The sequence below is a fragment of the Flavobacterium urocaniciphilum genome (assembly GCF_900110615.1).
Classification (GTDB): domain Bacteria; phylum Bacteroidota; class Bacteroidia; order Flavobacteriales; family Flavobacteriaceae; genus Flavobacterium; species Flavobacterium urocaniciphilum.
The window spans coordinates 692,059-749,729 of the sequence record NZ_FOEI01000001.1 but is presented as its reverse complement, the minus strand read 5'-3'; the positions used below and the strand labels follow the sequence as shown (position 1 = coordinate 749,729).

Genomic DNA, 57,671 nt, shown 5'->3' with positions numbered 1-57,671 from the left:
TACAGAGAATTACAATTTAGCCATCAAACAAAAAGCAGTTTATCAAAAGGCACAATTTCAAGCAGAAGAGAATTATAGAATTGTTTTAGATAAATACAATAACGGTTTATCAAACACAAACGATCTTTTAGAAGCGAACGTTGAACAATTACAAGCGAAAATAAATTATGCTATTTCTACTTCGGAAATATTACAGAAATATTATGAATTAGAATTTCAAAAAGGAAAATTAACACAATCATTAAATTAAAAAATATACAATATCATGGAAAAAAAGAAAACCAATAAAAAATTCACATTCTTACTAATAGGATTAGTTACTTTAGGTGGAATATATGGCGGATATAAATACATGCATTCACTTTCACATGAAACTACAGACGATGCGCAAATAGAGCAAAACATGACTCCAATTATTCCAAGAGTTACAGGTTATATAAATAAAGTTTATGTAAAAGATAATCAGCAAGTTAAAAAAGGAGATACTTTGTTTGTAATTGACAATAGCGATTATTTAGTTAAAGTTGAAGAAGCTAAAGCAGCTTTATTAGCAGCTGAAAGTTCTTTTGAAGTATCTAAAGCAGATGTTGGAACTGCTCAGGGAACAGTGGCAGTAAGTGATGCTAATGCAAAATCATCAATTAATAATATCGAATCAGCTCAAATCAGATTATGGAGAGCCACAAATGATTTCGAAAGATTTGAAAATTTATACAAAAACAAATCGATTACAAAACAACAATATGAGCAAGCTTTAGCGGCAAAACAAGAAGCTGAAACTCAATTAAAAATGATGAAGCAACAAAAAAGCGCTAACGATTATCAAAAAAATGTTGCAGTTACTAGAACAAATGTTTCTCAAAAACAAACTTCAGTTGCAGCTGCAAATATTGAAAGAGCAAAAGCTGCTTTAGAAGCCGCACAATTAAATTTAAAATATACAGTTGTTACAGCTGCAACAAACGGACAAGTTTCTGCCATTGATTTACAACCTGGACAATTAGTTCAACCAGGTCAATCTTTATTTTATATTATTAATTCAGAAGAAGTTTGGGTTGTTGCAAATTTTAAAGAAACGCAATTAAATAAAATGAAATTAGGTCAGATTGTAGAAATTAAAGCTGATGCTTTTCCTGATGATAAATTTGAAGGTTCAATTGCTTCATTTTCTCCAGCAACTGGTTCTCGTTTTTCTTTATTACCACCAGATAATGCAACTGGTAACTTCGTTAAAACAGTTCAACGTTTACCTGTAAAAATAACATTAACAGCTAAAAATGCTCAAGATAAAATCAAATTACTACGTTCAGGAATGAATGTAGAAGTTGATGTACATTTAAATTAATTATGAGTGCAACTACAACAAATACGCAAGATGATAGCTTAGTTGAATATGGCTTTAACAGAGTCATAATCACTATCACGGCAGTCTTATGTGCGCTTTTAGAAATTGTTGATACTACAATTGTAAATGTTGCTTTAAATGATATGCGTGGAAGTCTTGGTGCTACTTTAACAGATGTTGCTTGGGTTATTACCGCTTACGCAATTGCAAATGTTATTGTAATTCCAATGACTAGTTGGTTGTCTCAACAATTTGGAAGAAGAAATTATTTTGCGGCATCCATTATCATCTTTACAGTTGCTTCTTTCTTATGTGGAAATGCAACAGATATATGGGAATTAATCATCTTTAGATTTATTCAAGGTTTAGGTGGCGGAGCATTATTGGTAACTTCTCAAACCATAATTACAGAAAGTTATCCTGTGGCAAAACGCGGAATGGCACAAGCAATTTACGGAATGGGAGTAATTGTAGGTCCAACTTTAGGTCCGCCATTAGGAGGTTATTTAGTAGATACGTATTCTTGGCCTTATATATTTTATATCAATATACCAATTGGAATTATTGCGGCCTTATTAACGTTGAGATATGTTAAAAGTCCGAAATACGGAGAAAAATTAAGCGCTAATCAAGTAGATTGGTTTGGTATTATTTCTTTAGCCGGATTTATTGGATCGTTACAATATGTTTTAGAACACGGTCAGCAAGATGATTGGTTTAACGATGGAACAATTATTACATTAAGTACAATAAGTTTCTTCAGTTTGTTTTTCTTTGTTTGGCGACAATTAACTTATAAATATCCAGTTGTTAATCTGAAAGTTTTAAAAGATACGAATTTACGAGTGGGAACTATTTTGAGTTTCATTATGGGATTCGGATTGTACGGTTCTACATTTATCATCCCAATTTATACGCAATCGATTTTAGGTTGGACCGCTACTGATGCAGGTTTACTTTTAATTCCAAGTTCATTGATGACTGCTTTCATGATGCCTATAATTGGACAATTATTACAAAAAGGTGTGCCGCAAAAATATTTAGTAGCAATTGGATTTTTAATGTTCTTTTTCTTTACGTTTTGGATGTATAACGTTATGACACCAGATACAGGAGAAGAATACATGTATTGGCCTTTAATTATTAGAGGATTAGGTTTAGGTTTGTTATTCGTACCTATTACAACGTTATCCTTATCAACTTTAAAAGGGAAGAGTATAGGTGAAGGTGCTGCATTTACTGGAATGATGCGACAATTAGGTGGTTCATTTGGTATTGCAATTATCACCACATTTATTGCCCGTTTTACACAAGAGCATCGTGTAAATTTAATTGCAAATATTGATGCTACGAAAACGCAAGTTCAAGACAGGATTACACAAATGCAACACGGATTTATGGCTAAAGGTTTTAGTGCTAATGAAGCATTGGATAAAGCTCATAAAGTTTTAGATATGAGTGTAATGAAACAAAGTACAGTCTTGTCATATATGGATATATTCTTGTATTTGGGTGTGTTGTTTTTAGTTTGTATTCCCGTAATACTTTTAATCAAAAACAATAAGAATAAAGTCAATATTAGTGAAGCCATGCACTAAAAAATATATTCAAAAAAATCCCAATCATTCGATTGGGATTTTTTTTATCTTGTAAATACTAATTTATTTCCTTCTGATAAATTACTGTCAAAAGCATAACCTTCGTAATTGAATCCTTTTAAATCTTCTATAGTTTTGGCGTTGGTATCAATAATATAACGAACCATTAAACCTCTCGCTTTTTTAGCAAAAAACGAAATCATTTTTAATTTTCCGTCTTTATAATCTTTGAATTCTGGAGTAATTACAGGAACTTTTAATTTTTTTACATCAACGACTGAAAAATATTCGTTACTTGCTAAATTCACAAATAATTCATCTTTTTCCAATTCAGAATTTAAAGCATCAGTAATTGTTTTTTTCCAAAATTCATATAAGTTTTTCTTGGTTCCAATTTTTATCGAAGTTCCCATTTCCAAACGATACGCTTGCATTAAATCTAATGGTTTTAATAAGCCGTATAAACCCGAAAGAATTCGCAATTTATCTTGTAAATCGTCTAGTTTTTCTAAAGGTAACGAATAAACATCTAAACCTAAATATACATCGCCATCAAAAGTATAAACGGCAGGTCTAGCATTTTCAGGTGTAAAGGGTAATTGCCAATCCTGATTGCGTTGCCAATTTAAATCGCCTAACTTTTCAGAAATATCCATTAATTCCATTAATTGTTTTGGCTTTTTCTTTTTTAAAGTCTTTTGAATGGTTTCTGCTTTATTTAAAAAGTTAGATTCCGTATATAATTGAGTTGGGATTTCTTTTTCTAAATTTAAAGATTTGGCAGGCGATATTACGATTTTCATTTGTGTTTCAGATTTTTTTCAAAAATAAAACAATAGCTTGGATTTAAAGTATACTTAATTATAAAAAATTTAAATTATGATATTGTTATTGCCAATGGTAATGTTTAACTTCGCAACATGATAAAAGTAATGCTGATTGGTTCCGGAAACGTGTCAACACATTTATTTCAGGCTTTTTCCAAAGTTCCTGATGTAGAAGTGGTTCAGGTTTTTTCAAGAACTTTTTCAAATGATTTTCCATCGAATATTCAAATTTCTGATTTTACTCAAATTTCAGAAGCTGATGTATATATCATTTGTGTGTCAGATAACGCTATTGCTTCTGTATCAGATCAATTGCCTTTTGAAAATAGGTTAGTGGTTCATACTTCTGGAAGTACTAATTTTGATGTACTTAACGCTAAAAATAAACGTGGCGTTTTTTATCCTCTACAAACATTTTCTAAACATAAAGAAGTTGATTTTAATGAAATTCCAATTTGTTTAGAAACAGAAAAGGAAACTGATTATGAAATTTTAGAAAAATTAGCCAAAACCATTTCCAAATCAGTAAATAAAATTGATGGAAATCAACGTAAAGCGTTACATGTTTCGGCTGTTTTTGTGTGTAATTTCGTGAATCATTTGTATCATATAGGTTCAGAAATTTGCAAAGAAAACAACATTCCATTTCATATCTTGCAACCTTTAATTGAAGAAACGGCAGAAAAAATCAAAACGCTTTCTCCAGAAGAAGCGCAAACTGGACCAGCTTTAAGAAAAGATTCAAAAACAATTGAAAAACATATCGATTTTCTAACCGATTCAACTCAAAAAGAAATATATAAAATCTTGACTAATTCCATACAAAATGTCGAAAAGTTATAAAGAATTAATGAATGATGTTAAAGCATTTATCTTTGATATAGATGGTGTTTTAACTGACGGAACCGTACATATTTCTGAAGACGGTCAATTGCTTCGTCAAATGAATATTAAAGACGGTTATGCCATGAAAGCTGCAGTAGATAAAGGGTATCCGGTTTGTATTATTTCAGGTGGAAGTAATGAAGGTGTTCGCGTTCGTTTACAAAATTTAGGTATTAAAGATATATATTTAGCCGCTCCAGATAAAGTAGAAAAGTTTTATGAATTTTGTGACGGTTACCAAATCAAACATGATGAAGTGTTATACATGGGTGATGATATTCCGGATTATTTAGTCATGCAAAAAGTAGGATTACCAACTTGTCCTCAAGATGCCGTTCCAGAAATAAAAGGAATCAGTAAATATATTTCGCATGCAAATGGTGGAAAAGGAGCCGTTCGCGATGTTATTGAACAAGTTATGAAAGTACAAGGAACTTGGATGGACGATTTTGACGCTAAGTTTTTTTAAGAAAAAAGAATATTAATAAAAAATAATAAGAGGAAGAAAGATTGCTTTGTTCCTCGCAATGACAAAAAAATGAAACATTACTTAAAACTTATACGCATAGAGAATATTTTAATGGTTGCTTTTATGCAATTAATTGTTAGATACGGATTTTTAAATCATATTGATTTTAGAGATGCCATGGGTGAACAACAATCGTTGTCGAATTGGCAATCTTTAGCCGACTGGCAATATGGATTAATGGTATTAGCAACAATTTGTATTATGGCTGGTGGTTATGTTATTAATAATATTTTTGATAGAGATATCGATTTGGTTAATAAACCAGAAAATGTTGTTGTTGGAACTTACATCACAGAAAAAACAGCTTATAATCTGTATTTTGCATTAAATATTATTGGTGTTGGAATCGGGTTTTATTTAAGTCGCGTAATTCAACATCCTTCATTTGCAGGTGCTTTTATCATTTGTTCGGTATTATTATATGCGTATTCAAATGGTTTAAAACAAATTCCATTTTTAGGAAATGCCGTTATTGGATTATTGGCTGCGTTTAGTATCATCATCATTATCTTTTTCGATTTATATCCTTCAATGTATGATGGTAATGCAGATACTATGAAAAGAATTTATTCTATACTTTTAGATTATGCAATATTTGCTTTCATACTTCATTTTGCTAGAGAAATTATTAAAACTATTGAAGATTTTGAAGGTGATAATGAATACGGTATAACAACAGTTGCAACTTCTTATGGAACCAATATTGCAAAATATGTGTCTTTAGTTGCTATTGCTGGTTTAATCGTGTTTTTATCATATTATATTTTCGCTAATTTAACTCATAATAATTATGCATTTGGTTATTTCATTGTATTCATGATTGCGCCATTATTGTTTTGTGCATTTAAATTATGGAAAGCTGAAGCAAAACAAGATTTTACATTTTTAAGTAAACTGTTAAAATTAATTATGCTTACAACTATTTTATCGTTAGTTGTAATTTTAGTTTCAATGAAATATGCTTAAAGAAAAGTTTAAAAATCATCGTATTATATTAGCTTCGGGTTCGCCTAGAAGGCAGCAATTTCTTAAGGAATTAGATGTAGATTTCGAAATTCAATTAAAAGATATTGAAGAAATTTATCCTGAACATTTAAAAGATTCTGAAATTACTAATTTCTTAGCAAAATTAAAAGCTTCAGCATTTACAGATGATTTAAAACAAAATGATATTTTAATTACTTCAGATACTATAGTTTGGTTGAATGATAAAGCATTAGGAAAACCAAAAGATTTTAATGATGCTTTTGATATGATTACAGAAATGTCTGGAAAAACACATAAAGTAATTACTTCAGTTTGTATCAAAACGATTGAAAAAGAAGTCGTTTTCTTTGATGAAACGTTGGTAACTTTTGCAAATTTATCTTCAGAAGAAATTAAATATTATTTGGATAATTATAAACCATACGATAAAGCGGGTTCTTACGGAATACAAGAATGGATTGGATTAGTAGCTATTGAAAAAATAGAAGGAAGTTATGCAAATGTAGTAGGATTACCCACACATAAACTATATCAAGAATTAATGAAATTCTAAGTTGTAAAAAATTGGAATTTTTGATGTATATTTGTCAACACAACACATAAGAAATATGAGTCAAAAAATATTGCTCAATACCAAAGAAGTCAATATCATTTTACATCGATTAGCTTGTCAATTAATCGAAAAACACCTCGATTTTTCAAATACAATTCTTATAGGAATTCAACCAAGAGGTACTTTTTTAGCCAATAGATTAACTAAAATTCTTAAAGAAGAATATAATATTTCCGATTTAAAATTAGGATTATTAGACATCACATTCTTTAGAGACGACTTTAGAAGAAGTGAAAAACCATTCGAAGCCAATCAAACACAAATCGATTTTTTAGTAGAAGATAAAAATGTCGTATTTATTGATGATGTATTATATACTGGTAGAAGTATTCGTGCAGCTTTAACAGCAATTCAATCGTTTGGAAGACCAAAATCTATTGAACTTTTAACTTTAATAGATAGACGTTTTAGTCGTGATTTACCGATTCAACCCGATTATAGAGGTCGACAAGTTGATGCCATTAACAATGAGAAAGTATTGGTGAAATGGGCGGAAAATGATGGAGAAGATGCCGTTTACATTGACATAAAAAAATAAGAAACAACAACAACACAACACTAAAATGAAAGAATTAAGCGTCAATCATTTACTAGGAATAAAATACATTAACAAGAACGATATTAATTTAATTCTTGAAACTGCCGATCAGTTCAAAGAAGTAATTAATAGACCCATAAAAAAAGTTCCTTCGCTTAGTGATATAACTATTGCAAATATCTTTTTTGAAAACAGTACAAGAACTAAGTTATCTTTCGAATTAGCTCAAAAAAGACTTTCTGCAGATGTAATGAGTTTTTCTTCTGCGCAATCGTCTGTTAAAAAAGGAGAAACTTTAATTGATACGGTTAACAATATCTTAGCCATGAAAGTGGATATGGTGGTTATGAGACATAGCTCGCCAGGTGCAGCTCATTTTTTGTCACAACATGTAAACGCAAGTATTGTAAATGCTGGAGATGGTGCTCATGAACATCCAACACAAGCATTATTAGATAGTTATACAATAAGAGAAAAATTAGGAGAAGTTGCTGGAAAAAAGATTGTTATTGTTGGAGATATTTTACACAGTAGAGTAGCGCTTTCTAATATTTTCGCACTACAAATGCAAGGTGCTGAAGTTAAGGTTTGCGGACCAAAAACATTGATTCCAAAATACATTAATTCTTTAGGAGTAACTTACGAACCAAATTTAATTAAAGCGTTAGAATGGTGTGATGTAGCTAATATGTTACGTGTTCAAAATGAAAGATTAGATGTAAGTTATTTTCCAAATACTCGCGAATACACACAACAATTCGGGTTAACAAATGAAATATTAAACAACCTGAATAAAGAAATTGTGGTAATGCATCCGGGTCCAATTAACCGTGGTGTTGAAATTACTTCAGATGTTGCCGATGGAAACCATTCTGTAATTTTAGATCAGGTAGAAAATGGAGTAGCGGTAAGAATGGCGGTAATATATTTATTAGCGAGTAAGATTAAGAATAGATTGTAACTTAAAGTTTAAATGGAATTTTGTATTTTTAGTAAATTCAAAATTTGAACATAAAAAGAATTAGAATATGAAAGTAGAACAAAAAGGACATACAACAACAATAAAAGATACTGAAAGTACTTTCGATGCGTTTTTAGAAAAACTAACTACGCAATATAATTCTTATAAGTCAGTTAATTTAATTATTGATGTAACACATGATAAGTCATTTGATTTGAGTTGTTTAAAGAAATTTTCTGACTTATCTAAAACACATAAAAAAAACAAAAAGTCTTTCGTGATTGTTGCTGAAAATGTTGATTTTAATAACGCTCCAGCTTCTTTAAATATTGTACCTTCACTATTAGAAGCGCAAGATATTATTGAAATGGAAGAAATTGAACGCGATTTAGGATTCTAAAATTTTTACAGTTTGTAGTTTTTTGTTTATTGTTAAAATCGTTTACAACTAACCACAAATCACAAACCACAAACATAAAATGAAAGTAAAAATTTTAGGCTGTTACGCTGCAACTCCAAGAACAATAACAAATCCGACTTCACAAGTTTTAGAAATTAAAAATAAAATGTTCTTAATTGATTGTGGAGAAGGAACTCAAGTGCAACTTCGTAAGCATAAAATTAAGTTTTCTCAAATAGAACATGTTTTTATTTCTCACTTACACGGCGATCATTTCTTTGGATTAATCGGACTTATTTCTACTTTCATGCTTTTAGGAAGAGAAAAAGATTTACATATTTATGGTCCGAAAGGCATTAAAGAAGCAATTTTATTGCTTTTAAAACTCGGAAACGCTTATACTTCATATAATTTATTTTTTCATGAATTAACTTCTAAAGAAAGTGAAGTTATTTTTGAAGATGAAAAAGTTCGCGTTACAACTATTCCATTAAAACATAGAGTTTATACCAATGGTTATTTGTTTGAAGAAATAAACAAAGAACGAAAACTGAATATTAACGCCATTTTAAATTATGATATTGACAAAGTATATTATAATAAAATTAAATATGGTGGCGATATTACTTTGGAAGATGGAAGAGTAATTCCTAATTCTGAATTATCTTTTGATCCAGAAGTTGCCAAAAGTTATGCCTTTTGTTCCGATACCATTTATGATGAAGAAATTGTTCCGATTATTAAAAATGTGACTGTTTTATATCATGAAAGCACCTTTTTAGAAACGGAAAGTCATTTAGCGGAAAAAACGATGCATACTACAGCTAAACAAGCTGCGAATATTGCTAAATTAGCAGAAGTTAAAAATTTATTATTAGGTCATTATTCGACACGCTACGGAAATATTGAATTATTCAGAACAGAAGCCAATGAAATTTTTGATACTGTTTTATTAGCTGATGATGGTTTAGAATTTGAATTTTAATAACAATTACATTATGAGAAGAATAGAAACGTTTTTAGCTAATGCGCTTTAATTCATTATAGATTTTTTTCACTTTAATTAAAAACTTCACGTTTAAAAAATATGAAAGACTTATCCGATTATAGAAAATCATACGAAAAAAGCGAATTGTTAGAAAATACAATTCCAGAAGATGCTATTCAATTGTTTCATAAATGGTTTTATGAAGCTGAAGAACAAGAAGATGGTGAAGTTAATGCGATGACTGTTTCTTCAATTGGTTTAGACGGTTTTCCAAAGAGTAGAGTAGTTCTGTTGAAAAAATTTAATGAAGAAGGATTTATTTTTTATACCAATTATAATTCTGAAAAAGGAAAGGCTATTCAACAAAACCCAAACATTTGTTTATCATTCTTTTGGCCAATATTAGAACGCCAAGTAATAATTAAAGGTATTGCTGAAAAAACAACTGCTGTAGTTTCAGATAATTATTTTGATTCTCGACCTGAAGGAAGTAAGTTAGGCGCTATTGTTTCTAATCAAAGTGAAGTCATTCCTTCTAGAGAATTTTTGGATGAAAAACTAAAAACATTAGAAACTGAATTATCTGGTTCAGAAATTAAACGTCCCGAAAATTGGGGTGGCTTTTTAGTTAAACCTGTTGAAGTAGAATTTTGGCAAGGAAGAGCCAATCGTTTGCATGATAGAATTCGCTATCAATTAAATGAAGATTTTAGTTGGAAAATTGAAAGACTATCTCCTTGATAATCAAAAACATATAACAATTTCTAATCCTAAGTTAATCACTTAGGATTTTTTTTATGTTTTCTCTTACAAACAACGTAACTATTTGATAATAAATAAGTTAAAATGTTAAAATTTAGTGCATTTCATCGATTTTATTTGCTGTTAATCTAAAATGTCATACATTTGTCCTGTAAATCAATCACTTAATCGATTAGTTATGAAAAATATCACATTTTTAAAAGTAGTTTTAGTTTTAAGTTTACTAACTTCTTTAGTGTCATGTTCCCCAACTGAAAACACAGAAGCAGAATCAACTACAACAACAATAGCTTTACAAAAATATGTAAATTCATCTTTTGAAATTCAAGTTTTAGATTTAGTTAATCAATATAGAGTAAGCAAAGGTTTAAATGCTTTATCTATTATTGAAGAAATTTCATACTTAGGTTCTACACATGATGATTATATGATCTCTGCTGGAGCTGCAAGTCATGATAATTTCGAAACGAGAAAAGCTACTTTAATTAACCAATTAGGCGCTGTAATGGTTGGTGAAAATGTTGCATCAGGATTTAGTACTGCTGAAGGTGTATTAAATGGTTGGTTAAGTAGTCCAGCTCACAAAGCAAACTTAGAAGGAGTTTATTCACACTATGGATTAGCAGTAAAATCTGATTCATTAGGAAAAAAATATTATACATTAATGTTAATCAGAAAATGATTTTCATAATAGTTTAATTGTTTAGTTTTTAGTTACAATGAAAAGTCCTGATGTAAATCAGGACTTTTTTTTTATTAAAAACCTTCAAAAACGCCTAAACCAAATAATGCGAAATCATATTTTACAGGGTCAATCGGATCAAGTTGTCTTAAGTTAGTGTCTAATTCGAATAAGGCTTTTGCATCGTTTTGTTTACGAGATAATAAATCTAATTTTCGAGCTACATTTCCGCTATGAACATCCAACGGACAAGAAAGGGCAGAAGTGGGTATGTTTTTCCAAATTCCTAAATCCACACTATTATTATCGTTTCTAACCATCCAACGTAAATACATATTGATTCTTTTAGCTGCAGAACCATTTAAAGGATCAGAAATATGTTTTTGTGAACGAATTGGATGTGGAATTTCGAAAAAAGCTTTTTTAAATTCAGAAATGCTTTTTTGAGTAGAATTTTGTTCAATATGTTTAGAAAAAATGGTTTCTAAACCATTATGAAAGGTGTAAATATGTTTTAATGCTTTTACAAAAGTTACAGCATCTGTTCCATTAAAAGTTCGATGCACAAAATTTTCTAAATTTTCTAAATCTTTTTCTTTATGATGCATTACGAAATCATAGGGAGAATTACCCATTAATTCCATTAATTTGTGAGCATTATTAATGATCATTTTCCTATTTCCCCAAGCTATTGTTGCGGCAAGAAATCCTGCAATTTCAATATCTTCTTTGTTGGAATATAAATGCGGAATTTGAACAGGGTCCGTTTCTATGAAATTTTTGTTATTGTATAAAATAACTTTTTCATCTAGAAATTCCTTTAGTTCAGTTTGATTCATTAAAAGAACTATTAATGACTAATTATTTCACCATCAACCATAACTAATTTTCGATCAGCCATATTAGCTAATTCTTCGTTATGCGTAACAATTACGAAAGTTTGACCGAATTCATCACGTAATTTAAAAAACAACTGATGTAAATTTTCAGCAGTAACATGATCTAAATTACCAGATGGTTCATCGGCAAAAATTACAGCAGGCTTATTAATTAAAGCTCTTGCAACTGCAACACGTTGTTGTTCACCTCCAGAAAGTTCACCTGGTTTATGATTAATTCTGTGCGAAAGTCCTAAATAATCTAATAATTTTTTAGCTTCAGCTTCTGTTTCTTTTTTTGGTTTATTAGCTATGAATGCTGGAATACAAACATTTTCTAATGCTGTAAACTCCGGTAATAATTGATGAAATTGAAATATAAAGCCCAAATTTAAGTTTCTGAATTTAGATAACTCTTTGTCCTTTAAATCAATAATTGATGTTTCATTAATGTCTAAAGAGCTATTTATATTATCTTTTCTATCTAATAAATCTAAGGTTCCTAAAATTTGAAGTAAAGTTGTTTTTCCAGCACCTGAAGCACCAACAATAGAAACAATTTCACCTTTATTAATTTGCAGACTTACATTTTTTAATACATGTAAATCACCATAATGTTTATTTATGTTTGTCGCTTTAATCATAACATCAATTTGTACAAAGAAACAAAGAAATAGTGAAAATTAAAATCTAAACGAATACAAATCCAAAAGTAAAGTTAAATCGTATATCAAATCATATAAATTAACTAATTTTGATAAAAAAGATGATGAAAAATTTAGGAATATTGATCTCATTTTTAAGTTTGATTTCGTGTGGCAACAAAACACAAGTTGTAGAAAGTAAAAATGAAAATAAAGATTTAAATAAAAAAGTTGTTATGAATGATTCTGTTCAAATTGCCACATTTGCTGGTGGTTGTTTTTGGTGTACTGAAGCCGTATTTTTAGAAGTTAAAGGAGTTGAAAAAGTAGTTTCAGGTTATACAGGTGGATTTATCAAAAATCCTGCATATAGAGAAGTTTGCAATGGAACAACAGGGCATGCTGAAGGAATTCAAATAACATTTAATCCGAAAGAAGTAGCTTATGAAGATTTATTAGAAATCTTTTTTGCAACGCATGATCCAACAACTTTAAACAAACAAGGAAATGATATTGGTACACAATATAGAAGTGCCATTTTTTATCATTCTCCCGAACAAAAAGAAAAAGCGGAAAAATACATAAAACTTATTGAACAAGAAAAATTGTATTCTAGTCCAATTGTTACACAAGTTGAAGAAGCTGGAGTATTTTATTCTGCAGAAGATTATCATCAAAATTATTACAACCAAAATAAAGAACAAGGCTATTGTCAGTATATAATCGCACCAAAATTAGATAAGCTTAGAAAGTATTATAAAAGTATGTTGAAATAATTGGCATTTAATTTGTAAATTAGTTTTCAGAAAACAATTAATATAATCAACATGACAGAAGAAGTGCAACAACAACCAGTTGTAGTAAAAAGTGATAAAAAACTGAAATTAATTTTAAGCTTAATTTTTGACGCGATAGGAATGTTATCCTTTGCAGCACCAATTTTTGGAGAAATTATTGATATTGCTTGGGCTCCAATTTCTGGTTTGTTACTTATTATTATGTATAAAGGAACTGTTGGTAAAGTAGCCGGATTATTCGGAACAATAGAAGAGTTGTTTCCTTTTATTGATGTAATTCCAACCTTTACAATTACTTGGTTTTATACGTATGTGATTAAAAAAGAACAATAAAAAAAAAGATATAAAAAAACCGCTCATTGAGCGGTTTTTTTGTGAAATTAAGTTGTTTGCAATTACCAAGCTAATTTTACTTCTAATTCAAATTCGTCACTGATAGTTTTGTCTCCTAAATCAGAGAAAAACGAACCTGAACCATATTTAATTCCATATTTAGTTCTGTCAACTTTTACTGTAGCTGTAGCTGTATTTCCATTAACTACTAAATCAAAAGTAACTGGTTTTGTAATTCCTTTGATTGTTAAATCTGCAGTAATTGTATAGTTGTTTTTATTTTTTGTACTGATGTTTGTAAATGTTAAAGTAGCTGTTTTAAATTTATCAACTCCGAAGAAATCGTCAGCTTTTAAATGTCCATCTAAACTTTCTTTACCTTTTCCAGATAAATCTGTTGTATTGATAGTTGTCATATCAACTACAAAAGTTCCACCTTTAACTAATTTTTTCTTGAAAACTAAGTTTCCGCTTTCTAATTTAATTGTTCCAGTATGTGAACCAGTTACTTTTTTACCTGTCCAAACGATTCCACTTTTTGCAACGTCAATTTTCTTAGTTTGAGCGTTAACAGTGAATGATGCTAAAGCTACTAAAGCTAATGCAATTGATTTTAAATTTCTCATGTTATAAATATTTAGTTATTAAATTAAATTGTTTCAAATAAGTCGTTAATTGATTTTCTTACTTTTGGTAAGTGTTGCGTAGCATCTTCTTCATGTCTGTAACCGATTGTAGCTACTAATGATGCGTTTAATCCTTTTTCAGTTAAACCTAATATTTCATTATATTTTTGTGGTTCAAAACCTTCCATTGGAGTCACATCAATTTTTAATTCAGCTGCAGCATTAATTAAGTTACCTAATGCTAAATACGTTTGTTTTGCTGTCCAAATTGATTGTACATCAGTAGGTAAGGCAATGATTTTAGATTTCATGAAATCTCCATAACCTTGTAGGTTTTCAGCTGGAATACTTCTTGTTTCAGCAATATTTTGAATGTACTCATCAATATGAGTTTCATCAACTTTTGTAAAGTTTGCAAAAACTATCAAATGTGAAGCATCTACAATTTGAGATTGTCCCCAAGACGCTGGTTGTAATTGTTCTCTTACTGATGGGTTTTCAATGAAAAAAACTTTATAAGGTTGTAATCCGTAAGAAGAAGTTGCTAAACGAATAGCTTCTTTTAATATATCTAAATCAGTTTCAGATATTTTTTTATCAGCGTTAAATTTTTTAGTTGCATAACGCCAATTCTGATTTTCTATAAATTTACTCATAATTAATTTCTATATTTCTCTAATAAATAATTCAATTGTTCTAATTCTTCTGTAGTTAAATTATTAGCAAGAATATTTTCATGTTCTATAACAATAGGATCAAGTTTTTCCAATACTTCTAGGCCTTTTTCAGTAATGGTTATTTCCATTTTTCTTTTGTTAGTCGGACAAATATTTCTGATTACTAATTCTTTCAATAATAATTTATCTACCAAACGAGTTGTATTACTATTTTTAGAGATCATTCTTTCTTGGATAATGCTCATGTTAGCGGGTTTTCCTTTCTGACCTCTTAAAATTCGAAGCACATTATATTGTTCGCCAGATAAATCAAAAGGTTTTAATATTTCTAAAAATTTATCACTAACTACATTTCTTGTAAATGATAAATTCAATAATACTTTTTTTGCTAATGATAATTCAACGGTACTTTTTATTTCGTCTTCTATTTTCATAATAGTCCTTATTTGTAGGTACAAATGTATAACAATATTTTTATTTGTATATACAAATGTTATTAATTTTTTGTTAATTTTTTTAAATAGGGGATTTTAATGATTTTACTTTCAATAAGGTGTATGAAAAATAAATTTTTATATCTGAATTCTTGTTGTAAATTTGATGAAATTTTGAGAATATAAAATGGTTTGATATATAAGATAAATTAAAAACTATTTTGTAATTCTAACTATAAATTAAAGAATTGAATATGAATTTAGAACAAAAAGATTGGTGGGAAGGATTTTTAACAACTGAAGATGCTGTTATTTTAGATGTTAGAACAGAAGAGGAAGTTGCTAACGGAATTATTCCTGAAGCTATTAATATTGATATTTATAAAGGTCAAGGTTTTATATATCAAATAGAAGAACTTGATAAAAACAAAACATACTTTGTATATTGTTTAGCTGGCGGAAGAAGTGCTCAGGCTTGCGGTATCATGAAACAATTAGGTTTTGAAAAAGTGTACAACCTAGTTGGAGGAATATCTCAATGGGAAGGACCTGTTGAGAATTAATATCTTGTAAATACATGAAGAAGTTTAAAAACTCTTTTTTTTATATTTTTATAATAGTTGTTTTTTCATCTATTATTTATGGAATTATTTTAAGAGGTAAAACTCTTGAAGTTGGAAAAGTAACAAAAGAAGTAGTTGTTAAACATCACTATTTAAAAGAATTTATAGATTCTATCTTACATAATATTTTTCATCCTTTAGCAATTTTATTAGCTCAAATAGTTACAATTATATTTGTTGCTCGTTTTTTTGGATGGGTTTGTAGAAAAATAGGTCAACCAACAGTAATAGGAGAGATGTTGGCAGGAATTGCTTTAGGACCATCATTATTTGGTGCGTATTTTCCTGATGTATTTCCAATTTTATTCCCGAAAGAATCAATAGTAAACCTTAAATTTTTAAGCCAAATTGGTTTAATATTATTTATGTTTGTTGTTGGTATGGAATTAGATTTAAAAGTGCTTCGAACAAAAGTAAGAGAAGCTTTTATTATCAGTCATACTAGTATTATTGTATCTTATGCATTAGGATTAGGACTAGCAACATTTTTATATACTGAGTTTGCTCCTAAAAATGTACATTTTCTTTCTTTTGGATTATTTATGGGAGTAGCTATGAGTATAGCCGCATTCCCTGTTTTAGCTCGAATTGTTCAAGAAAGAGGATTACAAAAAACAAAAATTGGCGCATTGGTTATTACTTGTGCTGCAATTGACGATATAACTGCTTGGTGTTTATTAGCAGGAGTAATTGCAATTGTAAAAGCAGGAACTGTAGCTAGTTCATTGTATATAATAGCTATGGCAATTGCCTATATTGCAATTATGTTGTTTTTAGTTCGACCTTTTTTAAAACATATAGGTGAACTATACAATAGTGCAGAAAAAATTACTAAACCAGTAGTTGCTATATTCTTTTTAACACTTTTAATTTCATCTTATTTGACTGAAATTATTGGTATTCATGCTTTAGTTGGTGCATTTGTAGCTGGAGTAATTATGCCAGAAAACATGAAATTTAGAAATATTTTTATCGAAAAAGTTGAAGATGTTTCTTTAGTTATATTATTGCCATTGTTTTTTGTAGTTACGGGGTTAAATACTAAAATTGGTTTATTAAACAATGAATATCTTTGGAAAACTACAGGTATTATTGTTTTAGTAGCAGTTGGGGCAAAATTTTTAAGTAGTACCTTAACGGCTAAATTTGTGGGGCAAAATTGGCGTGATAGTTTAACTTTAGGTGCCTTAATGAACACACGTGGTTTGATGGAACTTATAGTTTTAAATATTGGTTTAGAATTAGGAGTTTTATCGCCTCAGATATTTGCCATGATGGTAATTATGGCTTTGGCTACAACTTTTATGACAGGTCCAGCTTTAAATTTGATTGATTTAATTTTCAAAAAACGTAAATCATTCGATATTCCGAGTCATGATAATTTAAATTATAAAGTTTTAGTTTCATTTGAAAATCCAGATGAAGGTAAGCCATTAATTAAAGTTGCTAATAATTTTATTAGTAATGAAGATGATAAACAGTCTATTACAGCTATGTATATTTCTTCAACTAATGAAATTAATCCGTATAAAATTGAAGAATACGAAAATGAAAGTTTTAAACCTATTTTAAAGGAAGCGAATAAGTTAAATCGTAAAGTGGAAACGCTTTTTAAAGCTTCTCGAGATATTGATTCTGATATTGTTGATGTAAGTAATAAAGGAGAATTCAATTTGGTATTAATCAATATTGGTTCATCTATATTTGAAGGAACGCTTTTAGGAAAAGTATTAGGAATTACTTCAAAAATTATTAATCCTGAAAATTTATTAAATACATTTACAGGTAAAGAAAACTTGTTTGAGTCGAATTATTTTGACGATAAAACACAAGCCATTATCAATAAAACAGAAGTTCCTTTAGGGATTTATGTTGATAAAGATTTAACTAAAACCGAAAACATTTCGGTCATTTTATTCAATAAAGAAGATCAGTTTTTGTTGAATTATGTAAAATTATTAAAGAAAAACTCTCAAGCTAAGATATCTATTTTTGATACCTATGAAGTAATGAACGAAGGAAATAAAATCACACATGAAAATGTAAAAGTGATTCATTCGTCTAAACTAGAGAAAGATTTCTTAAAAGAACAAGATTTATTAATCATGAGTATGGATAGTTGGAAAAAACTTATCGATACAAGAAGTGTTTGGTTAAACAATACACCATCACTTTTAATTATAAAACCATAATATGCTAGAAATAGGCGTTTATCATACCTTAAAAATTGACAGAGAAACTAAAGTAGGATTGTTTCTTGTAAATGAAAAAGACGAAGTATTACTTCCAAATAAATATGTTCCTGCTGATTTTAAAATTGGTGATGATATTACTGTTTTTGTTTATTTAGATCATGAAGAAAGACCAGTTGCTACAACTTTAAAACCTTATATTACTGTAAATAATTTTGGAGTATTGAAAGTTAATTACATTAATAAATTTGGTGCTTTTTTAGATTGGGGATTGGAAAAAGATTTGTTTGTTCCTTTTAAAGAACAAGCACGTCCAATGGAAAAAGACAAACGCTATGTTGTTCATTTATATAAAGACAGCAAAACAAATAGGTTAGTGGCTTCAAGTAAAATTAACCAGTTTTTAGATATTGAACCACTAGATGTTGAACCGAATCAGGAAGTTGATTTAATGGTTACTCATATTACCGATATTGGAATTAATGTAATTATTAATGGAAAATTTAAAGGTTTAGCTTATAAAAATGAAGTGTTTGACACTATTTCTCCAGGTTATAAAACGAAAGGTTATATTAAAACCATTCGTCCTGATGGAAAAATTGATGTGTCTTTCCGTAAATTAGGTTTTGAAGCAATTGACGATTCGGCACAACAAATATTAGATGCTTTAAAACAAAATGACGGTTCTTTAAAATTGAATGATAACAGTCATCCCGAAGAAATTAAATCGGTTTTAAAAATGAGTAAAAAAACATTCAAAAAAGCCATTGGAAGTTTATACAAACAAAAACTAATTGATATCAATAACGAAGGAATTCAATTGGTATAAATCATAAACAAAAACGTCCCGAACAATCGAGACGTTTTTTTTTATTTTAATTATTTTTTATTCGTAAATCTAAATTCGTATATCGTAAATCAAGATATTATTTTCCCCACTCACTCGGATTGCTATTCCAAGATTGTAAAGTCTCTAATTCTTCTTCAGAAACATATTGTTTTTCAACAGCTTTTGCAATTAAGTTTTCATAATTACTTAATGTGTAAACTTCAATATTTGCTGCTTCAATTTTTTCTTTAGAAATAGGAAAACCATATGTAAAAATAGCTGCCATTCCTTTTACTTCAGCGCCTTCATTACGTAAAGCTTCAACGGCTAATAAACTACTTCCACCTGTTGAAATTAAATCTTCTACTACAACTACTCGTTGCCCTTTTTGTAAAAATCCTTCAACCTGATTTTGTCTTCCGTGTTTTTTTGCTTCTGGACGAACATAAACAAAAGGTAATCCCATCGCTTCGGCAACTAAAATTCCGATACCAATGGCTCCTGTTGCTACTCCGGCAATAACATCTGGTCTACCAAATTTTTCTTCAATCTGTTTAACAAATTCATCTCTTACATAGTTTCTAACCGCTGGGAATGAAAGGATTATGCGGTTATCACAATAAATTGGACTTTTCCAGCCTGAAGCCCATGTAAAATGATTTTTAGAATTCAATTTAATTGCATTAATTTGTAAAAGCAATTCGGCTGTTTGTTGTGCTGTGTTGTTATTAAATATCATACTGCAAATGTATAAAGTTTTTGTCAACGAGAAACCACTTTTTCTAACAAATAAGTTCGAAAAGGAAACAAATTTTAGGATTTATTTATTGGAAACGGTAAATATAAGGAAAGTCATTTCAGAATTGTTTTTAAACAAAATTGAAAGCGCATACCTTTATCACCCAGATGAAAAGTTAATCATGAAGACTTTGAAATCTAAAATTCCCGTTGCGAAAGCTGGAGGCGGATTGGTATATAATACAAAAGGTGAAATCTTATTTATTTATCGAAATGGAAAATGGGATTTGCCAAAAGGTGGAATTGAAAAAAACGAAGCTATTGAAGATACAGCTGTTCGTGAAGTAGAAGAAGAAACAGGCGTAACAGGCTTAAAAATAACCGATAAACTTCCTAAAACCTACCATATTTTTAAAAGAAATGGTAGATATAAATTAAAAATTACCTATTGGTATAAAATGCAAACCGACTTCACTGGAGATACAGCTCCACAAGAAGATGAAGGAATTGAAAAAGCTGTTTGGTTAAAACCTTCAGAAGTAGAAGCAGCATTAGGTAATTCTTACGAAAACATTAAATTGTTGTTTGAAACTGAGAAAGTTTAACTCCATTAACAAGTCATTTACAAATAAATCAAAATAAATAATTTACATTTGTTCCAGAATTTGCATAAAAGCGAATATTAAATGAAGAAAATAAGTTTTAAATACATCTTTTTACTTTTAATTTCTATAGTTAGTTGTTTAGGTATTTACACTAAATCAATTCAGAATACGGGTAAAATATTTTCTCCATACCATGTTCAACATGCTGAATTCAATTCCGAAAGAAAACATCAATTATCACAATCATCTTTAGCTTATGAAGTTGAATATGAAAACTTTAATGTTTGTGAAACAGAAGTTGATGAAACCGATTCTGAATCTTCGTTAGACGATTCATTCTTTTCAAAATTTTTAGAAAATAATTTATCTATTAATCAATTACATTCTGTTAAAAACGGGTTGAAAGATTGCTTTTTCGATAATTATTTATCTTCTATTCATTCCTTTAACGTACTTTTTTGCGTTTATCGACTGTGATTTAATACTTAATTTTTAGAATTTAAATAGGATAATTTCCTATCACTCAAACGTATTCCAAAATTAATTATTAAATAAAAATATTATGGCTAAAAGAATTTTTATGCTGTTAAGTTTAACTAGTGCAATTGTATTAACTAGTTGTGGTCACAAAGAACATGAAAAACACGAAAACGCTACATTTTTAGCAACCAATCCAATTGTTAAAGATACAACTGTAACAAGAGATTATGTATCTCAAATTCAGTCGTTTCGCCATATTGAAGTAAGAGCTTTAGAAAAAGGTTATTTGCAAAAAATATTTGTAGATGAGGGACAATTTGTAAGAAAAGGTCAAATTTTGTTTCAAATTATGCCTAATCTGTATCAAGCAGAAATGCAAAGAGCAAAAGCAGAGGCTAGTTTTGCAAGAATTGAATATTTAAATACAAAAAAACTTGCTGAAAGTAATGTAGTTGCTCCTAATGAATTATTAATGGCAAAAGCTAAATTAGATAAAGCAAATGCCGAATTATCGTTAGCAAATGTACATTTAAAATTTACTGAAATCAGAGCGCCATTTGATGGTTATATCGACCGTTTCCAAGTAAAATTAGGAAGTTTAGTTGATGAAGGTGATTTATTAACTAATCTTTCTGATAATAGTAAAATGTGGGTATACTACAATGTTCCTGAAGCAGAATATTTAGATTTTAAAGAAAATCAAAATAAAGGGATTCATACAAACGTGAATCTTTTAATGGCAAATAATAAATATTTTGAATATCCTGGTGTGGTTGAAACTATTGAAGCTGATTTCAATAACGAAACCGGAAATATTTCTTTCAGAGCAACTTTCCCAAATCCGAAAGCCCTTTTACGCCATGGAGAAACAGGAAATATTCACATTACTTTACCTTATAAAAACGCGATGCTAATTCCACAAAAAGCAACGTTTGAAGTATTAGATAAAAAATATGTTTATGTTATCGATAAGAACAATGAAGTTAAATCTAGAGAAATTGTAATTGCAGCTGAATTACAACATCTATTCATTGTTAAATCTGGTTTACAAGAAACGGATAAAATTCTGTTAGAAGGAATTCGTTTAGTAAAAGAAAATGAAAAAGTTCATTTCAAATTAGAAAAACCAGAATACGTTATTTCTCACTTAGATCTTTACGCAGAGTAATCGAATAACTTAAATATAAAAAAACATGTTTAGTAAATTTATACATAGACCCGTTTTTGCGATAGTAATTTCGATTGTTATTGTTTTCATGGGTATACTTTCAATATTCAAATTGCCTACGTCGCAGTTTCCGGATATTGCACCAACTACAGTTAATATATTCATCGCTTATCCTGGATCAAGTGCGGATGTATTAGTAAAATCGACACTTATTACTTTAGAAAACTCAATCAATGGAGTAGAAGGTATGCGTTATATGGCTACCGATGCTACCAGTGCGGGTGAAGCAACTCTAAGAATTATTTTTGAACCTGGAACGGATCCGAATCAGGCTGTAATTAGAGTAAAAACTAGGGTCGACCAAGTTATGCCTCTTTTACCAGAATTAGTTCAACGTGAAGGAGTTGTAATTACGCCAATTCAGCCAAGTATGTTGATGTATGTTAACTTGTATGCAAAGGATAAAAGTATGGATGAAAAATTCTTGTACAATTATGCCAATGTAAAAATGTTACCAGAAATTAACCGTATTAAAGGTGTTGCTAGATCTCAAATTTTAGGAAGTAGAACGTATGCAATGCGTGTTTGGTTAAATCCGGAACGTATGAGAGCCTATAATGTTTCTACTAACGAAGTAATGGAAGCGTTACAAGAACAAAGTATTGTTGGGCGTCCTGGTCGTATCGGACAAAGTTCTGGTATTAAAGCACAATCTTTAGAATATGTATTAACCTACAAAGGAAGATATAGTGAGCCAGAGCAATATGAAAATGTAATTATTCGTGCAAATGCAAATGGTGAGATTCTTCGCTTAAAAGATATTGGTAAGGCCGAATTAGGAAGTGAATTCTTTGATATTTATTCTAATTTAGATGGTCATCCTTCTGCTTCAATCGTATTAAAACAAAATTATGGTAGTAATGCCAATGAAGTAATTGCAAAAGTAAAAGCAAAATTAGAGGAAATGAAAACAACTTTTCCTCCTGGTTTAGATTATAAAATAAGCTACGACGTTTCTAAATTCTTAGATGCATCGATAGAACAGGTTGTGCATACCCTACGTGACGCCTTTTTATTAGTAGCTTTAGTAGTATTCATCTTTCTTGGCGATTGGCGCTCTACGTTAATTCCAATTTTAGCGGTTCCTGTTTCCTTAATTGGAGCATTTTTTGTTATTCAGTTTTTCGGAATATCAATCAATTTAGTTACCCTTTTTGCCCTCGTATTAGCTATTGGAATTGTTGTCGACGATGCCATCGTTGTTGTAGAGGCCGTCCACGCCAAGTTTGACGAATTCCCCGATATTACTCCTTACAAAGCTGTTAAATTAGTATTAGGTGAAATTGGAGGAGCAATTATTGCAATTACTGCGGTAATGGTTTCGGTATTTATTCCTATTTCATTTATGTCTGGTCCGGTTGGAACGTTCTACCGTCAGTTCTCTATTACAATGGCGAGTTCAATTGTAATTTCGGCAATTATCGCTTTAACTTTAACCCCTGTTTTATGTGCGATGATGTTAAAAAACCATCATGCAAATCATGAACATAAACAAAATATATTAACTAAGTTTTTAGATAGTTTTAATCGTGTATTCGACAAATTGACAGGAAGATATATCGATTTACTTAAATCTATTGTTAGTAGAAGATGGTTAACATTTTTTGTTTTAATTGGATTCTGTATTGCAACGTTTTTTGTAAATAAGATTTTACCATCTGGATTTATTCCAAGTGAAGATCAAGGAACTATTTATGCTATTATTCAAACACCTCCTGGTTCAACATTAGAAACCACAAATGAGGTTTCTCAAAGACTTCAAAAAGTTTGTGAACATGTAGAAGGAGTAGAATCGGTTTCGTCTTTAGCGGGTTATGAAATTATGACGGAAGGTCGTGGTTCTAACGCGGGAACTTGTTTGATCAACTTAAAACCATGGTCGGATAGAGAACATAATGTTACCGAAATCATGGAAGAATTAGAAGAAAAATCGAAAAATTTAGGTGCTAAAATCGAATATTTCGAACCACCTGCAATTCCTGGTTTTGGTTCTTCTGGTGGATTTTCAATGCGTTTATTAGATAAGAGTACAACAGTTGATTATAAAGATTTCGATAAAATCAACAAGCAATTCATGGAGAATCTAGAAAAACGTAAAGAACTTTCTGGTTTATTCACATTCTTCGCTGCTAATTATCCTCAATACGAATTGGAAATTGATAACGAATTGGCCATGCAAAAAGGAGTTTCTATTGGTAAAGCCATGGAAAATCTAGATATTTTGATTGGTAGTACATACGAACAAGGATTTATTAAATTCGAACGTTTCTTTAAAGTATATGTTCAGTCTGATCCTAAATTTAGAAGATTACCATCTGACATTTTAAACTTATACATTAAAAACGATAGAGATGAAATGGTTCCGTATTCGGCTTTTATGAAATTAGTAAAAACGCAAGGACCAAATGAAATTACACGTTTCAACATGTATAATTCTGCTGCGATTCAAGGATTACCAGCAAAAGGCTATACTACTGCTGAAGCTATTGAAGCAGTTCAAGAAGTTGCTAAACAAACGTTGCCTAAAGGATACGACATCGCTTGGGAAGGATTATCATACGATGAAGCTAATAGAGGAAATGAATCAGTTTATATTTTCTTAATTGTATTAGCATTCGTTTATTTAGTATTAGCCGCTCAATACGAAAGTTTTATCATTCCTTTATCGGTAGTGTTTTCTTTACCAGTTGGAGTTTTCGGATCGTTCTTATTATTAAAAATGATGGGATTACAAAACGATATTTATGCACAAATTGGATTAATTATGCTAGTTGGACTTTTAGGTAAAAATGCCGTATTAATAGTAGAATTTGCCGTCCAGAAAAACCAAGAAGGGTTATCTATTTTAGAAGCAGCCATTGAAGGTGCAAAAGTACGTTTCCGTCCAATTTTAATGACATCTTTTGCCTTTATTGCGGGGTTAATTCCTTTAATGTTAGCAACAGGAGCTGGAGCCATTGGTAATAAAACGCTTGGTTCTGCAGCACTAGGCGGAATGTTGTTCGGAACGGTATTCGGAGTTATTATAGTTCCTGGATTATATTACATTTTTGGTTCGTTAGCTAACGGAAGAAAATTAATTAAAGATCAAGAATTTAACCCATTATCAGAAGATTTCAATTATTATGATAATAAAAATGAAAATGATGAAGATGAAACAAAGTAAAATAAATATTCTAATTGCTTTTGGATTGATTTTAATGTTGAATTCTTGCGGAATTCCTAAAGTAACAGTTCAAGAAAGTAAACTGACTTTACCTGAAAACTATAAAGGTTCAACCGCTGATAAAAATAGTGCTGGTAAGGTAAAATGGAAAGATTTTTTTGAAGATAAAAATTTACAAGTATTAATAGATTCGGCATTAGTAAATAATAAAGAATTGAACATATTAATGCAAAAAGTAAATATGGCTCAAAATGAAATTCAAGCTAGGAAAGGGGAATACCTTCCTAGCGTTGGATTTGGTGCTGGTGCTGATTTAGATAAAGTAGGAGAGTTTACCCGTAATGGAGCTGTGGAGAAAAATCTAAACATTCGTGAAGATGAAAAATTTCCAGAACCTTTAACAAACTACAAATTTGGATTATACAGTTCTTGGGAATTAGACGTTTGGAAAAAACTCCGTAATGCTAAAAAAGTTGCTGTAATGGAATACATGGCAACTCAAGAAGGTAAAAATTACTTGGTGACTAATTTAGTAGCTGAAGTGGCAAATTCTTATTACGAATTGATTGCTTTAGAAGCAGAATTAAAAACGATGGAACAAAATATAGAAGTGCAAAAAAACGCATTGAAAATTGTTCAATTATTGAAAGAATCTGCAAGAACAACTCAGTTAGCTGTTAAACGTTTTGAAGCGGAAGTTCAGAAAAATCAAAGTGAAATTTTTAATCTTAAACAAGAAATTGTTGAAACAGAGAATAAAATTAACTTTTTAGTTGGTAGAACTCCACAAAAGATTGTTCGAAATTCAGATAATTTCATTAATACTCAACCTAAATTAATGAGTATGGGATTACCATCTGAATTATTAGAAAACAGACCAGATATAAAACAAGCGCAATTAGAATTAGAAGCTGCAAAATTAAATATTAAAGTAGCTAAAGCTAATTTCTATCCTCAATTTGGTTTAAAAGCCGGAATTGGATATGAAGCTTTCAATCCTAAATATTTATTAAGTACACCAGAATCATTATTATATAATATGGTTGGAGAAGCTATTATGCCTTTAGTAAATAGAAATGCAATAAAAGCAGAATATAAAACGGCTTCAGCAAAACAAATTCAATTGGTTTACGAATACGAACAAACGGTTTTAAAAGCTTATACAGAAGTTGTAAATCAATTATCAAAAATAGACAACTTGCAAAATTCTTTTAAATTAAAGAATGATCAAGTTACAGCTTTAAATGAATCGATTGAAATTGCTAATCAATTATTCCTTTCTGCAAGAGCAGATTATATGGAAGTTTTATTAACACAACGCGATGCATTAGAAGCAAGAAGAGATTTAATTGAAACTAGAAAAAACCAAATGCTTAATGTAATTAATCTTTACAAAGCACTTGGTGGAGGTTGGAATTAATTAGAATTATTTTGAGTTATTATTAAAAAAAGTCATCTGAAAAGATGACTTTTTTGTTTTTTTAAAATGTAATTATGTTAGTATTTAAACCCCAAGCTTTATCTCTATAATATTGAATATGATCAATAACTTGTTTTATGGATTTAATTTTTGGTTTTCCCATACAGACGCCACACCAAAAATCTTTAATTGTAGTTTTATCAAAATTTATAAACACTATTCTAGCTCCTTGAGAAACTTCATAAACCATAATTAAATTATGTTTACTTTTTGCTAAAAATATTAATCTTCTTCCAGGCAAAATTTTATTTGTATCTATAATATCACTATCTTGATACTCTTCACCCGGATTTGCTATTGTAAATCCTCTTGTTAAACATTTTAATTGTTTTAAAACTTGCTTTGGTATTTTTTCTTTTTTATTGGTTACCTTGAATTTTTCTGTTTTCATTTTATCAAGAAAAAAATCTAGGTTTTCGTTTTTTAAAATTTTTTGTTCATCAATTTTAAAACCGCAATCGGTTTGCCCATAAATCAATATAGAATTTAAAAATATTATAATTAAAATTATTCTCTTCATAATATTGTATTTTTATAGTTTCAACTTCGTAAATCCCAAATCTAAAATCGTAAATCAATTCACTCTATAAACCGGATATTGCATAAACGCTTTTTCAAAGTATTTAGAATGTTTGTATACCCAATACAATTGATCGCCCCCGTTTTCAGCAAAAGCTTTGTCGGATTGTTTTTTAGCTTCAAATTCTTGTTTTAATGTTGGGTTTTCAGCTAAAATTTGTGTTGCCATATCTTCAAATACATAAGCAGAATATCCTTCTTTTTGTTGTAATATTGTATCGAAGAAATTCCAATTAAAAAACGAATCAACAGCTTCTGGTTCTAAGGTTTCTACTAAATATTTTACACTTGTTTGATTTGTATTGTACACATAATCTCCTTTAAAAAATTTTACCTTTTGAATTGATTTTGAAATCTTAGTATTATAATGTCCGTAATGACCTTCATAAGGTGATTTAGAAGTTTGATAACTTTCAATTTTATAAGATTCTATCTCAATTATGGTGTCTTTTTGAAGTTGTGTATAAGCGATTCCATTTAATTTTAAAATATCTAAAACTTGCCATTGCGATTGCGGTATGATATATGCTTTCGGAATCGTAACAAATTGGGTTGGTTTATAGTTTCCGTAAAAAGGTATTTTCTTGGTAAAAGGCTTACTTCTGTCGTAATACAATCTGTTTTTTCCAGAAATATCACTTGGTTTATAGCCGCCTTCATATCCTTTAAAATCAATATAAGAGACTTTTGTAGAATCTAATGCCCATTGCAATGGATATTGTTTTCCTGGAGTAAATTCTTCAATAGCAACATTTCGCATTTGTTTAATTTTTTCCCAATTCGCATCCGCAAAATTAATGGTACTAACCATAAATTCATACGTAACGTGAACTCTGTCTTTATACGCTTTTAACATATGTGTTTCAGGAACAAATCCTAAAGTATGAAATAATGTTGTATAGCCAGTTGCGTATCTTGGAGTATCCGTAAACTGTTCAAAACCTTTATCTGGCGTTGTACTATGCACATTTACATAAGGAACAACGTCTATCTTTTTCTTATTCATATCTTTCACAATCGAAGGATATAATTCATTTTTAAAGTAATTTCCAAGCGTAGAACCTAATTTTTCATGTTGAGTGGCTATACAAGTAAAAGTATATTGGTAATCGGCACCATTAGAAACATGATTGTCTAAAAAAATATCTGGATTTAATTCAGTAAATAGTTTTTGAAAACTTCTTGAATTTTTAGTGTCCGATTTTATGAAGTCACGATTTAAATCATAATTTCTTCCATTTCCTCTAAAACCGTATTCCTCTGGACCGTTTTGATTGGCTCTTGAACTTGAATTTCGATTCAACATTCCACCAATATTATACACTGGTATAGCTGCAATTAAAGTATTTTTAGGTGTTTTGATTTTACCTGATGCTAAATCGCGCATTAACATCATGGTTGCGTCAATTCCGTCTGGTTCTCCAGGATGAATTCCGTTATTTATTAATAGGACAGTCTTTTTTGTAGTATTTAAAAATACATTATCACTCGAATAAAAAACAAGATGTAAGGGTTTTCCACTATCTGTCAAACCTTGTTCAATCATTAATATTGAAGCATATTTTTTATCTAATTCCTGATAAAATTCAATACATTCTTCATAAGTGGTGGATTGATTTTTATTACCTTTTTCGAAAGGTGTTAGCAAGTTATTTTGTGCGTCTACAAATATTGAAGTAAACAAGAATAGAAGAATTAATCGCATAATTAGTTGTTTGAATCTCAAAAGTAAGGATTTTAAATATCAATTTCAAAACTCGTCGCAAAGTATAATTGAACATTGACAAATTGAAAATCGGCAAATTAAATCTACCTTTGCCACATGAACAGAAATCCACATTCCACTAATTTACTTTTAAATCTTGGTATTGAAAGTTTAAATGAAATGCAAGAAGTTGCAGAATCAACTATATTAAATGATGCTAATGTATTATTGTTATCACCAACAGGTTCTGGTAAAACGCTAGCTTTTTTATTACCCATTTTTCAATTATTAGACGAAGAAATTAATGGTGTGCAATGTTTAATTTTAGTCCCTTCTCGTGAATTAGGCTTGCAAATTGAGCAAGTTTGGAAAAAAATGGGTACCAATTACAAAGTCAATATTTGTTATGGCGGCCATTCTATAGATACTGAAATAAAGAATTTAAGCAATCCTCCAGCCATTATAATTGGAACTCCTGGAAGAATTGCGGATCATTTAGATAGAGGAACATTTAAAGTTGATACTATAAAAACTTTGGTTTTAGATGAGTTTGATAAATCTTTACAATTAGGTTTTCATGAAGAAATGTCGTTCATTATCAAAAGATTACCAAAATTAAACAAGCGAATTTTAGTTTCTGCGACTTCCGGAATTGAAATTCCAAAATATACAAATGTTGTTAATCCGACTGTTTTAGATTTTATTCAAGAAGAAGAAAAGAATTCTAATTTATCAATGAAATTAGTACCTTCAAGAGAAAAAGATAAAATCCATACACTATTTCAATTGGTTTGTTCTTTAAAATCGGAAGCGGCCATTATATTTTGTAACCATAGAGATGCTGTTGAACGAATTTCAGATTATTTATCGGAAAAAGGAATTTTCGCCACGTTTTATCATGGTGGTATGGACCAAGAAGAGCGGGAGCGAGCTTTAATTCAGTTTAGAAATGGAAGTATTAGTTATTTAGTTACTACAGATTTAGCAGCTCGTGGTTTGGATATACCGGAAATGAAACACGTAATTCATTATCATTTACCATTAAAAGAAGAAGAATTTACGCATAGAAATGGTAGAACAGCCAGAATGCAAGCAAGCGGAACAGCATATATCTTATTTCACGAAAGTGAAAAGAAAGCTGAATATTTAGATTATGAAATATCTAAATTAAATGTTTCTGAGGTTAAAGCATTACCAAAACCGCCAGAATTTCAAACGATTTATATTAGTGGCGGAAAGAAAAATAAAGTTAGTAAAATGGATATTGTTGGTTTTTTCTTCCAAAAAGGGAAATTAGAAAAAGGCGATATTGGAATCATTGAAGTTAAAGATTTTATTTCATTCGTAGCGGTTAAATATAATAAAATCAATGATTTACTAAAAAATATTAAAGACGAAAAAATGAAAGGCAAGAAGTATAAAATTGCCGTTGCGAGAAATGTCATTAAAAAAGAAATTGAGTAATTTATGTTGGAAAATAAGTGTCCTTTATGTAATAATGATGCGAAATTGTTTTGCGAAAAAGTAAATCATATTTTTTATGAATGTACTAATTGTAAAGGAATTTTTCGCCCTAAAGAAACTTATTTAAGTGCAGTTGAAGAAAAAGAACATTATGAAAAACATATTAACGATGTAAATGATGTTCGATATCAAAACTTTGTATCACCGATTGTAAATGAAATTTTAAAAGATTTTTCTTCATCTGATATTGGATTAGATTTTGGCAGTGGAACCGGACCAGTAATTGCTAAAATGCTTACTGATAAAGGATTTCAGGTTTCAAATTACGACTTGTATTTTGCAAATGACTTGACTTTACTAGAGAAAAAATACAATTATGTTAGTTGTTGCGAAGTCATGGAACATTTTAAAAATCCGTTGCAAGAATTTCAATTACTAAGAAATTTATTAGTACCAAAAGGAAAATTATACTGTAAAACCAACGTGTTTCAAAATCAGAAACCATTTGAAAATTGGTATTATAAAGACGACCCAACACATGTTTTTATTTATCAAAAAGAAACTTTGGATTGGATACAAAAAAACCTTCATTTTCAGAAGGTTAAAATTTATAGTGATGTGATTGTTTTTGAAAGTTAATTACAACTTACTCGGAACCGAATTAGGAACAAAATCTGAAGCATCACCACCGTTACGTAATACGTCTCGTACAATACTTGAAGAAATATAAGAAGTATTTGCTGCAGTTAATAAAAACACTGTTTCTATTTTAGATAAACGTCTGTTCGTGTGAGCGATAGCTTTTTCAAATTCGAAATCAGCTGGATTTCTTAAACCTCTAAGGATAAATTGCGCATCTTCTTTTTTACACAAATCGATAGTTAAACCGGCATAAGTTATTACACGAACTTTTGGTTCGTCTTTAAAAGCTTCTTCAATAAAACGTTTTCTGTCTTCTAGAGAAAACATATATTTTTTTTCGGCATTTACACCAATAGCAACAATGACTTCATCAAATAATGAAACACCACGCTTAATTATATCATAATGTCCGTTTGTTATTGGATCAAATGAACCTGGAAATATTGCTCTTCTCATTGTTTTTATGTTTATTGTTAATGGTTGATTGTTTATTGTTTGAAGTTTTTAATAAAAACCATTAACAACAAACTATAAACTTCATTATTTCTTCCAAATTGGTTTTCTTTCTAAAGCCAATTTAATTTCGTTTTCTAATAAATCAGAAAAATTTAAATTCGCATACGCTGCTTGTTGAGGGAATATACTTTGCGGACTTAATCCTGGATTTGTGTTGATTTCAATAAAATGAGGTACATCATTCATTACAATAAAATCGATTCTTGAAAATCCTTGCATTCCTAAAGCTTCATATATTTTAGCAGCCGTCTCGTAAACTGTTTTTTCAACATTAGCTGAAAGTCGGGCAGGAGTGATCTCATTTGATTTTCCTAAATATTTAGCTTCGTAATCGAAAAAGTCATTTTCAGAAATAATTTCAGTTGTACCTAAAACTCTCGTTACTCCATTTAATTTCATCACACCAACAGAAATTTCAGTTCCTTTTAGTTGCGATTCTATTAAAATATCGTTGTCTTCTGCAAAAGCAAATTCTAAAGCTTTATCAAAATCAGATAAATCTTTAACCATAGAAACCCCTAAACTACTTCCAGATTGGTTTGGCTTTACGAAAAAAGGAAAGCCTAAAGCTGATGCAATTTTTTCTCCGTTAATCTCCTGACCTTTAGTTAAATAAACAGAATTAGCTTTAGGAATATCAAATTTCCCTAAAACTGATAAAGTATCTCTTTTGCTAAAAGTTAACGCACTTTGGTAAAAACTACAACCTGTATACGGTAATTCTAACAATTCCCAATACGCTTGCATATGTCCGTCTTCACCTGGAGTTCCATGAATTGTGTTTACTGCAACATCAAATTTAATGTGTTTTCCATTATAGTTAAATGAAAAATCAGCTTTATTGATGTCGAATTTTTCACCGTTAATTATTACAAACCAGCCTTCATTTAGAATATGTACTTCGAAAATTTGGTATTTATCTTTATTTAAATTGTTTAAAATAAGTTGTCCGCTTCTTAATGAAATGACAGATTCATCTGAATATCCGCCCATTACAACTGCTATGTTCATAAAATTTTAATTAAATCGGTTTTATACAAAATTATTATAAAATGTATTACTTTTAGTATATTTGCTAAAATTTATTTCAATGAGCTTCAAAAAGTTTTTATTCAGTTTTACGTTTTTCAAGAATTTATTTATCGCACTTATTATTGTAGTGTTGTTTTTAGTTGCATTTGTAAAATTTCTAGATTTTAGTACTAATCACGGTGAGGAAATTACAGTTCCGAATTTGTCTAAAATGAAATTAGAAGTTGCAGAAGAAAAATTAGACGATGAAGGTTTGGAAGTTTTCTTATTAGACACGGTAGATTTTAGACCAGAATTTCCTCCTTATTCAATTGTTGAACAAGATCCAATTGCAGGTTCAAAAGTAAAAGACGGAAGAAAAATATATGTAAAATTAAATGCTGGTGGATTTGCCATGGTAACTTTCCCTGATTTAAAAGATAAAACATTCCGTCAGGCTACAAATACATTAAGAGCTTTAGGTTTAGTAGAAGGTGAATTAAAATATGTTCCAAACATAGCTAAAGATATTGTTTTAGAAGTTTCATGTAATGGAAAACCAGTGAAAGCAGGAGATAAGCTTATGAAAAATTCTAAAATTGATTTTGTATTAGGTGATGGAAAAGACTTATTTAAAGAAGAAGAATTAGATTCTTTAAATATGGATCAACAAGAAATTGAAAAAGATACGACACACTAATGCAAGAGTTTTTTGAAGATAATGAAAATGCCGAAGATGATTTATACGAACACCATCGGTTTGAAATAGCGAAAGGTCAACAAGCCTTACGCATCGATAAATTCTTGATGAATGTTATCGAAAATACTACTCGAAGTAAAATTCAAAAAGCAGCCGATTCAGAAAATATATTTGTGAATGATGTTGCTGTAAAATCGAATTATAAAGTAAAACCAGGTGATGTTGTTCGCGTAATGCTAGAACATCCTCCATATGAACATCTATTAAAAGGTGAAAATATTCCTTTGGATATTGTTTATGAAGACGATCAGGTTATTGTGGTAAACAAACCAGCAGGAATGGTTGTGCATCCAGGTCATGGAAATTATTCTGGTACTTTAGTTAATGCATTGGCTTATCATTTTGATAATTTACCAATGAACAGCAGCGAAAGACCAGGATTAGTTCATAGAATCGATAAGGATACTTCAGGACTACTAGTAGTTGCCAAAACAGAAGATGCGATGTTGCATTTAACGAGTCAATTTGCAGCTAAAACTTCTGAGCGTGAATATTTTGCTATAGTTTGGGGGAATATTGAAGAAGACGAAGGAACAATAGAAGGAAACATCGATCGTCATCCTATAAACAGAATGCAAATGCATGTTTTTCCTGAAGGAGAACAAGGTAAACCAGCTATTACACATTTTAAAGTTTTAGAACGATTTGGTTATGTAACTGTGGTTTCATGTCAGTTGGAAACAGGTAGAACACACCAAATTCGTGTACACATGAAATATATCGGTCACACCTTATTTAATGACGAACGTTATGGTGGCGATAAAATTTTAAAAGGAACAACTTTTACAAAATACAAGCAGTTTGTAGATAATTGTTTTAAAACCCTACCAAGACAAGCGCTACATGCTAGAACATTAGGTTTTGAACATCCTAAAACGGGCGAATTTTTACGTTTTACAAGTGACATTCCAGAAGATATGCTACAATGTATAGAAAAATGGAGAAACTACAGTAAAGCCGTTCAATTTGATGAAGAACAATAATAAAAAAAGGAACATGATAGATATGTTCCTTTTTTTATAAAATTAATTTCATCATTAAATCGGTTTGTTCATCATCTCCAAGTTTAAAGATATGTTTATCGAATTCTATAAATCCATTTTTCTTGTAAAAACTAATGGCTCTAGGATTTTCTTCCCAAACACCTAACCAAACATAAGACACCTTTTTTTCTTTTGCAATTTCTAAAGATTTATCAAACAATAATTTGCCAATATTTTTCCCATGAAATTCTTGAGAAACATATATGCGTTCAATTTCAAGTGAATTATTATCTTGTAATTCTGTTTGTGAATCTGCAAAATTAATTTTCAAATAACCAATAACTTCATTATTTAAATTAGCAAAATAAAACTCCGAATTCGGATTGTTGAATTCATCCGTTAATTTTTCCAATGAAAAACTATTATCTAAATAATCCTTCATATTTTCTTCAGAATTAAATGCTGAAAAAGTTTCATAAAACGTTTGCTTGCTAATTTTTTGTAAAGCAATTAAATCATTAACCGAAACTTTAGATAGGGTTGGAGTTATCATTTATGGAATTATTAGTTCATTTGTAAATATAAAAAAATCCTCATTCTATAACTAAAATGAGGATTCTTATATTTCTATTAAAGTGTTTATTTAATCGCTATTGCAGAAATTTCTACATTCACATTTTTAGGTAAACAAGCTACTTGAACAGTTTCTCTAGCTGGTGCAGTCGCTTCATTAAAATACGAACCGTAAACAGCATTAATCTTCGCGAAATTATTCATATCGCTAATGAAAATTGAAACTTTAACCACGTTTTCAAAAGTCATATCAGCTGCTTCTAATACCGCTTTTAAGTTTTCCATTACTAATTTAGTTTCATCTTCAATCGTATCTAAAACTAATTCACCATTAGCTGGATTTATAGCAATTTGTCCAGAAGTATATAAAGTATTTCCAAATAAAACAGCTTGATTATAAGGTCCGATTGGAGCTGGAGCTTTGTCAGTAAAAATGATTTTTTTCATAAAATATATTGTTTTTTTCTAAATTCTAAATTCTAATTTCAGATACTATCTCAACCTTGGATCTGGTAATTTTCGTTTATCCCACTTAATATCGCTTAACATAGAAGATTTAATTCCGATAAAGAAATTCCAATACGAATAAATACCAATAGGTACAATATTAAAGCTCATTCTCCAGCTTTCTAAGTCTCTTTCAAAACCAAGGTTTGTAAAAATGATACCTTTTTGAGCAAAATCGTATCCTGAATTAAAATTAAATTTCCATCTAACAGCTAAATCGATATTTCCAGAAAACATTAAGGAATTGTTTTCTATTTTTCTATTATTTTCATTGTTTGAAAATGTCAATGTATAACCTATTCGTAAATCCCAAGGAAATTTATAATTATATAATTCAGTTAATTTATTTTGCGCATCATCTTTTTTAAATAGACTTTCATTTTGGTTGCTTAAATCTTTTGCAGTTCCAAATAAATCATCACTTCTTCCTCCATTTTGAACTGTTTGTTTTGATTCTTTTGAATTACTAAAATCATTATTTGAGACAGAGTAAATTAAATTAATTCCAGAATTAACCATTCTTGCTAATCCATTTCCATTGCTTATAGCAAATTCATTTATTTTATTATTGTTTTCATCTAAATCATATGGATCAAAAGTTGCATTGAAATTAATTTGTAACTTATTATCTAATAAAGTTGTACCACCAATTAATCCAATATTAGTCATTTTAAATTCTTCTGCTGCAAAGTTATACCCAACATCTAAGTTAAATTGGTTTAATAAGGATATTTTTTTAGTTTCTCCTTTAGTACTTTTTTTATCAATTACTTTTGCTTCTAAAGAGTTTTCTAATCTAAAATTAATAGAATTATTAATTCCTAATACTGGTGCGTTATACAATGAATTTTCAAATCTTGAATAACTTTCGAATTGACCTAATTTATTTAAAAAGGTATTGTAGTATTTGTCAAAACTTGGCGCATATCCATAACCGATAGAAGGTTTCATCAAATGTCTAATTCCTTTTATTTTACTTGTTTCTTTAAAAGTATAAGTACCATAAATTGTAGTTCCAATACTTGAAGTAAAATTATACGTTCTAAAAGATTCAAACCCATTAATTCTTTTATCTTCAATTAAATCAGTTGAAGAATTATATGATTTTTCAGTTGTATTAAAAACCCAATTTTCAGTATAATTAGTACCTGTTGTTACACTAAAATATCTGAATAACTTAAAATTTGTGGTAAGTGGAATTGAATGTGAAATTCCTGATAAAGCATTTTCAAACATTTGTGATTTGAACATTGCATCTTCAGTAGTTTTTATTTTGTTTTCACCTTTTATATTGTACTGAAAATTAATATTTTGAAAAAAACCTTTTTTGATATCATCTTGTTTTGCAAAAGGAAAAATATTATCAACACTTGCATTAAATGAAGGCAATGTTAAATTAACAACTTCATTATTTGTGTTTTGATTGTGAGTTAAAGCAACAGAAAAATTTATTGATGGTAAAGAAGGTATTGTTTTAGAATAACTAATAGACGAACTCATAGTATTAGTTAAATTCGAACCAACATTTAGCATATTTATCGATTGTCTAAAATATTTGCTACTACCAAAGTTTACGGAAGATGAAAATCTTGAATTAGCAGAAGCTTTAGCATCTTGATTATGAGTCCACTGAATATTGTATTGATTAGATCTTAAATATCCAGGAAATCCTTTTTCTCCTAAAACCTGATTTTCATATCTAAATTGAACATTTCCATTGAATTTGTATCGCTTTGCATAAGCAGATTCTGTTCTTAATGCATAACTACCATTCGTATAATAATCTCCTAAAATAGCTAAATCATAATAATCACTCAAAGCAAAATAATACCCACCATTTTGAAGGAAATAACCTCTATCATTATTTTGACCTGGTGTTGGAATAATAATTCCAGAAGTATTTTTATCAGTCATTGGAAAAAATGCAAAAGGTACACCAATAGGAGTAGGGACATTTGCAATATACATATGAGTTAATCCGGTTACGAATTTCTTTTTCGGAACCATTTTAGCTTTGTAGGCAAGAAAATAATATTCTGGATCTTCTAAATTTGTAGAAGTTGTAAAACGTGCCTTTTGGAAAAATAATACCGAATCATTTTCTCTTTTAGAAATTTCAGACATAATATTCATTTCCCCTTGTTTTGTTTTTGTATTCCAAATTAAGGCTTTCCCTGTTTTAGTATTAAAACGAATTGAATCTGGTTCAATAACATTTTGGCCTTGCTTAAAAACTGGATATTGAATATATTTTCCTGTACTGTCTTTTAATCTACCAGCATACACTTCGCTTTTTTCATAGTCTAAAACAATTATACCCGATTTTAATTCAAAATCTTGATAATATAATTCAGCTTGATTATATAACGTTAATTTTTTCTTGCGTTGGTCAAGTTTTTCGTAATCTTTTGCAGACCTTTTAACAATTCCTTCTAAAAGAGGTTTTTTATTGGAGTCGTTTTGGATGGTTTTTTTATTTGCAATGATTTCTTTTACATTCACTTCTGCACTGTCTTTAGGTTTAGTGTTTTGTGAGTAAATTTCTGAATTACACGCAATTAGAAAAAAAATAAAAAAAACGATATGATTAATCTTTGTACTCAAATCTATAAATACTATTTTTGTAAAAAATGGTTTGATTTTTGATGGGTCAAACTTACGTATATTTTTTGTTAAAAATAAGTATTTAATAAAATTATAACTATTTATACGTACACTAGATTTGAATAAAATTCTGAATAAATAAATTCAGCCCAAATGAAAAAAATTTTAATATTATTAATATTCTCTATATCAATGATTTCTTTTTCTCAGGAAAAGAAATTTAAAATTGTATTAGATGCTGGCCATGGAGGAAAAGATCCTGGAGCACAAAAAAATGGTTGTATTGAAAAAGAAATTGCCTTAGATGTAATATTAAGGATTGGAAAATTATTAGAAAAATATCCAGATTTCGATATTAAATATACTCGAACTACGGATGTATTTATTCCTTTAAAAGATAGAGCGAAAATTGCTAATGATTTTGAAGCAGATTTATTCGTTTCGGTTCACTGTAATTCATCTGTTTCAGCTACACCATATGGCTCTATGACGCTTGTTATGGGTTTGTCTCGTTCGAATATGAATTTTGAAATTGCTAAAACAGAGAATGCTGTAATTTTTCAAGAAGAAGATTATAAAAAGACCTATCAAGGATTTGATCCAAATAATCCTCAAACACAAATTGGTTTAAAAATTTTACAAGAAGAATCATTATTACAAAGTATCGATTTTGCTAGTAAAGTTCAAAGTGGTTTTAAAAATAATTTGAAAAGAAAAGATTTAGGGATGCATCAACAGCCATTATGGGTTTTAGACGCAACAGTTATGCCTGGTGTCCTTATTGAATTAGGATTTTTATCTAATTATGCCGAATCAAGATATATGAAATCGGAAGAAGGAAAGAGTAATTATTCTCAAATTATTGCAAAATCAATTATAGAATATAAAGATCAAATTAAAGAAACAACAACTGAGATTTTTCCTTTAGATATTAAAGAACCTAAAATTGAAGAACCTGTAATAGTTAAACCTATTGTGGAAGTTTCAAAAGATTCTACAGCTACTACTATTACTAATGATACTGTAATTAAAGATACTATTGTAGGTCCAAAATATAAAGTACAAATTAGTTTTAGTACTAAAAAATTAGAATTATTACCAGAAAACTTCAACGGATTAAGTAATATTACAGTTGCCGAAATTAACGGTGGATATAAATATTATTATGGTGAAGGAAGTATGGAAAATTGTAAAAAACTATTAGCCGAAGCCAAGTTAAAAGGATATAAATCTGCTTTTATAGTAGAATCAAAATAATGCAAATGATTAGAGTAGCACAGGTATTTTTATTTATAATATTTTCAATTTCAGTTCAATCTCAAACCAAAAAATTTAAAGTTGTTTTAGATGCGGGTCATGGTGGAAAAGACTATGGTGCTACGTATCATGGAAATATCGAAAAGAAAATCTCCTTAAATACAGTTTTAAAAGTTGGTGAAATTTTATCGAAAGAATCTAATATAGAAGTAGTATATACCAGAAAAACTGATGTTTTTGTAGAATTAGATGAAAGAGCCAACATAGCTAATCGTTCTAAAGGGCATTTATTTGTTTCAATGCATTGTAATGCTAATGCTAATGAAGGCGCTTCTGGTAATGAAACGTATGTAATGGGTATTACCAAAAATGCGGCTAATTTAGAAGTTGCTAAAAAGGAAAATGCTGTTGTTACTTTAGAAAGTGATTATAAAATTAAATACGACGGTTTCGATCCAAATAAACCAGAATCAGTAATTGGAATTTCAATTATGCAAGAAGAAAACTTGCAACAAAGTATCGATATTGCAGGTAAAGTACAACAAGCTTTTACAAAATTCACACCCAATAAAAATAGAGGAGTAAAACAAGCTGGATTTCTAGTTTTGAGAAAAATTATCATGCCGAGAGTGCTTATTGAAATGGGATTCGTTTCAAATAAAAACGAAGGTGCTTTTTTAAATTCTGAAGATGGTCAAGATAAATTAGCACAAGCAATATCAACAGCTATTTTAGGATATAGAGATGAGTTTTTTAAAAATGAAGCAGTAACAACTCCTAAAAAAGAAGAGCCAAAAAAAGAAACACCTAAAAAAACAGAAAATAAAGTTGTTAATAATGATAATAAAACAGCAATTGATGGTGTGACTTTTAAAATTCAAATTTCTGCAAGTGGTAAGAAATTAGAAACGTTACCTCAAAACTTTAAAGGATTAAAAAATATTACAATTGAAAAAGAAAATTCAATTTATAAATATTTTTATGGTCAAACTGAATCATATTCTACTGCCAAACAACTATTAGAAGAAGCAAAAGCTAAAGGTTACACTTCTTCTTTTATAGTACCTTCAAAAAATGGCAAAAAAATTAAATTAAGCGAGGCAATCAAATAAATATTCCTATTTTTGTTTTTAATTAATTTGTAAAATTGAAATTACCTCATTTTGGTAATCATTTAAAAGATTCTTAGAAATATATAAATCATATATGAAAATAAGTAGAGAAATTAAAGTTGCGGTATTAGTTATTTTATCCATAGTATTATTTTACTGGGGTTTTGCTTTTTTAAAGGGTAAAAATTTATTTGATAACAGTAATAAACTATATGTTTTTTACGATAATGTTGCAGGTTTAGCACCATCTTCACCAATTACATTAAATGGTTTAGTTATTGGTAAGATCAATAAAATTGAAATTCTTCCTGATGGAAAAATGAAAATTGAAATGGCTATTACTAATGATGATGTGAAAATTTCTAAATCAAGTGTAGCTGAAATTCAAGGAATGGGAGTAATGGGTGGTAGAGAAATTGCTATTCTAAATAATTTTTCAGATCAAAATTATACAAATTCTGGAGATACTTTAAAAGCATCAAACACACTTGGATTTACAGATAAATTAGCGAAAGAATTTGTTCCTGTAAAGCAAAAGGTCGAAATTATGCTTGATGATATTGATGTTTTAGTAAAAGGATTAAATAATACTTTAGATGCTCAAACTCAAAATAATATTAAAAATAGTATTGCTTCGTTAGAAAAGACTTTATCAGAATTAAGCGTAACGACTAAAAACGTTAATGGTTTAATTGTTGAAAACAAATCAAAATTAAGTTCAACAATTGGTAACTTTGAAAAGTCTTCAGCAAATATCACAAAACTTACGGATTCACTAGCTAAAGCAAATTTAGCAGGAACGGTAAAAAAATTAGAAACTACATTAACGAATGTGAATAGCATCATGACTAATTTAGAACAAGGAAAAGGTTCTATGGGTAAATTATTAAATGATGATGCGATGTATAACAACTTAACAAAAACATCTAAAGAGTTAGAATTACTATTACAAGATTTAAGATTAAATCCAACTCGTTATGTAAATGTGTCTGTTTTTGGAAAGAAAAACAAACCATATGTAGCTCCAACTGAAACTTCAACTAAAGAATAAAAACAAACTATAAACCAACTACTTATGAATTTTTTACCAAATATTATTTTTGCAATTGTCCTTATTATAGGCGTTGGCTTTTTTGCAAAAAATGTAAAAAAAATAATTAGAAACATTAAACTTGGACAAGATGTAAATCGTACAGACAACTCTTCTGCACGATGGAAAAATATGGCTTTAGTAGCTTTAGGTCAGAAAAAAATGTTTACTCGACCAATTCCAGCAATTTTACATTTTATGTTATATGCTGCGTTCATCATCACACAAATTGAATTATTAGAAATTGTTGTGGATGGTTTATTTGGAACACATCGTTTCTTTAAAACTGGATTAGGTGGTTTTTATACATTCATAATTAGTTTTATTGAAATTCTTTCAGTTTTAGCTTTAGTGGCAACTGTTACTTTCTTAGCTAGAAGAAATCTTTTAAAATTACCTCGATTAAATAAAGCTGAATTATTAGGATGGCCTAAAAAAGACGCTAACTTAATTCTTATTATGGAAATCATTTTAGTAACGTGTATTTTCACAATGAATGGAACAGATGAAGTTTTATATTCATTAGGAAAATCTCATTATGAAGGAATGGGTTCATTTAATTTTGCAGTTTCTCAACATTTAGGACCTGCTTTATTTGGTGGAATGAGTGAAGGTACCTTACACTTATTAGAAAGAGTAGGATGGTGGGGTCACTTAATGATGGTAATGGCTTTCTTAAACTATTTATACTATTCTAAACATTTACACATCATTTTAGCTTTTCCTAATACTTACTTTGCTGATTTAAATCCTAAAGGGCAATTTAACAACTTAGAAAGTGTTACAAATGAAGTGAAATTAATGATGGATCCAAATGCTGATCCATTTGCAGCTCCAGCTAATCCAGATGCTGCTCCAGCTAAATTCGGAGCTTCAGATGTTCAAGATTTAAATTGGGTACAATTATTAAATGCATACACATGTACAGAATGTGGTAGATGTTCTTCTTCTTGTCCTGCGAATTTAACGGGTAAAAAACTTTCTCCTCGTAAAATCATGATGGATACAAGAGACCGTTTAGAAGAGGTTGGAAAAAATATTGATGCTAATAATGGCGTTTTTGTACCGGATAACAAATCTTTATTAAACGATTATATCACACCTGAAGAATTATGGGCTTGTACAACTTGTAATGCTTGTGTTGAAGAATGTCCAGTTAACATTAGTCCGTTATCAATTATTATGGATATGAGACGTTATTTAGTTATGGAACAAAGTGCAGCTCCAATGGAATTAAATAACATGATGACAAACATTGAAAACAATGGAGCGCCATGGCCATATAATCAACAAGATAGATTGAATTGGAAAAATGAATAAAAACTAACTACAACAACGACAACAACAAACAACAACACAACAAAAATGAAACAAGAAGAAATTGAAGGAAAATTACAAGCCTTAAAAGTCAACGGCGAACATTTAAGTCCGGTATTGCCTGAAGGAATTAAAAATTATCTTATTGATATTGACGGAACTATTTGTGACGATATTCCTAACGAAGAACCAGAAAGAATGGCTACTGCAAATGTATATCCAGATGCATTAGAAACGCTTAACAAGTGGTATGACGAAGGACATGTAATTTACTTTTTTACATCAAGAACTGAAGCACATAGAGAAGTAACAGAAACTTGGTTAAAACAACATGGTTTTAAATATCATGGTATGGTAATGGGTAAGCCTAGAGGTGGAAATTATCATTGGATAGATAACCATTTAGTGAAAGCAACACGTTATAATGGAAAGTTTACAGATTTAATTGAAAAAGATGTAACGATTCAGGTTTTTGACGATGAAAAATAGATTTTATTTTAAATAATTGAAAAAATAATTCATAAACATTATAGTATGTCTGAAAATTTAGTAGTACCAACAATGGCCGAAATGATGGCACAAGGACAAACTCCAGAAATTTTATTTTGGGTTGGTTCTGCAGGTAGTTATGATGATAGAGCCAAAAAAATCACAAGAGCTTTTGTTAAAATTTTAAATAAAGCAAATGTAAATTTTGCGGTTTTAGGAACTGAAGAAAGTTGTACTGGCGATGTAGCTAAAAGAGCTGGAAATGAGTTTTTATTTCAAATGCAAGCTTTAATGAATATTGAATTATTAAATGCATATGAAATTAAAAAAATTGTAACATGTGATCCACATTCATTCAATTGTTTAAAAAATGAATATCCTAGTTTAGGTGGAAATTTTGAGGTTTTACATCATACTCAATTTTTAAAACAATTATTAAACGAAGGAAAAATTAGTTTTAACGATTCTGTTTACAAAGGAAAAAGAATTACTTTTCACGACCCTTGTTATTTAGGAAGAGCTAACAATGAATATCAAGCACCAAGAGATATTTTAAATAAAACTAATGCTGATATTGTAGAAATGAAGCGTAGCAAAAACACAGCATTATGTTGTGGAGCTGGTGGTGCACAAATGTTTAAAGAACCTGAAAAAGGTAATATGGATATAAATGTGTTACGAACTCAAGATGCTTTAGAAACGCAACCTAATATTATCGCAACAGGATGTCCGTATTGTAATACAATGATGTCAGACGGAGTGAAGTTCAGTGAAAAAGAAAGTTCAATTCAAGTTTTAGATATCGCTGAAATAATTGCCAACGCTCAAGATTTATAATAATGTACGTACCATTTGAAACATTACCAGAAGATTCTAGAATCTGGATTTACCAATCAAACAGAAAATTATCTGATGAAGAAGTACATTCAATTGAAACACAATGCCGTGAATTTGTTGAAAATTGGTCGGCTCATGGAACAAGCTTAGAAGCTTCTTTTATTACAAAATATAATCGTTTTATCATATTTGCTATCAATCAAGATTTTCATGCGGCTACTGGTTGTTCTATTGATGCTTCCGTTCATTTTATTCAAAAATTGGAACAAGAATTTCAAATTGAATTATTAGATAAAATGAATGTTACTTATAGAGTAGGAGAACACATCGCTCATAAGACGCTGATTGATTTTAAAAAAATGGCAAAAGAAAGAGCCGTAACTGCCAATACGATAGTTTTTAATAATTTAGTTAATACTATTGAAGAATGGCAAGATTTTTGGGAGATTCCTGCTAGCGAGAGTTGGCACAGTAGATTTTTCTAAAAAAAATAACTAACTTTGGAATCATCATTAGTTCACCAACTTTTGATGATTTTTCATTTTAAAAATTTTACATGAAGCGATTACTAATTTTATTTCTAGTTTTTAGCCAAACCATTATAAGTCAAAATAAAATCAATACTCAATCTGAACAAGTTTGGGTAGATAGCACGTATAATTCAATGTCTTTTGATGAGAAAGTGGGACAATTGTTTATGATTGCCGCTTATTCAAACAAAAAAGAAGATCATGCTCAAGATTTAGAAAAATTAATTACAAAATATAAAATTGGTGGTTTAATCTTTTTTCAAGGTGGACCGAATCGTCAGGCTAAATTAACCAATCGTTTTCAAGCAAAATCTAAAATCCCAATGCTAATTGGAATTGATGCCGAATGGGGATTAAGCATGCGTATTGATTCTACTCATTCGTATCCATGGAATATGACTTTAGGTGCTGTTCAAGATAATTCATTAATCGAAAAAATGGGTAAACAAATGGCTGCTCAATCTAAACGATTAGGTATTCATTTTACCTTTGCTCCAGTTGTAGATATCAATACAAATCCTTTAAATCCGATTATTGGTAATCGTTCTTTTGGTGAAACTAAAGAAAATGTTGCTGAAAAATCAGTTGCCTATATGAATGGTTTACAATCATTAGGTGTTTTCGCAACTGCTAAACATTTTCCTGGACATGGTGATACATCAACTGATTCGCATCACGCCTTACCAATGGTTAATTTTACAAGAGAACGTATTGATGAAATAGAACTTTATCCTTATAAAGAACTAATTAAGAATGGTTTATCAAGTGTTATGGTGGCGCATTTAAATGTACCAAGCTTAGAACCAACTGAAAATTTGCCAACTTCAATTTCACCAAAAGTAGTAACAGATTTATTAAAAAATGAATTAAAATTTGAAGGTTTAATTTTTACTGACGCTTTAAATATGAAAGGTGCTAGCAATTTTAAACAGCCTGGAGATATTGATTTAGCTGCATTTTTAGCAGGAAATGATGTATTGTTATTTGCTGAAAATGTTCCAAAAGCATTAGAAAAATTCAAAGAAGCATATAATTCAAAAATTCTAACAGATGAAAGACTAGCTTATTCTGTAAAGAAAATTTTAAAATATAAATACAAAGTAGGATTAAACAATTACTGTCCAATTGAAATGATAAACTTATATTCTGATTTAAACTTACCAGAATATAAAGCATTAAACTTAGAATTGTTTGAAAATGCTGTAACAGTATTAAAAAATGAAAATGAAATTTTACCAATAAAAAGATTAGATACAGAGAAAATCGCTTATGTAAAAATTGGCGATGGTGATTCTAGTGTTTTTGTGGAGAAATTAAGAGAATATGCTGATGTTAAAATCTTAACTACTAACAATTTAGATTCGCTTTTAGTTGAAATTGATGATTATACTAAAGTAATTGTGGGTTATCATAAACCAGAAGGTATTTGGAAGAAAAATGAAATGACTTTCAAAGAAATTAACTGGATTGATAAAATTTGCAAAAAGAGTAATGCTATTTTAGCCTTTTTTACAAAACCTTATTCATTATTAAAAATTCCTTCATTTGATGAATCTAAAGGATTAATTGAAGCGTATCAAAATCACGAATATGCGCAATTGGTTACTGCTGAAATTATTTTCGGAGCTAAAGAAGCAAAGGGAAAATTACCCGTTTCTTTAAAAAAAAACTTTAGTGCAAATGACGGATTAAACACTAAAAGCGCTAAAAGATTAGGATATTCGTTTCCTGAAAAAGTGAATATGAATGCTGATGTTTTAGCAAAAATTGATTCTATTGCTAACTATGCAATTAAAAACAAAGTAACTCCTGGAATGCAAATTTTAGTGGCAAGAAGAGGACAAATTGTTTACAAAAAATCATTTGGATATCACACGTATGACACCATTCAGAAAGTGCAAAATTCAGATATTTATGATTTAGCATCGTTAACAAAAGTATTGAGTACGTTACCTAATATCATGCAAGATTATGAAAAAGGTAAAATCAATTTCAAATCTACTTTAGGAGAATTAATTCCAAGTTACAAGCATTCAAACAAGGCAGATATCAATATTTTAGACATGTTAACGCATCAAGCTAAGTTACCTGCTTGGACACCTTTTTACGCTAAAACTTTAGATACCTTAAAAAAACCAAGTGAGTTATATTATAGAAATTTCAAATCAAAAGATTTTCCCTATAAAGTTTCTAACAATTTATATTTGAGAAAAGATTACAACGATACGATTATCAATTTCATCAAGGAAACAGCTTTATTACCTTATAAACAATATAAATACAGTGATTATTCATTTATTTTATTCAAAGAATATTTAGAAAAAACACATCATAAAAGTTTAGACAAATTATCGGACGAAAACTTTTATAAGATTTTAGGAGCTTATACTACAACATACAATCCATTAGATAAATTTGAATTGGATAGAATTATTCCTACTGAAATTGATAAGTATTTTAGATACGAAACCATTCAAGGATATGTTCATGATATGGCTGCGGCTATGCAAGGTGGGGTTGGAGGACATGCGGGTTTGTTTTCTAATTCTTTAGATGTTGCTAAAATTATGCAAATGTATTTGCAAAAAGGAACTTATGGTGGTTATGAGTTTTTTACTCCAGAAACTTTTGATACCTTTAATACTTGTTATTTTTGTAAAATTGGTAATAGAAGAGGAGCTGGTTTTGATAAACCACAATTAGGAAGTGAAGGTCCAACTTGTGGATGTACAACTAAAGCTAGTTTCGGACATACTGGTTTTACTGGAACAATGGTTTGGGCAGATCCAGAAAAAGAATTAGTTTATGTGTTTTTATCAAATAGAACATATCCTGATAGTAACGCAGCAAATAAATTATCTAAATTAAGTATTAGAGAAAATATTCAGAAAATAATTTACGAATCATTAACAGATTAATATGACTTCAGAAGCTAAAACTGTTCAAGAATATATAGATTCATTACCAGATGACAGAAAATTATTTGTTCAAAAATTGCGAGATGTTATCATTGAAAATCTTCCTAAAGGATTTCAAGAAGGAATGGGTTATGGTATGATGGGTTATTCTGTACCTCATTCAATTTATCCGAAAGGGTATCATTGTAAACCAACGGATCCTTTACCTTTTATGGGATTGGCTTCGCAAAAAAACAGCATTAATTTTTATCACATGGGAATTTATGCTAATAAAGATTTACACGATTGGTTTGTTAGTGAATATCCTAAACATTCCTCTAGGAAATTAGATATGGGAAAAAGTTGTATTCGATTTAAAAAATTTGAAGAAATTCCGTTTGATTTAATTGGCGAATTAGTAACAAAAGTTTCAGTAGAAAATTGGATTGAAACTTACGAATCAGCTTTTAATAAAAAATAAAAAAAAAGACAATGAAAATAGCCATGGTTTGTTATCCTACATTTGGTGGGAGTGGAGTAGTAGCAACTGAGTTAGGTTTAGAGCTTGCAAAAAAAGGTCATGAAATTCATTTCATCACATATAAGCAACCTGTTCGTTTATCGTTGTTAAATCCAAATATTTATTTTCATGAAGTAAATGTTCCAAATTATCCACTATTTCATTATCAACCCTACGAATTAGCTTTGTCTAGTAAACTAGTAGACATGGTAAAATTGCATAAAATAGATGTATTACACGTACATTATGCTATTCCACATGCCTATGCCGGTTATATGGCTAAACAAATGTTAGCAGAAGAAGGAATTAAATTACCTATGATTACTACATTGCACGGAACTGATATTACACTTGTAGGGAATCATCCATTTTATAAAAGTGCGGTAACATTTAGTATTAATAAATCCGATTTTGTAACTAGTGTTTCAAATAGTTTGCGTGAAGATACTTATAGATTATTTGAATTGAATAAACAAATTTGCGTAATACCAAACTTCATTGAAATCACAGAACAAAAAGAAATGGATAAAATTACAATTTGTCAACGTTCTGTTTTAGCAAAAGAAAATGAAAGAATTGTAACGCATATTTCCAATTTTAGAAAAGTAAAAAGAATTCCGGATGTCGTTAAGATTTTCTACAATTTACAAAAAGAAGTCCCATCAAAATTAATGATGGTTGGTGAAGGTCCAGAAAAAGCAATTGCTGAAAAAATGTGTGAGGAATTAGGAATTTCTGATAAAGTAATTTTCTTCGGTAACAGTAATGACATCAATCAAATATTGAAATATTCCGATTTATTTTTATTACCATCAGAAACAGAAAGTTTCGGATTAGCAGCTTTAGAAGCGATGGCATTTAATGTTCCTGTTATTTCTAGTAATTCAGGTGGAATTCCTGAAGTAAATGAAGAGGGAATTTCTGGGTATTTAAGTAATGTAGGAGATACCGAAAATATGAGTAAAAATGCTATTCATATATTGAAAGATGATGCAACTTTAGCTCAATTTAAGTTAAATGCATTTGAAGTGGCTAAAAAATTTGATATAAAAAATATTCTTCCTTTGTATGAAGAATTATACGAAAAGGCTTTAAAATTAGATAATTAACATGAATAAACTATTTAAATTATCAGCTCTAATTATTTGTTTTTCAGGATTGTTTCAATTTTGCAAAACTCAAAAACATACAGATGTAAATGACGTTTATACCGTAATGTATAAAAATCAAAACGGTGGTAAAAAAGAAAAATCTACGATTATCATAACAAATTATGAAGAATTTAATTCTTTAATAGCAACCTTAACAATAGATGAAGAAGAGTATGGCAAACTTCTTTCTATAGATTTGGAAAAACACAATTTAATAGCTGCCTTTATGGGTGAAAAAAATACTGGCGGTTATGATATTGATATAGATAAAGTAACTTTTTTTCCTACCAAAGTAGAAGTTGGATTTAAAGAAATAGTACCTGAAAAAGGAGCTATGGTAACAATGGCATTTACATCACCTTATATTTTTGTTGCTGTTCCTAAGAACAAAGAAATAATACTTAAATAAAAAAAAAGCCTTTCAAAATGAAAGGCTTTTTTTATTATAATGAAATTATTAATTCCATCTGTATCTAATTCCTAAAGCGATATCTGGACCGAAATCGTCATTTATTCCATCATTAAAATAAAATTCTGGTCTAAAATCTAATGATAATTGTAATGGAATATCAAAATTATATTCAATACCAATATCACCAGCTGCAAAAATTACAGTTTCAGAATCTCCTTTATATTTATCATTTCCAATATAATAATCTTCTGCACTCCAAGATCCAATTCCTCCACCTAAACCAGCATACCAATTGAATCCTCCATCAATATTCCAAACCCATTGATAAAGTCCAGCTAATTTTATTGCGTCAACATGGTTACTATTTCTCCATCCTAAATCAAATTCTAAGCGATTGTTTTTTGATAATCCTCTTTGGTATGAAATTTCACCACCAAAACCGTCGTTGTCACCTAATCTTAAACCTAAAGCATTTTTAGAAATGTCCTGAGCCTGAGCAAATACTGTTCCTAACAGTAGAAATGCGAATAAAAGTGTTTTTTTCATACGTGTATATAAATTTAGTTATTCACAAAGATAACGATTTTAACAAGAAAAAAGTATGTTAATCTATGTTAAATGTGTCTAAAAATTCATTTTGAGTTTGAGTATTACTTGCTGGAATACCTAAATTACTTGCAATTTGAGCATCAATATTATAGCTTGTAATTGTATTTGTATGTACCACTCCAATATTTTTAGACAGATATTGAGTAGAAACTACAACATCTTGAGGTGCTAAAACTGTAACTGTAAACGGAATTCCTGCCACAGTTTGTGTGGTTGTAACTTTTAAATTTAAAACTATTTTAGTTGATTTAACATTTGAATAAACATCATTATTTGGAGAAGTATAATTGGGCAAATCATTTCCTGCAATTGATTTTAAAGAATAAACTACATTTAATGGTATTCCGTTAAAATCTTGTTGAAAAGACCCTGCTTTTTCATTTAAAACAGTACCATTTGAAGCATTTTCATTAAAAATTATAAAATCTCTTAATGTCAAATCTAAACCAACTGGCAATGTGAATCCTTGTCCTAAAGAAAACTCACCACTCATTAATAATTTACCTCCACTTTTTCTAACACCATTATTATTTAAAGAAGTAGGATAGAAACCTGTAGAAATATTGTCTCTATTTTTAAATTTTTTATATGAAATCGACTCTATTAAAGTATCACCTGAAATATATAATGAATCTCTTGTAGTTGTTGTTCCTTCAACATCATATGTCCAATAATTCCCTGTATGCAATGGAAGTGCGTCTGTAAATACACTATTTTCGGTTTCTGGAGAAGCTTCGTCATTAGAACAAGAAAAAAGAGCAATCCCAGTAATAAATAGTAAAAGTTTTTTCATTTTAGTAGTTTTTGAGTTGTTTTAAAATTAATAATATTCTTTTAGTTTGTTGGTTTTTTTGCTAATATAATAAAAACATTCAATATTTTTGTTTAAAATTATCTTTATGGGAAATTCTATTGGAAAGCTTTTTAAACTTACAACTTTCGGAGAATCACATGGTTTAGCTTTAGGCGGAATTATTGATGGTTGTCCTTCAAATATAAAAATTGATTTAGATTTTGTTCAATCTGAATTGGATAGAAGAAAACCAGGACAATCAAAAATCGTTACACAACGTAAAGAAAGTGATGAAGTAAAGTTTTTATCTGGAATTTTTGAAGGCAAAACAACCGGAACTTCAATTGGTTTTATCATTGAAAATGAAAATCAAAAATCTAACGATTACGACCATTTAAAAGATACCTTCCGACCAAGTCATGCCGATTTTACTTACGATCAAAAATACGGAAATAGAGATTATAGAGGAGGAGGTAGAACTTCAGCAAGAGAAACAGTTAATTGGGTTGTAGCAGGAGCTATCGCTAAACAAATTATCCCAGAAATTAAAATCAATGCTTATGTTTCGTCAGTTGGTGAATTAGAAATTGATAAACCATATCAAGAAGTAGATTTTAATTTAATAGAATCGAATCCTGTTAGATGTCCAGATGTTGAAATGGCAGCGAAAATGGAAGACTATATTACAAAAATCAAAAAAGACGGTGATACAGTTGGCGGTATAATTACTTGCGTTATTCAAAATGTTCCGATTGGTTTAGGTGAGCCCATATTTGATAAATTACATGCACAATTAGGTAAAGCAATGCTGTCAATTAATGCTGTTAAAGGTTTTGAATTTGGTGGCGGATTTTCATCAACCAAAATGAAAGGAAGTGAACATAATGATTTATTTAACGAAGACGGAACTACTAAAACAAACCTTTCTGGCGGTATTCAAGGTGGAATTAGCAACGGAATGGATATTTATTTCCGTGTTGCTTTTAAACCTGTTGCTACATTACTACAAAAACAAGACGTTTTAACTAATGATGGTAAAATTATAGAACAACAAGGTAAAGGTCGACATGATCCATGTGTAGTCCCAAGAGCAGTGCCAATTGTAGAAGCTTTGGCTGCAATGGTATTGGTTGATTTTACTTTGATGGATAAGGTTTATAGAAATTACTAATGGAATTATTTATATAAAAGAAAAACACCTTGTAATACAATAAGGTGTTTTTTTTTTGTTTGCAAGTATATAGAAATAAAAAAAGCACCCTAAAAGGATGCTTTAAAATGTGGTGGGCAATAAGGGATTCGAACCCCTGACCCCCTCGGTGTAAACGAGGTGCTCTGAACCAACTGAGCTAATTGCCCCAATAAATCGCGCTACTTCCGTATTGCGAGTGCAAATATACACCCAATTTTTATATTTACAAGTAAAAATGAAAAATAATTAATTAAATTTTATTTCTTCTAAAATTACTCGATCTGTATAATTTATTATTGTTAAGGTAACTTTTTTATTTCCAGATATTTGAGAATCGATAATGTATTTTTTTCCTTTTTTATAAGGAATATTACTTTTTGAAAAATCTACATCACCACTAGAAATTGCTTCATTAATTTCCGTTTTGGTTGTTATTTTTTTAGCAAAAATACTATCAACTGCAGGTGATGTAGTAAATGCTTTGCTTCTAATATCCTTAATAACTCTACAATTTGGAAAATAACAGAATTCAACTCCTTTAGATTTTGCTTTGGCTGTTAAAAATTCACCCACAAAATATAATCCAATAAATAATCCAAATAAATAAAATACTAATCTAAAACGTAATGACATTGCTATAAAATTATTTTTGGCAAAGATAATGTAAAGTTGGATGTTAAAAGTTAGATGATGGAACTTTTTATCAAATTTTAACTTAAGACAAAGCTATTAATACTATAAAATAATTATTCAATGGTTTAATTTTAAATGATATAGACTATAAAATTCAAGTGCAAATTTATGGTTTTGAAATGCTTATGAAATAATTTAATATTTCAAGAAAATAATTATATAACAAAATTCATTTAAAATGTTATTTTCACTACTTTTGAGCCAAAATTATACAACTACAATTATGACTTTTGAAAGACAGAATTTAACTAATGAAGAGTTAATTAATTTATATAAGAAATTAGTAAAACCAAGACTTATTGAAGAGAAAATGTTGATTCTTTTACGTCAAGGTAAAGTATCAAAATGGTTTTCAGGTATTGGTCAGGAAGCAATTTCTGTTGGTATTACTTCAGCATTAGATAAAGACGAATATATTTTACCAATGCACCGTAATTTAGGAGTTTTTACTACTCGTGAAATTCCATTACATAGATTATTTTCTCAATGGCAAGGTAAAAAAACAGGTTTTACAAAAGGTCGCGATAGAAGTTTCCATTTCGGAACTCAAGAATTCAAAATTATTGGAATGATTTCGCATTTAGGTCCACAAATGGGTGTGGCTGACGGAATCGCTTTAGCTAATAAATTAAAACAAAACGGAAAAGTAACAGCTGTGTTTACAGGTGAAGGTGCAACTTCAGAAGGAGATTTCCACGAAGCTTTAAACATTGCTTCTGTTTGGGAATTACCTGTTTTATTTGTTATTGAAAATAACGGTTACGGACTTTCAACTCCAACTAACGAACAATACCGTTGTGAAAACTTAGCCGATAAAGGCGTGGGTTACGGAATGGAAAGCCATATTATTGATGGAAATAACATTTTAGAAGTTTATACTAAAATTGCTCAATTAAAAGCTTCAATGATTGAAAATCCTCGTCCAGTATTATTAGAATTTAAAACATTCAGAATGCGTGGACATGAAGAGGCGAGTGGTACAAAATATGTTCCTCAAGAATTAATGGACATGTGGGCTGAAAAAGACCCAATTGAAAATTATAGAAAATATCTTAAAATAACTGATGTTTTATCTGAAGAAGTTGACGAACAAATTCGTGCTGAAATAAAAGCTGAAATTGACGAACATTGGGCAATTACACAAGCTGCACCAGAAGTTGTAGCTGATTTAGATGAAGAATTAAATGATGTTTACCGTCCTTATACTCATGAAGTTTTCAATCATTCTGATGCTACTGAAAACATTCGTGTTATTGATGCCATTTCTTCATCATTAAGTCAATCTATGGAACGCCATGAAAATTTAGTAATCATGGGACAAGATATAGCTGAATACGGTGGCGCTTTTAAAATAACTGATGGTTTCGTAGAGAAATTTGGTAAAGATCGAGTAAGAAATACACCAATTTGTGAAAGTGCAGTTGTTTCTGCTGCTAACGGATTATCTATAAATGGTCATAAAGCAGTTGTAGAAATGCAATTTGCTGATTTCGTTTCAACAGGATTCAATCCGATTGTAAATTTATTAGCCAAACAACATTATCGTTGGGGAGAAAATTCAGACGTAGTTGTTCGAATGCCATGTGGTGGAGGAACGCAAGCCGGACCTTTCCATTCACAAACTAACGAAGCTTGGTTTACAAAAACACCAGGGTTAAAAGTGGTTTATCCAGCATTTCCTTATGATGCGAAAGGATTATTAAATACCGCTATTAATGATCCGAATCCAGTTATGTATTTTGAACACAAACAATTATACAGAAGTGTTTATCAAGATGTTCCAACGGATTATTACACTATTCCTTTAGGAAAAGCATCATTAATTAAAGAAGGTAATGATGTAACCATAATTTCTTTTGGAGCGGGTGTACATTGGGCTTTAGAAACATTAAAAAATAATCCAGAAATTTCAGCGGATTTATTAGATTTAAGAAGCTTGCAACCTTTAGATACTGAAGCTATTTATGCCTCTGTACAAAAAACAGGTAGATGTATCATTTTACAAGAAGACACTTTATTTGGTGGAATTTCAAGTGATATTTCAGCCATGATTATGGAAAACTGCTTCAAATATTTAGATGCCCCAGTAAAACGAGTAGGAAGTTTAGAATCACCAATTCCATTTGTTAAAGCAATAGAAGATCAATATTTACCAAAGGGAAGATTTGAATCAGAATTGAAAGAATTATTACAGTTTTAAATCTGTTAAATATATTATAAAAGCGCACTTGTGGCGCTTTTTTTTATTCATGTTAATACAAGATTTAATATATTTACATACCAAAAAAATAAGCAAAATGAGTTACTATAAAATCAAAGATTTAGAAAATTACTTTAAAATGTATAAGAAATCTGTTCGAGAACCAAGAAAATTTTGGGATAAAGTGGCAGATGAAAACTTCACTTGGTACCAAAAATGGGATAAAGTTTTTGAAGTTGATATGCAAGAAGCTAATTTTAAATGGTTTTTAAATGCTAAAGTAAATATCACTAAAAATTGTATTGATAGACATTTAGCAAAAAAAGGTGACAAAACTGCAATTATTTTTGAACCAAATGATCCGAAAGAAGAAGCTTTACATATTTCTTATAATGAATTATACGAAAGAGTAGCTAAAATGGCTAATGTTCTTAGAGAACAAGGCATTAAAAAAGGTGATCGCGTTTGTATTTATTTACCAATGATTCCTGAATTAGCAGTTTCTATATTAGCATGTGCAAGAATTGGCGCCATTCATTCTGTTGTTTTTGCAGGTTTTTCTGCCTCTGCAGTTGCTGCTAGAATTAATGATTCTGAATGTAAAATGGTAATTACTTCTGATGGAGCATTTAGAGGAAATAAATCAATTGATTTAAAGGGAATAATTGATGAAGCATTAGAAAAATGTCCTTGTGTTGAAAAAGTATTAGTTACTAAAAGAACAAATACTGCAATTCACATGAAAGAAGGTAGAGATCTTTGGTTACAACCTCTTTTAGATGCAGCTATTGGGAATAATGTTGCTGAAATAATGGATGCAGAAGATCCTTTGTTTATTTTATATACTTCGGGTTCAACAGGAAAACCAAAAGGAATGTTGCATACTACAGCTGGATATATGGTTTATACAGCTTATACATTTAAAAATGTATTTAATTATGAAGATAATGATATTTTTTGGTGTACTGCTGATATTGGTTGGATAACCGGACATTCGTACATTTTATATGGTCCTTTATTAAATGGGGCTACTACTGTAATTTTTGAAGGAGTACCTTCCTATCCAGATTCTAGTCGTTTTTGGGAAGTTATTGAAAAGCATAAAGTTACACAGTTTTATACAGCTCCAACTGCAATTAGAGCTTTAGCTAAAGAAAGTTTAGATTTCGTACAACGTTTTCCTTTAAAATCTTTAAAAGTTATTGGATCTGTAGGTGAGCCAATTAATGAAGAAGCTTGGCATTGGTATAACGATCATGTTGGTGGCAAACGTTGTCCTTTAGTTGATACTTGGTGGCAAACTGAAACAGGCGGAATTATGATTTCTCCAATTCCTTTTGTAACTCCAACAAAACCTACTTATGCATCTTTACCATTACCTGGAATTCAACCAGTTTTAATGGATGAATTACGTAATGAAATTGAAGGTAATCAAGTAACAGGTAGTTTATGTATTAAGTTTCCATGGCCATCAATAGCGAGAACAATTTGGGGTGATCATCAGCGTTATAAAGAAACATATTTTACAGCTTTCCCTGGTAAATATTTTACAGGAGATGGCGCTTTACGTGACGAAGTTGGTTACTATAGAATTACAGGTAGAGTAGATGATGTTATTATTGTTTCTGGACATAATTTAGGAACAGCACCAATTGAAGATGCTATTAACGAACATCCTGCGGTAGCTGAAAGTGCAATTGTAGGTTTCCCTCATGATATTAAAGGAAATGCATTATATGGATATGTAATTTTAAAAGAAACTGGAGAAAGCAGAGATAAAGATAATTTAGCAATTGAAATTAATCAACTAATTTCAGATCAAGTAGGACCAATTGCTAAGTTAGACAAAATTCAGTTTGTATCTGGTTTACCAAAAACACGTTCAGGAAAAATTATGCGCCGTATTTTAAGAAAAATTGCAGAAGGCGATATGGATAATTTTGGAGATATTTCTACTTTATTAAATCCTGAAATTGTGGATAAAATTAAAAATGAAAAGGTTTAAATATTAATTCAAATATATATTTTAGAGGTGTAAAAATTACACCTCTTTTTTTATGAAATACTTTCTATCGATTTTAATCTTATTTCTTTCGTGTTCTAAAGAAAAATCTGCAGCACCTACTAATAATAAAACGATTATTGGAATACAACCGTATGGCGATTTCTCTAAAAATGACGCGCAAATAATTGCAAATGTTATTGATAGTTTTTATCGTTTTGAAACAAAAATATTGCCTTCAAAAGAATTGTCAAAAAAAGCATTTATCAATGTGAAATCGCCTCGTTATAGAGCAGATAGTATTATCAAATTTCAAAATAGGAATTTTCCAAAAGGAGTAGATTATATTTTAGGACTTACAAATGAAGATATTTCTGTAAC

At 29.6% G+C, this 57,671-nt stretch carries 59 protein-coding genes and 1 tRNA gene (2 of these 60 only partly in view); 42 read left to right on the top strand and 18 right to left on the bottom strand.

Features of this window, described 5'->3' with window-relative positions; genetic code table 11:
* The 3 genes in view from BMY86_RS03580 to BMY86_RS03570 are tightly spaced (at most 15 nt apart) and all read left to right on the top strand, a layout consistent with a single transcriptional unit that may run on beyond the window.
* Window positions 1-250, top strand: partial view of a TolC family protein gene (locus tag BMY86_RS03580; protein WP_091465256.1) — the final stretch only. Its footprint begins 1,034 nt before the window's first position; only the last 250 of its 1,284 coding nucleotides appear in the window; its start codon lies off the left edge, out of view; the stop codon is at window positions 248-250.
* A gap of 15 nt (window positions 251-265) precedes the next feature.
* On the top strand, window positions 266-1,345 hold the full coding sequence (locus tag BMY86_RS03575; protein ID WP_091465254.1) for an HlyD family secretion protein: 1,080 nt from the start codon (window positions 266-268) through the stop codon (window positions 1,343-1,345).
* Window positions 1,346-1,347: 2 nt separating this feature from the next.
* Window positions 1,348-2,943: an MDR family MFS transporter gene (locus BMY86_RS03570; protein ID WP_091465252.1), complete on the top strand. Its 1,596-nt coding sequence runs from the start codon at window positions 1,348-1,350 to the stop codon at window positions 2,941-2,943.
* A gap of 44 nt (window positions 2,944-2,987) precedes the next feature.
* Here the strand turns inward: BMY86_RS03570 and yaaA are convergent, their stop codons facing one another.
* The gene (gene yaaA, locus BMY86_RS03565; RefSeq protein WP_091465249.1) at window positions 2,988-3,746 is read right to left on the bottom strand and encodes a peroxide stress protein YaaA; all 759 of its coding nucleotides are present in this window, start codon (window positions 3,744-3,746) and stop codon (window positions 2,988-2,990) included.
* Window positions 3,747-3,863: 117 nt separating this feature from the next.
* Between yaaA and BMY86_RS03560 the strand changes: the two genes are divergently transcribed.
* From BMY86_RS03560 to BMY86_RS03515, 10 genes are all read left to right on the top strand, one after another.
* The gene (locus BMY86_RS03560; protein WP_091465246.1) at window positions 3,864-4,613 is read left to right on the top strand and encodes a Rossmann-like and DUF2520 domain-containing protein; all 750 of its coding nucleotides are present in this window, start codon (window positions 3,864-3,866) and stop codon (window positions 4,611-4,613) included.
* Window positions 4,597-5,124, top strand: coding sequence for a KdsC family phosphatase (locus BMY86_RS03555; protein ID WP_091465244.1), 528 nt, complete (start codon window positions 4,597-4,599; stop codon window positions 5,122-5,124). The genes BMY86_RS03560 and BMY86_RS03555 overlap by 17 nt, the downstream gene beginning before the upstream one ends.
* 69 nt (window positions 5,125-5,193) lie before the next feature.
* Window positions 5,194-6,150 (top strand): geranylgeranylglycerol-phosphate geranylgeranyltransferase, encoded by a 957-nt coding sequence (locus tag BMY86_RS03550; RefSeq protein WP_091465240.1) that lies wholly within the window; start codon window positions 5,194-5,196, stop codon window positions 6,148-6,150.
* Window positions 6,143-6,724 (top strand): Maf-like protein, encoded by a 582-nt coding sequence (locus tag BMY86_RS03545; RefSeq protein ID WP_091465238.1) that lies wholly within the window; start codon window positions 6,143-6,145, stop codon window positions 6,722-6,724. Before BMY86_RS03550 ends, BMY86_RS03545 begins: the two co-directional genes overlap by 8 nt.
* Window positions 6,725-6,779: 55 nt before the next feature.
* Window positions 6,780-7,322, top strand: coding sequence for a bifunctional pyr operon transcriptional regulator/uracil phosphoribosyltransferase PyrR (gene pyrR / locus BMY86_RS03540; protein WP_091465236.1), 543 nt, complete (start codon window positions 6,780-6,782; stop codon window positions 7,320-7,322).
* 25 nt (window positions 7,323-7,347) lie between these two features.
* On the top strand, window positions 7,348-8,283 hold the full coding sequence (locus tag BMY86_RS03535; RefSeq protein ID WP_091465234.1) for an aspartate carbamoyltransferase catalytic subunit: 936 nt from the start codon (window positions 7,348-7,350) through the stop codon (window positions 8,281-8,283).
* 67 nt (window positions 8,284-8,350) lie between these two features.
* Window positions 8,351-8,683 (top strand): ribonuclease Z, encoded by a 333-nt coding sequence (locus tag BMY86_RS03530; protein ID WP_091465231.1) that lies wholly within the window; start codon window positions 8,351-8,353, stop codon window positions 8,681-8,683.
* A 79-nt stretch (window positions 8,684-8,762) separates the two neighbouring features.
* Window positions 8,763-9,668, top strand: a complete 906-nt coding sequence (locus BMY86_RS03525) for a ribonuclease Z (RefSeq protein WP_091465229.1) — start codon at window positions 8,763-8,765, stop codon at window positions 9,666-9,668.
* A 102-nt stretch (window positions 9,669-9,770) separates the two neighbouring features.
* Complete coding sequence (gene pdxH, locus BMY86_RS03520) at window positions 9,771-10,412, top strand: pyridoxamine 5'-phosphate oxidase (protein ID WP_091465226.1); 642 nt, start codon at window positions 9,771-9,773, stop codon at window positions 10,410-10,412.
* 199 nt (window positions 10,413-10,611) lie between these two features.
* Window positions 10,612-11,115 carry a CAP domain-containing protein gene (locus BMY86_RS03515; protein ID WP_177177113.1) on the top strand — a complete coding sequence of 168 codons (504 nt, stop codon included), beginning with the start codon at window positions 10,612-10,614 and terminating at the stop codon, window positions 11,113-11,115.
* A 74-nt stretch (window positions 11,116-11,189) separates the two neighbouring features.
* On the opposite strand, the gene BMY86_RS03510 is transcribed toward BMY86_RS03515, so the two are convergent.
* Both BMY86_RS03510 and BMY86_RS03505 read right to left on the bottom strand, forming a co-directional pair.
* Entirely contained in the window at window positions 11,190-11,954 is a 765-nt protein-coding gene (locus BMY86_RS03510) for a TIGR02757 family protein (RefSeq protein ID WP_091465220.1), read from the bottom strand.
* 11 nt (window positions 11,955-11,965) lie between these two features.
* Window positions 11,966-12,637 carry an ABC transporter ATP-binding protein gene (locus BMY86_RS03505; protein WP_091465219.1) on the bottom strand — a complete coding sequence of 224 codons (672 nt, stop codon included), beginning with the start codon at window positions 12,635-12,637 and terminating at the stop codon, window positions 11,966-11,968.
* A 125-nt stretch (window positions 12,638-12,762) separates the two neighbouring features.
* On the opposite strand from BMY86_RS03505, the gene msrA reads away from it, so the two are divergent.
* Together msrA and BMY86_RS03495 are read left to right on the top strand one after the other, a co-directional pair.
* Entirely contained in the window at window positions 12,763-13,413 is a 651-nt protein-coding gene (gene msrA, locus BMY86_RS03500; RefSeq protein ID WP_091465217.1) for a peptide-methionine (S)-S-oxide reductase MsrA, read from the top strand.
* Window positions 13,414-13,464: 51 nt separating this feature from the next.
* A complete protein-coding gene (locus tag BMY86_RS03495; RefSeq protein WP_091465214.1) occupies window positions 13,465-13,767 on the top strand; it encodes a hypothetical protein in 303 nt (100 codons plus the stop codon).
* 62 nt (window positions 13,768-13,829) lie between these two features.
* Here BMY86_RS03495 and BMY86_RS03490 read toward each other — a convergent pair whose 3' ends face one another.
* From BMY86_RS03490 to BMY86_RS03480, 3 genes are read right to left on the bottom strand one after another with little or no spacing between them, the layout of a single operon-like run.
* A complete protein-coding gene (locus tag BMY86_RS03490) occupies window positions 13,830-14,393 on the bottom strand; it encodes a YceI family protein (protein WP_091465211.1) in 564 nt (187 codons plus the stop codon).
* 23 nt (window positions 14,394-14,416) lie between these two features.
* Window positions 14,417-15,049 (bottom strand): NAD(P)H-dependent oxidoreductase, encoded by a 633-nt coding sequence (locus BMY86_RS03485; protein WP_091465209.1) that lies wholly within the window; start codon window positions 15,047-15,049, stop codon window positions 14,417-14,419.
* Between the two features lie 2 nt (window positions 15,050-15,051).
* Window positions 15,052-15,504, bottom strand: coding sequence for a MarR family winged helix-turn-helix transcriptional regulator (locus tag BMY86_RS03480; protein WP_091465206.1), 453 nt, complete (start codon window positions 15,502-15,504; stop codon window positions 15,052-15,054).
* A gap of 254 nt (window positions 15,505-15,758) precedes the next feature.
* Here BMY86_RS03480 and BMY86_RS03475 point away from each other — a divergent pair, with 254 nt between their 5' ends.
* From BMY86_RS03475 to BMY86_RS03465, 3 genes are read left to right on the top strand one after another with little or no spacing between them, the layout of a single operon-like run.
* Window positions 15,759-16,067 (top strand): rhodanese-like domain-containing protein, encoded by a 309-nt coding sequence (locus BMY86_RS03475; RefSeq protein WP_091465204.1) that lies wholly within the window; start codon window positions 15,759-15,761, stop codon window positions 16,065-16,067.
* A gap of 14 nt (window positions 16,068-16,081) precedes the next feature.
* Entirely contained in the window at window positions 16,082-18,319 is a 2,238-nt protein-coding gene (locus BMY86_RS03470; protein WP_091465202.1) for a cation:proton antiporter, read from the top strand.
* A gap of 1 nt (window position 18,320) precedes the next feature.
* Window positions 18,321-19,148, top strand: coding sequence for a CvfB family protein (locus tag BMY86_RS03465; RefSeq protein ID WP_091465199.1), 828 nt, complete (start codon window positions 18,321-18,323; stop codon window positions 19,146-19,148).
* 97 nt (window positions 19,149-19,245) lie between these two features.
* Here BMY86_RS03465 and pyrE read toward each other — a convergent pair whose 3' ends face one another.
* Entirely contained in the window at window positions 19,246-19,887 is a 642-nt protein-coding gene (gene pyrE / locus BMY86_RS03460; protein WP_091465197.1) for an orotate phosphoribosyltransferase, read from the bottom strand.
* Window positions 19,888-19,894: 7 nt separating this feature from the next.
* Here pyrE and BMY86_RS03455 point away from each other — a divergent pair, with 7 nt between their 5' ends.
* The 5 genes from BMY86_RS03455 (at window position 19,895) to BMY86_RS03435 (ending at window position 26,785) form a co-directional block, all read left to right on the top strand.
* Window positions 19,895-20,491, top strand: a complete 597-nt coding sequence (locus BMY86_RS03455; RefSeq protein WP_091465609.1) for an NUDIX hydrolase — start codon at window positions 19,895-19,897, stop codon at window positions 20,489-20,491.
* An 81-nt stretch (window positions 20,492-20,572) separates the two neighbouring features.
* Window positions 20,573-20,968, top strand: coding sequence for a hypothetical protein (locus BMY86_RS03450; protein WP_091465195.1), 396 nt, complete (start codon window positions 20,573-20,575; stop codon window positions 20,966-20,968).
* An 85-nt stretch (window positions 20,969-21,053) separates the two neighbouring features.
* Window positions 21,054-22,139: an efflux RND transporter periplasmic adaptor subunit gene (locus BMY86_RS03445; RefSeq protein ID WP_091465192.1), complete on the top strand. Its 1,086-nt coding sequence runs from the start codon at window positions 21,054-21,056 to the stop codon at window positions 22,137-22,139.
* Between the two features lie 25 nt (window positions 22,140-22,164).
* Window positions 22,165-25,365: an efflux RND transporter permease subunit gene (locus tag BMY86_RS03440; RefSeq protein ID WP_091465190.1), complete on the top strand. Its 3,201-nt coding sequence runs from the start codon at window positions 22,165-22,167 to the stop codon at window positions 25,363-25,365.
* Entirely contained in the window at window positions 25,352-26,785 is a 1,434-nt protein-coding gene (locus BMY86_RS03435; protein WP_091465606.1) for a TolC family protein, read from the top strand. Before BMY86_RS03440 ends, BMY86_RS03435 begins: the two co-directional genes overlap by 14 nt.
* Before the next feature lie 61 nt (window positions 26,786-26,846).
* Here the strand turns inward: BMY86_RS03435 and BMY86_RS03430 are convergent, their stop codons facing one another.
* Both BMY86_RS03430 and BMY86_RS03425 read right to left on the bottom strand, forming a co-directional pair.
* The gene (locus BMY86_RS03430) at window positions 26,847-27,365 is read right to left on the bottom strand and encodes a hypothetical protein (protein WP_091465187.1); all 519 of its coding nucleotides are present in this window, start codon (window positions 27,363-27,365) and stop codon (window positions 26,847-26,849) included.
* A 54-nt stretch (window positions 27,366-27,419) separates the two neighbouring features.
* The gene (locus BMY86_RS03425; protein WP_091465184.1) at window positions 27,420-29,129 is read right to left on the bottom strand and encodes a M14 family metallopeptidase; all 1,710 of its coding nucleotides are present in this window, start codon (window positions 29,127-29,129) and stop codon (window positions 27,420-27,422) included.
* Window positions 29,130-29,246: 117 nt separating this feature from the next.
* Between BMY86_RS03425 and BMY86_RS03420 the strand changes: the two genes are divergently transcribed.
* Window positions 29,247-30,593 (top strand): DEAD/DEAH box helicase, encoded by a 1,347-nt coding sequence (locus tag BMY86_RS03420; protein WP_091465181.1) that lies wholly within the window; start codon window positions 29,247-29,249, stop codon window positions 30,591-30,593.
* A 3-nt stretch (window positions 30,594-30,596) separates the two neighbouring features.
* Complete coding sequence (locus BMY86_RS03415; protein ID WP_245745592.1) at window positions 30,597-31,232, top strand: class I SAM-dependent methyltransferase; 636 nt, start codon at window positions 30,597-30,599, stop codon at window positions 31,230-31,232.
* Here BMY86_RS03415 and coaD read toward each other — a convergent pair whose 3' ends face one another.
* Together coaD and BMY86_RS03405 are read right to left on the bottom strand one after the other, a co-directional pair.
* Window positions 31,233-31,691 (bottom strand): pantetheine-phosphate adenylyltransferase, encoded by a 459-nt coding sequence (gene coaD / locus BMY86_RS03410; RefSeq protein ID WP_091465179.1) that lies wholly within the window; start codon window positions 31,689-31,691, stop codon window positions 31,233-31,235.
* Between the two features lie 84 nt (window positions 31,692-31,775).
* A complete protein-coding gene (locus tag BMY86_RS03405) occupies window positions 31,776-32,762 on the bottom strand; it encodes a D-alanine--D-alanine ligase (protein ID WP_091465176.1) in 987 nt (328 codons plus the stop codon).
* Window positions 32,763-32,841: 79 nt separating this feature from the next.
* Between BMY86_RS03405 and BMY86_RS03400 the strand changes: the two genes are divergently transcribed.
* Both BMY86_RS03400 and BMY86_RS03395 read left to right on the top strand, forming a co-directional pair.
* A complete protein-coding gene (locus BMY86_RS03400) occupies window positions 32,842-33,462 on the top strand; it encodes a PASTA domain-containing protein (RefSeq protein ID WP_091465174.1) in 621 nt (206 codons plus the stop codon).
* Window positions 33,462-34,505: an RluA family pseudouridine synthase gene (locus tag BMY86_RS03395; protein ID WP_091465172.1), complete on the top strand. Its 1,044-nt coding sequence runs from the start codon at window positions 33,462-33,464 to the stop codon at window positions 34,503-34,505. Before BMY86_RS03400 ends, BMY86_RS03395 begins: the two co-directional genes overlap by 1 nt.
* A 34-nt stretch (window positions 34,506-34,539) precedes the next feature.
* On the opposite strand, the gene BMY86_RS03390 is transcribed toward BMY86_RS03395, so the two are convergent.
* The 3 genes from BMY86_RS03390 to BMY86_RS03380 form a co-directional block, all read right to left on the bottom strand.
* Complete coding sequence (locus BMY86_RS03390; RefSeq protein ID WP_091465169.1) at window positions 34,540-35,058, bottom strand: GNAT family N-acetyltransferase; 519 nt, start codon at window positions 35,056-35,058, stop codon at window positions 34,540-34,542.
* A gap of 86 nt (window positions 35,059-35,144) precedes the next feature.
* On the bottom strand, window positions 35,145-35,525 hold the full coding sequence (locus tag BMY86_RS03385) for a RidA family protein (RefSeq protein ID WP_091465166.1): 381 nt from the start codon (window positions 35,523-35,525) through the stop codon (window positions 35,145-35,147).
* Window positions 35,526-35,570: 45 nt separating this feature from the next.
* Entirely contained in the window at window positions 35,571-38,189 is a 2,619-nt protein-coding gene (locus tag BMY86_RS03380) for a putative LPS assembly protein LptD (RefSeq protein ID WP_245745591.1), read from the bottom strand.
* Between the two features lie 153 nt (window positions 38,190-38,342).
* Between BMY86_RS03380 and BMY86_RS03375 the strand changes: the two genes are divergently transcribed.
* The 11 genes from BMY86_RS03375 to BMY86_RS03325 all read left to right on the top strand — a co-directional run bounded on the left by BMY86_RS03375 (window position 38,343) and on the right by BMY86_RS03325 (window position 49,798).
* The gene (locus tag BMY86_RS03375; protein ID WP_091465161.1) at window positions 38,343-39,446 is read left to right on the top strand and encodes an N-acetylmuramoyl-L-alanine amidase family protein; all 1,104 of its coding nucleotides are present in this window, start codon (window positions 38,343-38,345) and stop codon (window positions 39,444-39,446) included.
* Between the two features lie 5 nt (window positions 39,447-39,451).
* On the top strand, window positions 39,452-40,558 hold the full coding sequence (locus BMY86_RS03370; protein WP_091465601.1) for an N-acetylmuramoyl-L-alanine amidase family protein: 1,107 nt from the start codon (window positions 39,452-39,454) through the stop codon (window positions 40,556-40,558).
* A 94-nt stretch (window positions 40,559-40,652) separates the two neighbouring features.
* Window positions 40,653-41,609: an MlaD family protein gene (locus BMY86_RS03365; RefSeq protein WP_091465159.1), complete on the top strand. Its 957-nt coding sequence runs from the start codon at window positions 40,653-40,655 to the stop codon at window positions 41,607-41,609.
* A 24-nt stretch (window positions 41,610-41,633) separates the two neighbouring features.
* Complete coding sequence (locus BMY86_RS03360; protein WP_091465157.1) at window positions 41,634-42,968, top strand: 4Fe-4S dicluster domain-containing protein; 1,335 nt, start codon at window positions 41,634-41,636, stop codon at window positions 42,966-42,968.
* Window positions 42,969-43,013: 45 nt separating this feature from the next.
* Window positions 43,014-43,454 carry an LNS2 domain-containing protein gene (locus BMY86_RS03355; RefSeq protein ID WP_091465155.1) on the top strand — a complete coding sequence of 147 codons (441 nt, stop codon included), beginning with the start codon at window positions 43,014-43,016 and terminating at the stop codon, window positions 43,452-43,454.
* Between the two features lie 45 nt (window positions 43,455-43,499).
* Window positions 43,500-44,291, top strand: a complete 792-nt coding sequence (locus BMY86_RS03350; protein ID WP_091465152.1) for a (Fe-S)-binding protein — start codon at window positions 43,500-43,502, stop codon at window positions 44,289-44,291.
* Between the two features lie 2 nt (window positions 44,292-44,293).
* Window positions 44,294-44,776, top strand: coding sequence for an ABC transporter ATPase (locus tag BMY86_RS03345; protein WP_091465150.1), 483 nt, complete (start codon window positions 44,294-44,296; stop codon window positions 44,774-44,776).
* A gap of 71 nt (window positions 44,777-44,847) precedes the next feature.
* A complete protein-coding gene (locus BMY86_RS03340; protein WP_091465148.1) occupies window positions 44,848-47,739 on the top strand; it encodes a serine hydrolase domain-containing protein in 2,892 nt (963 codons plus the stop codon).
* Between the two features lies 1 nt (window position 47,740).
* Window positions 47,741-48,199: a DUF1801 domain-containing protein gene (locus tag BMY86_RS03335; RefSeq protein ID WP_091465146.1), complete on the top strand. Its 459-nt coding sequence runs from the start codon at window positions 47,741-47,743 to the stop codon at window positions 48,197-48,199.
* Between the two features lie 11 nt (window positions 48,200-48,210).
* Complete coding sequence (gene bshA / locus BMY86_RS03330; RefSeq protein WP_091465144.1) at window positions 48,211-49,347, top strand: N-acetyl-alpha-D-glucosaminyl L-malate synthase BshA; 1,137 nt, start codon at window positions 48,211-48,213, stop codon at window positions 49,345-49,347.
* 1 nt (window position 49,348) lies between these two features.
* Window positions 49,349-49,798 (top strand): protease complex subunit PrcB family protein, encoded by a 450-nt coding sequence (locus BMY86_RS03325; RefSeq protein WP_091465142.1) that lies wholly within the window; start codon window positions 49,349-49,351, stop codon window positions 49,796-49,798.
* 48 nt (window positions 49,799-49,846) lie between these two features.
* Here BMY86_RS03325 and BMY86_RS03320 read toward each other — a convergent pair whose 3' ends face one another.
* Both BMY86_RS03320 and BMY86_RS03315 read right to left on the bottom strand, forming a co-directional pair.
* Window positions 49,847-50,347, bottom strand: a complete 501-nt coding sequence (locus tag BMY86_RS03320; protein WP_091465139.1) for a hypothetical protein — start codon at window positions 50,345-50,347, stop codon at window positions 49,847-49,849.
* Between the two features lie 58 nt (window positions 50,348-50,405).
* Entirely contained in the window at window positions 50,406-51,203 is a 798-nt protein-coding gene (locus BMY86_RS03315) for a hypothetical protein (protein WP_091465137.1), read from the bottom strand.
* A gap of 106 nt (window positions 51,204-51,309) precedes the next feature.
* On the opposite strand from BMY86_RS03315, the gene aroC reads away from it, so the two are divergent.
* Window positions 51,310-52,374 carry a chorismate synthase gene (gene aroC / locus BMY86_RS03310; protein WP_091465133.1) on the top strand — a complete coding sequence of 355 codons (1,065 nt, stop codon included), beginning with the start codon at window positions 51,310-51,312 and terminating at the stop codon, window positions 52,372-52,374.
* A gap of 110 nt (window positions 52,375-52,484) precedes the next feature.
* Here the strand turns inward: aroC and BMY86_RS03305 are convergent.
* Window positions 52,485-52,562 (bottom strand) — tRNA-Val (locus BMY86_RS03305).
* 79 nt (window positions 52,563-52,641) lie between these two features.
* Window positions 52,642-53,028, bottom strand: coding sequence for a hypothetical protein (locus BMY86_RS03300; protein WP_091465131.1), 387 nt, complete (start codon window positions 53,026-53,028; stop codon window positions 52,642-52,644).
* A 283-nt stretch (window positions 53,029-53,311) separates the two neighbouring features.
* On the opposite strand from BMY86_RS03300, the gene BMY86_RS03295 reads away from it, so the two are divergent.
* The 3 genes from BMY86_RS03295 to BMY86_RS03285 form a co-directional block, all read left to right on the top strand.
* Complete coding sequence (locus BMY86_RS03295) at window positions 53,312-55,288, top strand: alpha-ketoacid dehydrogenase subunit alpha/beta (RefSeq protein ID WP_091465129.1); 1,977 nt, start codon at window positions 53,312-53,314, stop codon at window positions 55,286-55,288.
* A 97-nt stretch (window positions 55,289-55,385) separates the two neighbouring features.
* Window positions 55,386-57,293, top strand: coding sequence for an acetate--CoA ligase (acs, locus tag BMY86_RS03290; RefSeq protein WP_091465126.1), 1,908 nt, complete (start codon window positions 55,386-55,388; stop codon window positions 57,291-57,293).
* Window positions 57,294-57,345: 52 nt separating this feature from the next.
* Window positions 57,346-57,671: the 5' portion of a matrixin family metalloprotease gene (locus BMY86_RS03285; protein ID WP_091465123.1), read on the top strand. Its footprint extends 313 nt past the window's final position; only the first 326 of its 639 coding nucleotides appear in the window; it begins with the start codon at window positions 57,346-57,348; the stop codon falls past the right edge of the window.

Coding starts and splice junctions, on each gene's coding strand:
- BMY86_RS03485 (WP_091465209.1), bottom strand. CDS start 15,049: ATGAGTAAATTTATAGAAAATCAGAATTGGCGTTATGCAACTAAAAAA.
- coaD (WP_091465179.1), bottom strand. CDS start 31,691: ATGAGAAGAGCAATATTTCCAGGTTCATTTGATCCAATAACAAACGGA.
- BMY86_RS03300 (WP_091465131.1), bottom strand. CDS start 53,028: ATGTCATTACGTTTTAGATTAGTATTTTATTTATTTGGATTATTTATT.
- BMY86_RS03400 (WP_091465174.1), top strand. CDS start 32,842: ATGAGCTTCAAAAAGTTTTTATTCAGTTTTACGTTTTTCAAGAATTTA.
- pyrR (WP_091465236.1), top strand. CDS start 6,780: ATGAGTCAAAAAATATTGCTCAATACCAAAGAAGTCAATATCATTTTA.
- BMY86_RS03510 (WP_091465220.1), bottom strand. CDS start 11,954: ATGAATCAAACTGAACTAAAGGAATTTCTAGATGAAAAAGTTATTTTA.
- acs (WP_091465126.1), top strand. CDS start 55,386: ATGAGTTACTATAAAATCAAAGATTTAGAAAATTACTTTAAAATGTAT.
- BMY86_RS03350 (WP_091465152.1), top strand. CDS start 43,500: ATGTCTGAAAATTTAGTAGTACCAACAATGGCCGAAATGATGGCACAA.
- BMY86_RS03385 (WP_091465166.1), bottom strand. CDS start 35,525: ATGAAAAAAATCATTTTTACTGACAAAGCTCCAGCTCCAATCGGACCT.
- BMY86_RS03470 (WP_091465202.1), top strand. CDS start 16,082: ATGAAGAAGTTTAAAAACTCTTTTTTTTATATTTTTATAATAGTTGTT.
- BMY86_RS03345 (WP_091465150.1), top strand. CDS start 44,294: ATGTACGTACCATTTGAAACATTACCAGAAGATTCTAGAATCTGGATT.
- BMY86_RS03515 (WP_177177113.1), top strand. CDS start 10,612: ATGAAAAATATCACATTTTTAAAAGTAGTTTTAGTTTTAAGTTTACTA.
- BMY86_RS03435 (WP_091465606.1), top strand. CDS start 25,352: ATGAAACAAAGTAAAATAAATATTCTAATTGCTTTTGGATTGATTTTA.
- BMY86_RS03325 (WP_091465142.1), top strand. CDS start 49,349: ATGAATAAACTATTTAAATTATCAGCTCTAATTATTTGTTTTTCAGGA.
- BMY86_RS03340 (WP_091465148.1), top strand. CDS start 44,848: ATGAAGCGATTACTAATTTTATTTCTAGTTTTTAGCCAAACCATTATA.
- pyrE (WP_091465197.1), bottom strand. CDS start 19,887: ATGATATTTAATAACAACACAGCACAACAAACAGCCGAATTGCTTTTA.
- BMY86_RS03495 (WP_091465214.1), top strand. CDS start 13,465: ATGACAGAAGAAGTGCAACAACAACCAGTTGTAGTAAAAAGTGATAAA.
- BMY86_RS03440 (WP_091465190.1), top strand. CDS start 22,165: ATGTTTAGTAAATTTATACATAGACCCGTTTTTGCGATAGTAATTTCG.
- BMY86_RS03575 (WP_091465254.1), top strand. CDS start 266: ATGGAAAAAAAGAAAACCAATAAAAAATTCACATTCTTACTAATAGGA.
- msrA (WP_091465217.1), top strand. CDS start 12,763: ATGAAAAATTTAGGAATATTGATCTCATTTTTAAGTTTGATTTCGTGT.
- aroC (WP_091465133.1), top strand. CDS start 51,310: ATGGGAAATTCTATTGGAAAGCTTTTTAAACTTACAACTTTCGGAGAA.
- BMY86_RS03315 (WP_091465137.1), bottom strand. CDS start 51,203: ATGAAAAAACTTTTACTATTTATTACTGGGATTGCTCTTTTTTCTTGT.
- BMY86_RS03535 (WP_091465234.1), top strand. CDS start 7,348: ATGAAAGAATTAAGCGTCAATCATTTACTAGGAATAAAATACATTAAC.
- BMY86_RS03375 (WP_091465161.1), top strand. CDS start 38,343: ATGAAAAAAATTTTAATATTATTAATATTCTCTATATCAATGATTTCT.
- BMY86_RS03335 (WP_091465146.1), top strand. CDS start 47,741: ATGACTTCAGAAGCTAAAACTGTTCAAGAATATATAGATTCATTACCA.
- BMY86_RS03525 (WP_091465229.1), top strand. CDS start 8,763: ATGAAAGTAAAAATTTTAGGCTGTTACGCTGCAACTCCAAGAACAATA.
- BMY86_RS03560 (WP_091465246.1), top strand. CDS start 3,864: ATGATAAAAGTAATGCTGATTGGTTCCGGAAACGTGTCAACACATTTA.
- BMY86_RS03420 (WP_091465181.1), top strand. CDS start 29,247: ATGAACAGAAATCCACATTCCACTAATTTACTTTTAAATCTTGGTATT.
- pdxH (WP_091465226.1), top strand. CDS start 9,771: ATGAAAGACTTATCCGATTATAGAAAATCATACGAAAAAAGCGAATTG.
- BMY86_RS03430 (WP_091465187.1), bottom strand. CDS start 27,365: ATGAAGAGAATAATTTTAATTATAATATTTTTAAATTCTATATTGATT.
- BMY86_RS03390 (WP_091465169.1), bottom strand. CDS start 35,058: ATGATAACTCCAACCCTATCTAAAGTTTCGGTTAATGATTTAATTGCT.
- yaaA (WP_091465249.1), bottom strand. CDS start 3,746: ATGAAAATCGTAATATCGCCTGCCAAATCTTTAAATTTAGAAAAAGAA.
- BMY86_RS03370 (WP_091465601.1), top strand. CDS start 39,452: ATGATTAGAGTAGCACAGGTATTTTTATTTATAATATTTTCAATTTCA.
- BMY86_RS03320 (WP_091465139.1), bottom strand. CDS start 50,347: ATGAAAAAAACACTTTTATTCGCATTTCTACTGTTAGGAACAGTATTT.
- BMY86_RS03530 (WP_091465231.1), top strand. CDS start 8,351: ATGAAAGTAGAACAAAAAGGACATACAACAACAATAAAAGATACTGAA.
- BMY86_RS03480 (WP_091465206.1), bottom strand. CDS start 15,504: ATGAAAATAGAAGACGAAATAAAAAGTACCGTTGAATTATCATTAGCA.
- BMY86_RS03455 (WP_091465609.1), top strand. CDS start 19,895: ATGTATAAAGTTTTTGTCAACGAGAAACCACTTTTTCTAACAAATAAG.
- BMY86_RS03505 (WP_091465219.1), bottom strand. CDS start 12,637: ATGATTAAAGCGACAAACATAAATAAACATTATGGTGATTTACATGTA.
- BMY86_RS03570 (WP_091465252.1), top strand. CDS start 1,348: ATGAGTGCAACTACAACAAATACGCAAGATGATAGCTTAGTTGAATAT.
- BMY86_RS03355 (WP_091465155.1), top strand. CDS start 43,014: ATGAAACAAGAAGAAATTGAAGGAAAATTACAAGCCTTAAAAGTCAAC.
- BMY86_RS03445 (WP_091465192.1), top strand. CDS start 21,054: ATGGCTAAAAGAATTTTTATGCTGTTAAGTTTAACTAGTGCAATTGTA.
- BMY86_RS03365 (WP_091465159.1), top strand. CDS start 40,653: ATGAAAATAAGTAGAGAAATTAAAGTTGCGGTATTAGTTATTTTATCC.
- BMY86_RS03405 (WP_091465176.1), bottom strand. CDS start 32,762: ATGAACATAGCAGTTGTAATGGGCGGATATTCAGATGAATCTGTCATT.
- BMY86_RS03555 (WP_091465244.1), top strand. CDS start 4,597: ATGTCGAAAAGTTATAAAGAATTAATGAATGATGTTAAAGCATTTATC.
- BMY86_RS03465 (WP_091465199.1), top strand. CDS start 18,321: ATGCTAGAAATAGGCGTTTATCATACCTTAAAAATTGACAGAGAAACT.
- BMY86_RS03360 (WP_091465157.1), top strand. CDS start 41,634: ATGAATTTTTTACCAAATATTATTTTTGCAATTGTCCTTATTATAGGC.
- bshA (WP_091465144.1), top strand. CDS start 48,211: ATGAAAATAGCCATGGTTTGTTATCCTACATTTGGTGGGAGTGGAGTA.
- BMY86_RS03395 (WP_091465172.1), top strand. CDS start 33,462: ATGCAAGAGTTTTTTGAAGATAATGAAAATGCCGAAGATGATTTATAC.
- BMY86_RS03450 (WP_091465195.1), top strand. CDS start 20,573: ATGAAGAAAATAAGTTTTAAATACATCTTTTTACTTTTAATTTCTATA.
- BMY86_RS03295 (WP_091465129.1), top strand. CDS start 53,312: ATGACTTTTGAAAGACAGAATTTAACTAATGAAGAGTTAATTAATTTA.
- BMY86_RS03550 (WP_091465240.1), top strand. CDS start 5,194: ATGAAACATTACTTAAAACTTATACGCATAGAGAATATTTTAATGGTT.
- BMY86_RS03490 (WP_091465211.1), bottom strand. CDS start 14,393: ATGAGAAATTTAAAATCAATTGCATTAGCTTTAGTAGCTTTAGCATCA.
- BMY86_RS03425 (WP_091465184.1), bottom strand. CDS start 29,129: ATGCGATTAATTCTTCTATTCTTGTTTACTTCAATATTTGTAGACGCA.
- BMY86_RS03475 (WP_091465204.1), top strand. CDS start 15,759: ATGAATTTAGAACAAAAAGATTGGTGGGAAGGATTTTTAACAACTGAA.
- BMY86_RS03545 (WP_091465238.1), top strand. CDS start 6,143: ATGCTTAAAGAAAAGTTTAAAAATCATCGTATTATATTAGCTTCGGGT.
- BMY86_RS03415 (WP_245745592.1), top strand. CDS start 30,597: ATGTTGGAAAATAAGTGTCCTTTATGTAATAATGATGCGAAATTGTTT.